This window comes from Streptomyces sp. NPDC001348 (genome assembly GCF_053597535.1).
Window position 1 is genome coordinate 1 of record NZ_JBSFIK010000006.1, and the last position, 57,671, is coordinate 57,671.

Genomic DNA, 57,671 nt, shown 5'->3' on the forward strand with positions numbered 1-57,671 from the left:
CGTCCTCTACGCGGCCTACCACGTACTGCTGACCCGCTACACCCGGCAGAACGACATCTGCGTGGGCGTCCCCCTCAGCAACCGCACCCACCCCGAACTGCAGGGTGTCATCGGCCTGTTCGTCAACCACGCGGTCTTCCGACTGGATACCGGTGACGATCCGGCCTTCCGGGAACTGGTCGCCCGTGTGCGCGCGGAGTTCCTGGACGCCGTCGACCACGGCGACCTGCCCTTCTCCCGCCTCGTCGAGGAACTTCAACCGGAACGGGACCTCAGCCGCAACCCGGTGTTCCAGACGGTGTTCTCCCTCGAGGAACGCCCCACCGCGGGAGTGCGGCTCGGTGACGTCGAACTCACTTCCGTGGACCTGCATCTGGGGATCTCGAAGTTCGACCTCGCCCTCGTGCTGTACGACGAAGGCCGGCACCTGTCCGGGTTTCTGGAGTACGACTCCGATCTGTTCGACCCGGACACCATGGCGGCCATGGCGGACCAGTACAGCCAGCTGCTCGAAGCCGCGGCACGCGCCCCGGGCGCCCGCCTGTCCGAGCTGGACCCGGTTCCCCCGCGGGAGCGCCTGCGTCATCTGACGGAGTGGAACGACACCGGGCGGGACTTCCCCCGCAATGCCACCACGGCCGCCCTGTTCGAGGAGCAGGTCCGTGCCGCCCCCGACGCGCCCGCCGTCCTCACGTCCGTGGACACCGTCACCTACGGTGAACTGAACGAGCGTGCAGACCGCCTCGCCCGCCGCCTGCGCGCCCTGGGCATCGGGCCGGAAAGGCCCGTCGGCGTCTGCCTGAAACGCTCCGTCGGAATGCTGGTCGCGGTACTCGGCGTTCTCAAGGCGGGCGGTGCGTACCTGCCGCTGGCCCCCGATCACCCGGCCGAGCGGCTCGCGTTCTGTCTGCGCGACGCAGACGCCCGGCTGGTGCTGACCTCGCCGGAACTCGCCGCTCTGTTCGGCGGCCCGGACGCCGGGACCGCCGACGACCGGACCGGGCCGCGGGTCCTGCTGCTGCCGGACACGGGCCTGCCCTGGGACGACCAGGACGCCCTGCCGGCCGGTGCCGATCCCTTGCCGGTCGGCGGCGGTCCCCTCCCGGTCGGTGACGCAGAGAACCTCGCCTACATCATCCATACCTCGGGCTCCACTGGGGTGCCCAAGGGCATCGGAGTGTCCCACCGCGCCCTCGCCCGCCTGGTCAAGGGAGCCGACTACGCGCGGCTCGGCCCGGGCGAGGTCCATCTCCAGCTCTCCCCGCTGTCGTTCGACGCATCGCTGCTCGAGGTGTGGGGGCCGCTGCTCAACGGTGGCACCGTGGCACTCCCCCAGCCGGACCTGCCGTTCCCCGACGTCCTGCGGGACGCCCTCAAACGGTTCCCGGTCACCACCCTGCTGCTGATCTCCCCGCAACTGCATCTGGCCGCGGAGGAGTTCCCGGACGAGCTGAGCGGGGTCCGTCAGCTCCTCGTCGGAGGCGATGTTGTCTCCCCCCGGCACGCGCACAACCTGCTGCCGCATCTGCCCGCCACCCGCTTCGTCCACGTCTACGGGCCGACCGAGAGCACGCTCTTCGCCACCGCGGAGGAGCTGAAGGAGGTCGACGCCGCCAGGGCCACCGTCCCCATCGGCACACCCATCGCCAACACCCGTGCCTACGTCATGGACGAGGCCTTCCGTCTGGTCCCCGTCGGAGCCCCCGGCGAGCTGTGGCTGGGCGGTGACGGACTCGCCCGTGGCTACCCGGGCAGGCCGGGACTGACCGCCGACCGGTTCGTACCCGACCCCTTCGGACCGCCCGGCGGCCGCCTCTACCGCACCGGGGACCTGGTGCGCCGCTTGCCGTCCGGCAGCATCGAGTTCCTCGGCCGGATCGACGGCCAGGTGAAGGTCCGCGGGTTCCGCATCGAGACGGGCGAGGTGGAGGCGGTGCTCACCGGCCATCCCATGGTCCGGGAGGCGGCCGTCACCGTGCGGGACGACGCACCCGGCGGCCGCGCCCTCGTGGCCCACCTCGTGCCGGTGCACCCGGGCGGCACCGTCGCCGCCGGCGAACTCCGCGCCCTGCTGCGGGCGGCCCTGCCGGAGTACATGGTTCCCGCGGCCTTCGTGTGGCTGGACACCATGCCGCTCACCGTCAACGGAAAGGTCGACCGCAAGGGACTGCCGGCACCACGGTACGGAGCCGAGCCGCAGCCGGAGGCCGCCGGTCCGCGTACATCGACCGAGGCGGTGGTCCGCGATGTCTGGCGGGAACTCCTCGGTATCGAGGAGATCGGGCGCGACAGCAGATTCTTCGACGTCGGAGGCAACTCGCTCCTCCTCGCCGCGCTGTTCGAGAGACTCGGCGCACTCTTCCCCCAGGCGGGTCTCTCGCTGGTCGATCTGTTCGAATACCACACCATCGCCGACATCGCGGGCGAGATCGAACGCCGTTCGCGTCCGGCGGCCGCGGACAGGGAGCAGGACCTGGACATCTAGCCCCGAGGCGGATCCGCCTCGCCGCCATCCCGGCCTCGACCGCGTCAGCACCCCTCAGTCCGCCAGTCCCGTCAGTCCGTCAGAGAGGAGCGCCACCGAGATGCCCTCCCCGTGGCCCCCGTCCGCACCCGTCGCGGTCATCGGCATGGCGCTGCGCCTGCCGGGAGCGGACAGCGCCGAGGAACTCCACGAACTGCTGCGCAAGGGCCATGACGCAGTGGGGCCCGTTCCCGAGACCAGGCTGGCCCTGGCGGGCCTGCCACCGTCCGGGACCTATCCGCAGATGGCGACGCTCGACGGAATCGACGAGTTCGACCGTGAGTTCTTCGGCATCACTCCCGCCGAGGCCGAGGCCATGGACCCGCACCAGCGCCTGACACTGGAACTCGCCTGGGCCGCCTTCGAGAACGCGGGGTACCGGCTGTCCGCCGTCCGCGACCACCGCTGCGGCGTCTTCCTGAGCGCTCCCCGGCCCGAGTACAGCCGTCTGGTGGGCGAGGACGACCTCCTGACCATGCTGGGTACGGCGTCCCCCGCTCTCGCGGGCCGGGTCGCCCACACGCTCGGTCTGCACGGTCCGGCCGTCGCCGTCGACACCGGCTGCTCCGCCTCGTTGGTGGCCGTCCACTACGCCTGCCGGGAGCTGGCGGCCGGCACGGTGGGCGTGGCCCTTGCCGGTGGACTGAGTCTGCACATCATTCCCCTGGAACAGTCCGAGGCCGAGGCGTTCCCCGAGGTCATGTCGGCGGGCGGCCGCTGCCGGGCCTTCGACGCGTCGGCGTCGGGCACCTGCCAGGGCGAGGGCGGCGGCCTGCTCGTACTCAAACTCCTGGACCGGGCCCTGGCCGACGGCGACACCGTCCACGCCGTGATCCGCGGCATCGCCGTCAACCACAACGGCGGCCGTTCCACGGGACTGTCGGCGCCCGGTCCCGCCGCGCAGGCCGAGGTCATCGAAGAAGCCTGGCGCCAGGCCAACCTGAACCCGCGCCGGATGAGCATGCTGGAGGCCCACGGCTCGGGGACCCGGCTCGGCGACATGATCGAGCTGGAGGCCGCGCAGCGTGTACTGCGCCGTGCCGGTGCCCCGCAGCACTCGTGCGCCGTGGGCTCCGTCAAGACCAACATCGGGCATCTGGACCACGCGGCGGGCATCGCCGGACTGCTCAAGGCCGTCCTCGCCGTGCGGCACCGCTCCTTCTACCCCTCCCTCCACTTCGAGCAGCCCAACCCTCAACTGCTGGCCGAGGACCAGCCGCTGTACGTGAACACCACCGCCCGCGAACGAACCGACCCGTCAGGGCTCCCCATGACCGCCGGGGTCAGCTCCTTCAGCCTCACCGGGACGAACGTCCACGTGGTCGTGGAAGAGCCTCCGGCGCCACCTCAGGCCGCGGCCTGCGCGGGCCTGGACCGTCCGGGTATCGCCACCGTCTCCGCCAGGTCACCCGCCGCGCTCGCCCGCCGTCTGCGCGCGCTGGCGGACCGGCTCCCGGCGCTCCAGGACGCCGTGGCCGACGTGCTGTTCGTCCTGAACGCCGGACGTGAGGACCACGACCACAGGCTGGCCTTCCCCGTGACGGACGCCGCGTCGCTGCGGGAGGGGATCCAGCGCTCCCTCGCCGGTCTGGCGGACGGTTCCCGCGCCACCGGCACCGGCCCACGCCGCACAGTCCTGGTGCTCGGTGACCCGGGCGACGCCGCCCCCGATCCGGGCCCGCTGAGCCACGCCTACCCGGCCTACCGGCAGGCCTGGCAGGAGTGCGGGGACGAGGCCGCCGCGGCCTTCCGCCACCACTACGCCACCGCCGTGCTGCTGCGCTCCCTCGGCCTGGTGACCGGGCCGGTGCTGGGGGTCGGGCGGGCCCGGGCGGTCGCCCGGGCCGTGCGCGGCGAGCTGTCGCCCGCCACCGCGCTGGCCGAGGCAGAGCGTACGGCTCCGGTCACCGACCCGCAGGAGACCGACCGACGGGCCCGGCAGGTCGTGGCCCGACTCGTCGCCGAGGAGCCCTCGCTGTTCTGCGTGCTCGGTGAGGCGGGAACCGCCTTCGTCGGTCACGGCGACCCGTCGCACGGCCACCACCTGTGGCAGGCGTACGACGCCGGTGAACTGGCGCACGGTGCCGCGGCCCTGTACGCGGCGGGCGCCGTCATCGACTGGGAGGCCTGGTACGCGGGACGGCGGCACCGCCGTGTGGAACTGCCCCCCTACCCCTTCGAGCCGACCCGCTGCTGGCCGCGGGTGCTGCCCGCGGCACAGTCCCCGGCCACCGCCCGCACGGCTCGGACCTCCGCGGACGCCGTGCCGCCGGACACCCCCGCTCAGGGCGCGCCGGATCCGCGCGCGGAGATGGCCGCGATCTGGGAGTCCGCCCTGAAGATCCCGGGCATCGGCCCGGACGCCGACTACTTCGAACTCGGCGGCAACTCCGTGCTGGGCCTCGCCGTGCTCACCCGGATCGGCGAGCGGTTCGGCGTGCGGCTGCCCCTGACGGCCCTGTACGAACACAGCACCGTGGGCGCGCTCACCGACGCGGTGCAAGCCGCGGCGGCCACCGCGGCTCCGCGGCAGCCGGTCACGGCCGGGGGCGAGCAGATCCCGCGGGTCCCGCGGCGGGACCGGTACCTGCCCAGCCGCGGCCAGGAGTCCCTGTGGTTCCTCGACCGGCTCATGCCCGGGCTGCCGCTCTACAACGTCCCGGTGGACCTGCATCTGAAGGGCACGCTCGACATCGGTGCGCTGCGCACCGCGCTGGCCGGCCTGGACCGCCGCCACGAGGTCCTGCGGACCCGCTACGACGAGGTGGACGGCGAGCCGGTGGCCGTGCTGCGGCCCGTGGACGAGGACGAACTGCGCGTCGTCGACCTGTCCGCCGTAACCGGCCCCGACGAGCGGCTCGCGCAGGCGACCGAACTGCTGCGCGAGACGGCCGTCGAACCGATGGACCTGGCGACCGGCCCGCTGTTCAAGAAGCTGCTCGTCCGGCTCGCCCCGGACGACCACGTGCTGCTGCTCGTCGCCCACCACTCCGTCTACGACGGCTGGACCCCGGCCATTCTCGACCGTGATCTGTGGGAGCTGTACAAGGCCGCTCTCCAGGGGCGCGAACCCGACCTGCCCGCGCTGCCGGTGGGCTATCCCGACTACGCGGCGTGGCAGCGTACCCGCTTGCGGGGCCCGCGCAGGCGGGAGCTGCTCCAGTACTGGCGCGGCCGGCTCGCGGGGTCGGTGCCCACCGAGCTCCCCGGCAGCAAGGAACGGCCCCAGGACCCCTCCGGCCGGGGCGCCCACCACTACTTCACCATCCCGGCGCACGTCATGCGGGGACTGCGGACACTGAGCGCGGCCGAGCGGAGCACGCTGTTCACGACGATGCTCACCGCGCTCAAGACGCTGCTGGCGCGCTACTGCGGACGGGACGACATCGTCGTCGGCACGACCACGGCCGGACGCGGCAGCCCCGATGTCCTCCAGCTCATCGGCTACTTCAACAACGCGGTCCCGCTGCGCACCGACCTCGGCGGGGATCCCACCTTCCGGCAGGCGGTCGCCCGGGTCCGCAACACGGTGATCGGTGCCCTGGACCACGACGAACTGCCGTTCGCCATGCTGGTCGAGGACCTGCAAGGCACCCGTGACCGGTCCCGGCACCCGCTGTTCCAGATCACCTATGTGCACCAGAACCTCCCTGAGAACGCCCGGGACATCGGTCCCGGCCTGGAGTACCACCCCGACCGCGACGAGATGTTCGCGGGTCTGCCACCCGGCATCGCCAAGTGGGACCTGCTGCTGGCCGTGTGGGAGTACGAGGGGCGCGAGGAGCTGCCGGCGGTCGTCGAGTACAGCGTCGACCTGTACGACGCACCGGAGATCGAGCAGCTGGCCGACTGCTTCCTGACCCTGCTGGAAGGGATCGTCGCCGACCCGGACACCCGGCTGTCACGGCTTGCGCTGCTGACACCTGCCCAGCGCGGCGCGCTGCTCGCCCGGGCGCACGGCACGGCACCGGCCGAAGTATGCGCACCCGTGCCGGGGTTGCTCGCTTCGTGGGCCCGTGAGTACGCGGACCTGCCCGGCGCGGAAGCCGGGGACGCCCGGCTGATCGCCGGTGTACGACAGACCGCGGCAGCCCTGCGGGGCCTGGGTGTGCGGCCGGGGGACACCGTGGGCGTGCTCGCCGGGGGCCGGGACGCCGTCACCGCGCTGCTGGCGGTGCTGGACGTCGGCGGGGTGTGCGCCCTGTGCGACCCGGGGCAGTCGTTCGCCGCACAGGCCGCGTCACTCGAACGCAGCGCGCCGGTCCTGCTGGTCGCCGGAGCGGACGCAGGACGCGTCCTGCCCTGGCCGGGCGAGGTCATGCGGCTGGACGCGCCGCTGCCGGAGACGGCCGGCGCGTCCGGTGAGCCCGCCCTGACCGCCCTCGGGGACCCCGCCGTGCTGCTCGGCACCGGGCCGGCGGCCGGGCTGCTGCTGGACCACCGGGCGCTGGCGGCGGCCGTCGCCTGGTGGGCGCGGACGGCCGGAGACCAGCCGGATGCCACCGGGGACGATGCCCCGGCCGATCCCCTGACGTCCGCGCTGCGCCTGCTCGGCGCCCGTCCCGGCACCCGCGGAACGCCCGGCGGCCGCCGTACCGCCGCACCGGTGCTGTTGCCCTCCCTGCCGCTGCCGGTCGCGGACACGGTGGCCGGCGCACCGGCGACGGGCTGGTCGCCGCTGGGTGCTCCGGCCCCTGGCACGGCGCTGTACGTTCTCGGCGGCCGACTGGAACTGCTGCCGCCGGGTGTGTCCGGCGATCTGTACGTGGGCGGAGCGGCGGTCGGCGTGGGCTACCCCGGCCGCCCGGGTGACACAGCACGGGACTTCCTGCCCGACCCGTTCGCGGACGAGCCCGGAAGCCGGATCAGGCGGACCGGGGACAGGGCCCGGGTGGCTCCCGGGGGCGGCATCGAGCTGTGGCGCCCGCCGGACGCCGGTTCCGGCGCCCGCCCGCACCACGGCGGCACAGCGGTGGACCACCGGGCCGACGGCGCGGGTCCCGCCGACCTACTGGAGGCCTCGCTCATGGACGTGTACTTCGGCGTCCTGGCCCGCGAAGTCGGGCCGCACGACGACTTCTTCGCCGTCGGCGGCCACTCCCTGCTCGTCATCCGGGTGCTCAGCGAGGTCCGCAGGCGGCACGGGGTGCGGCTGCCGGTCAGTGCGATGTTCGACCACCGTACGGTGCGCGCGCTGGCCGGAGCGGTCCGTGCCGCAGGCGGAACGGCGCAGACGGAGGGCCGGGCCGTCGTCCTGCAGCACAGGGGGGACGTACCGCCGTTGTTCTGCGTCGACACGACCGGTGCGGGCCTTCTGGGCTGTCACTCCCTCGCCCGGGGCCTCACCGGCCGGGTCCCCGTGTACGGGGTGGCCTCCCCGCGTGCGGAGGAATGCGCCGCGGCCGTACGGGCCGCCCAGCCGGAGGGCCCGTACCGGCTGCTCGGGCTGGGGACCGCCGGGGTCCTGACCCTCCAGGTGGCGCGACGGCTGACGGACGAGGGCGCGACGGTCGAGTTCGTCGGCCTGGTGGACCCGCCGGCCGCCGCCGTGGCCACCGGGCCGGCCGTGCGCACGTTCGCCGGCCGGCCGGGGCGGCAGCCCGGGCAGGACGGTGCCGCGCTCGCCGCCGCACTGCTCGAGGCGCTGGCCGTGCCCAGCGCCGACGAGGACCGGGCAGCGGATGTACCCGCGGCCGGGCCGGCGCCGGTGCCCGCCGGTCCCGCGCGGGCGGAACTGCTCCCGGACCGCGTGGGCCCTGACGAGCCGACAGGAGCGACGACCATGCGCCCCTATCGCATGCCCGCGCAGGCCGTTGCGTTCCTGGCCCGGCCCTCCGACCGGGACGGCGTTCCGCTGGCCGGTCTGCTGGCGAGTGTCGCGGGCCTGCTCGCCCGGCTGACCGGTGAGGCGGACGTGGTGATCGGCGTGCGGGAGGCGGGCCGGCCCGGTCCGGTGGCGGTACGCGTCAGCACCGGCGGCGGCGTCGGCCTCGGCACGCTCACGGACCGGGCGGAGACGGCTCTCGGCGAGGCCCGTCCCCTGCCGCGGCCTCAGGGCCGGACGACGGGCCGCAACCCGCTCTTCTCGGTCGCGGTGGAGGTGGGAGAGACAGGTGCGGCAGCCGGCCTGGAGACGGCGTACGGACGGCTGGACGCGGTGTGGCGGGTACGCACCGACGAGGAGGGAACGCGAGGGACCGTCCTGTTCGACGCCGACCGGTTCCGGCCCCGCACCGCCAAGCGGCTGGTCGAGCGGTGGCGCACCCTGCTGCTCTCCGCCGCGGCGGCGGACACCCCTCTGGACGACCTGCCGCTGATGGACGACAGCGAACTGCACGGCGTCCTGGAGGATGCCGGCGGCCCCACGGTGCAAGAGATGTCGGAGCTCACCCTGCCCGACCTCGTCCGGCGGCGGGCCGCACTGGTCCCGGACCACACGGCGGTCCTCCAGGGCCAGGAGCGGCTCAGCTACCGTCGGCTCGACCTGCTCGCCGGCCGTCTGGCGGACGTCCTGCGTGAACGGGGCGCGGGGTGCGAGAGCGTGGTGGGGGTGTGCGCCGAACGCTCGCCGGAGCTGGTCGTCGCGCTGCTCGCCGTCCTCTACGCCGGGGCGGCCTACCTCCCACTCGACCCTGAGCACCCGGCGGAGCGGCTGGAGTTCATGCTCCGCGACAGCCGCGCCGCGCTCGTCCTCGACGGGCCCGGCGCCGTGCCGGACCTGGGCACGCCGGGCACCGAGCACATCGAGGTGTCCCTGGCGGACCTCGCCGCGGAGCCCGGCCCGGCGGGGTCCGCACCGGGTCCCGCCCTGCTGCCCGATCACCCCGCGTACGTCATGTACACCTCGGGCTCCACCGGCCGGCCGAAGGGAGTCGTGGTGCCCCACCGCGGGGTCGTCAACCGCATCCTGTGGGGGCAGCGTACGGAGCCGCTCGGCGCGGACGACCGGATCCTCCAGAAGACACCGTTCGGTTTCGACGTGTCGGTGCCGGAGTTCTTCTGGCCGCTGGCCGTCGGAGCGACGACGGTGCTGGCGGCCCCGGGCGGCCACCGCGACCCTTTCCACATCGCCGAGTTGATCGAGCGTCATTCGGTGACGACCGTGCACTTCGTGCCGTCGATGCTGCGGGAGTTCCTGTCGGCCGCGGGAGCGGGAGCGCTGCGGGGCGTGCGGCGCCTGGTGTGCAGCGGGGAGGCACTGCCCGCCGACCTGTGCCGCAGCGTGGTGGAGTCTTCGCAGGCGCGCGTGCTGAACCTGTACGGGCCGACCGAGGCCTCGATCGAGGTCAGCTGGTGGGACTGCCGGCAGGACAGTCCGTGCCCGACGGTGCCGATCGGCAGGCCCGTCGACAATGCGCGGTTGCATGTCCTGGACACCCGCATGCGGCCGTGCCCCCGGGGCGTGCCCGGCGAGCTGTACATCGGCGGGACACCGCTGGCCCGGGGCTATCTGGGACGCCCCGGTCTGACCGCCGAACGGTTCGTGCCGTCACCGTTCGGGCAGCCCGGCGAGCGGCTCTACCGGACGGGCGACCGGTGCCGGGTTCTCGACGGCGGTGTCGTCGAGTATCTGGGGCGGATGGACGACCAGTTGAAGCTGCGCGGCTTCCGGATCGAGCCGGGCGAGATCGAATCCGTCCTGACCGGGCATCCGGCGGTGACCGCGGCGGCCGTGGTCGTGGAGGAGCCGCGTGCGGGAGACCAGCGCCTGGTGGCGCACCTCGTGGGAAGTCCCGGCCCGTCCGCCGAGGAGGAACTGCGCGAACTGCTGGCCCAGCGGTTGCCGCCGTACATGATTCCGGCCGGTTGGGTCTGGCGGGACCGGCTGCCGGTGACCGGCAGCGGCAAGCTGGACCGCCGGTTGCTGTCCGCTGCGGGAAGCACCGGCTGAGACCGGGACACAGGACCAGGACACAGGAAGCAGAGCAAGGAGAAGGACATGACCGAGAACACGTCGGAGCCGGAGTACCAGGTCGTACTCAACGACGAGGAGCAGTACTCCATCTGGCCGGCCGACCGGGAACTCCCGGCGGGATGGCGGACGGAGGGGTTCGCGGGCCCGAAGGACGCATGCCTGCTCCACATCGACGAGGTGTGGACGGACATGCGGCCGCTGAGCCTGCGGCGCCGGATGGAGGAGGCCGCCCGGCAGCCGCAGTAGCCCCGGGCTCAGCCGAGCGGACCGTCGACCTCGACCAGCATGGTGCTCCACGCCGCCACCGGCGCGTTGTTCATCACCAGGACCAGGTCGCCGGGCTGGAACTCGCCCTGCGTCATTCCTGCCTCCAGGTTGAGGGCGATGTCGGTCGACCCCAGGTGCCCGTATTCTCTCAGATTCCGACGGCAGATTTCCGCTATGGAAATCCCGAATGCCTCTTCATAGAAGTCGAATGCACCCGAGGAGATGTTCTGCATGACGAAATGGTCGACATCCTCCAGGGTTTTCCCTTGTCGGGCCAGCACCTCGTCGTTGAGCCGGGAGAAACGCTTCCGGCTCTCCACGGCCAATGAGAAGGAGTAGCGCTTGGTGTCCGTGCACACCTCCCGCCAGTCATCGAAGGGAACACCCTGATAGTCGACCTGGAAAAGGTCCCAGTACTCGCCGCTGGTCTCGAGAGCGATGTCGAGGATCCGCAGCGGCCCGTCGTGCGAGAGGTGCAGTGCCATGGCTCCGTCGCCGTTGACCGTCACCGGCCTTCGGTACCGCCGCGGCCCAGGGGGCCTGCTGCCGTGTGCGAGCAGCACGCCCGGCAGGGCCGGATCGGCCGCCAGCAGACCCCTGGCGATCAGCAGCGCGGCCGACACCGAGACGCAGCCGAGTTCGGAGACCCCGAGCGCTATGCCCCCGGTCAGGCCCGCGTCCCGTTGCGCGCGGGTGGCCTCGGAGGCCATCAGCAGTTCCGGGAAGCGCCCGCCGACCAGGATGAACGCCCCGGGCCTCGGCAGATCGGGGCGGCCCTCGAGCAGCCGGGCGGCGGCCTCGGCCGCCAGGTCCGCCGAAGACCGGTCCCCGGCGTCGCGTACGGCGTCGACGCCGAGCCGTGCGATCACCTCCCGGTCGGCCGCGGGAAGTCCGGCGATCTCATCGAGTTCTGAAACAGCCACACGCCTGTCGGGAATGTTGGTGAAAATTCCAGAAATGGCGACCACGGTCGGCACCCTCCTTATTTTGACGATGAGCATTCTTACATGCGCATCGCACCGGTGCCAGGGCAGTGAAATGGGAGACGATGACCTACGGCGAACCTGACTCGACAGGCGGTGCCACGGCGCCTGCCGACTCCGCGCCGAAGCCCGGGAAAAAGAGGTCCCGGGGATTTTTCGGTGAGCTGGGCGCCAATTACCGACGTCTGTGGTCGGCGACGATCGTCTCCGACCTCGGTGACGGACTGCGCCTTTCGGCCCTGCCGCTGCTGGCGGCGTCGCTCACCGACAGCCCCATGGCGGTGGCGGGGGTGACGGTCGCCGCGGGCCTGCCCTGGCTGCTGCTCTCCCTGCTGGGCGGCGCGCTGGTCGACCGGGTCGACCGCAAGACGGTCATGGTCCGCGTGCAGCTCGTCCGCGCCGTCGTCGTGGGCGCCTTCACGGCGTGGGCGGCTCTGGGCAGACCTCCCATCGGTGCGCTGTACGTCCTGGTCTTCACGCTGACCACCTGCGAGGTGCTCTTCTCCGCCGCGGCACCGGCCATGCTGCCGCGGCTGGTTGCCAAGGAGAAGCTCCCGCTGGCCAACGCCCGGATGTTCGGCGGCACGATCACCGCCAAGGAGATGGCCGGGCCGCCCCTCGGCGGCTTCCTGGTGGCCGCCGCCCTTGCCGCGCCGTTCGCCGCGGACGCGGTGAGCTTCGCCGTCGGCGCGCTGCTCCTGATGCGCCTGACCGGTGACTTCGCGCCGGAACAGCAGACCGGCCCCCGGACATCGGTGTGGTCCTCGGCCGCCCACGGTCTGCGATGGGTCGCCGGAAACACCTTCGTCCGCACGATCATCGTCGGCTTCGGCGTGGCCAATCTGACGCGCGCCATGACCACGTCGATCTTCGTATTGTTCTGCTCCCGCGTTCTGCACGTGAACGGCTGGGGTTACGGCGTGCTGTGGAGCACCGCGGCGGTGGGCGCCCTGCTCGGCAGCCTCCTCACCGCGCGGCTGCGCACGCTCCTGGACGACTCCGGGCTCGTGGTGGGCGCGATGGTCCTGCACGGCGTGAGCACCACCGTGATAGGGATCGCGGACAGCGCCTACCTCGTGGGGGTGGCGAGTGCCGGATTCGGATTCGCCACCATGGTCTGGAACGTCATCGGCATCTCCGCGCAGCAGAAGGTGATCCCCGACGCCCTCATGGGCCGCGTGATGAGCGTCGACCAGTTGGTCACCTGGGGCACCATCCCCGTCGGCGCGCTGGTCGGCGGTGTGGTGGCCGACGCATGGGGGCTGCGCGCGCCGATCGTCGGAGGCGGACTGGTGATGATCGCCACCGCCCTGCTGATCGGCCGGACCGTGTACCGGTCCCTCGCCGACCTGGCGGGGCAGGACGCACCGGCAGGTGCTGCCTGACATGGCGGACCGTACACGCCCCGGCGGGCGCGAGAACAACTGGGTGATCGGCCGTCTGGCCGCCGGTGAACCGACGGCTCGGGTGGTGTGCCTGCCGCAGGCCGGCGGCGGTGCGGGCGCCTTCTCGTTGTGGCGCCCGCACCTTCCCCAGGGCTTGGAGATGGTCCCGGTCGAACTGCCCGGACGCGGCACCCGGCGGACCGAGCCGCTGTCCACCGATCTGGAGGACCTGGTGGAGGCATTGCTGCGCGGTCTGTCGGGCGAGTTCGACCGGCCGTACGCACTCTTCGGACACAGTTTCGGCGGCCTGCTCGCCTACGAACTGGCGCTGCGCATTCTGCGGCCGGGCGTCCTACGGCGGCCGGAAGCGGTCCTGGTGTCTGCCGCCCGGGCGCCGCACACCCGGACACCGGGTGCGGCCCTCCACGAGAAGAGCGACGAGGAGTTGCTGCGCTGGCTGGTCGGCACGGGCGGGATGCCCGAGAGTCTGCTGCGCCATACCGCGTACGTCCGCACGGTGCTGTCCGCCGTCCGCGCCGACCTGACGCTGGCCGCGCATCACCACCGTCGTGAACCGGCCGTGCTCGACTGCCCGCTGTACGTCTTCGGCGGCCAGGACGACCCGGTCGTACGCCCGGAGGACCTCGAGGAATGGGACGCCTGCGCGGACTCCGGTGCCGTGATCACGCTCTGCCCCGGTGACCACTTCTATCTGTACACCGGCCCGGCGGAGCTGCTGCGGCACATCGGCTCCCTGCTGGGCGCCGCAACACGACCGGAAGGGATGACCGAAGTATGACTGTCAAGACGGTCGCTGTCCTGGGCGCCGGGACCATCGGGCGCGGAGTGGCGCTCAGCCTCGCCGCCACCGGGCACGAGGTGGTCCTGGTCGACACCGCACCGCAGATCCTGGAGGCGGCCGTCGCCGGGATCCGCCGGGAGATGCGCCTGTCCCGGCTGCTGGGCGGGCAGACCGGTACGGACGACACCGCGACACTCGCCCGGATCGAACCGACCACCGACTACCAGCGGCTCACCGCTGTGGACTTCGTCATCGAGAACACCGTCGAGGACTGGGACGTCAAGAGCGAGGTCTACACCCTCGTCGGGCAGTTGTGCGCCCCGGGCACGGTCGTCGCCGCCAACACCTCCTGCATCCCGGTGACCCGCCTGGCGAGCCGGACGTCCCGCCCCGACGAGGTCCTGGGAATGCACTTCATGAACCCCGTGCCGCTCAAGCCCGTGGTGGAGATGGTGCGGGGCACGCACACCAGCGAGGCGACCATCGAACGCGCCCGCCGACTCCTCGCCCAGATGGGCAAGGAGGGCATCCTGGTCGCCGACTCACCGGGGTTCGTGTCCAACCGGGTGCTGATGCTCTCCGTCAACGAGGCCGCCTTCCTGGTGTACGAGAAAGTCGCCGAGCCGGCCGAGATCGACCGGATCTTCACCACCTGCTTCGGGCACAGCATGGGCATGCTGGCGACCGCGGACCTGATCGGCCTCGACACCGTCCTGCGCAGCATCGAGATGCTCCACGAGAGTTTCAAGGACAGCAAGTACCGGCCGTGCCCGCTCCTGCGGCAGATGGTCGACGCCGGACACCTCGGCCGCAAGAGCGGCCGAGGCTTCTACAGCTACCCGCAGCCGGCCTGAACGGACCGAGCGGAGACAAGGGGACAGCCACATGGGCGTGACGGTGACGGCACAGGAGATCCGCGACCGGACCAGGGGGTATCTGCGGTCCGCGCTCACCCGGGAGGTGGCCGACGACGAGGACGTGTTCGCGGCGGGGTTCGTCAACTCACTCTTCGCCGCGCAGCTGGTGATGTTCGTCGAGGAGGAATTCGGCATCACCGTGGAGAACGACGAACTGGAGATCGCGCACTTCTGCTCCGTCGACGCCGTGACGGCTTTCGTGACACGCAAGACCACCCTCCCCTCGGACGGATGACCGGATCCTGTGCGACTGACGCTCAATGACGAACAACGCCGGCTGCACCGCGAGTTCCGGACCTTCGCCGACGAGGTGGTGGCCCCGCTGGCGGCCCGACACGACGCCGAGGAGGCGATCGGCCGACCCCTCGTCGACCGGCTCGCCACGCAGGGGTACCTGGCGGCGGGGCTGCCCGCCGAGCACGGCGGACGGGCCCTGGAGGCCGTCGCCTACGGGCTGTTGCACGAGGAGATCGGCCGGGCCTGCTCCTCGACCCGCAGCCTCCTCACGGTGCACGACATGGTCGCCGACACACTGCTGCGACGGGGCAGCCACACCCAACGCGAACGCTGGCTGCCGGACCTGGCCTCGGGACGGGCCATCGGGGCCTTCGCGCTGAGCGAGCCGGATGCGGGCAGCGACGCGGCGGCCGTGACGACCACGGCGCGCGAGACCGATGACCTCTTCCTGCTGGACGGTGTGAAGCGGTGGATCAGCTTCGGCAGCATCGCCGACGTGTTCCTCCTCTTCGCCCGGGCGCCCGAGGGGCCGACGGCCTTCCTCGTGGAGCGGACCGCTCCCGGCCTGCTGGTCGTGCCCATGCGCGGCATGCTCGGCACCCGGGGTGCGATGCTCGCGGAGGTGCGGCTGCGGGAATGCCGGGTGCCCAGGGCGAACGTCGTGGGGGCCGTGGGGCGGGCGCATCCGTTCATCACCTCCTCGGCGCTGACCCTCGGCCGCTACAGCGTGGCCTGCGGAAGCGTCGGGATCATCCGCGCCTGCCTGGCGGCCGGCTCCGCGCACGCGGCCGACCGCGACCTGACACGGCACCAGCTGGTGCAGCGGCTGCTCGCCGGAATGACGGTCAACGCGGAGGCGGCCCGGCTGCTGGCGCTGCGTGCGGGCGAACTGATCGCCGCCGGCAGCCCCCACGCGCCCATGGCCGCGACCCAGGCGAAGTACTTCGCGGCAACCGCCGCGGCACAGGCCGCCCGTGACGCCGTGCAACTCCTCGGCGCCCGCGGCTGCGAGCCGGACCACCCGGTCGGCCGCTACTACCGGGACGCCAAGGTCATGGAGATCATCGAGGGCAGCAACGAGATCAGCGAGTCGGCCATCGGCCGGTTCGGCCGCGGCAGCGGACTCCTCGACGGTTCATGAACACCCCCGACGCGGTCGGCGGGCAGGGACAGGAAGGGATCTGGATGAATACCGACGGCGCCGACACGCTCCGCCCCGCTGAGCGGCCGCCCGTGAAGTGCGTGGTGTGGGATCTGGACAACACACTCTGGCACGGCGTCCTGGCGGAGGACGCCGAGGTGGTGCTGCGGGAGGGGGTGGCCGATGTCGTACGGAAGCTGGACGCCCGCGGCGTCCTGCAGTCCGTCGCCAGCCGCAACCATGAACAGACCGCGCTGGCCAGGCTCCAGCAGGAAGGGCTGGCCGAGTACTTCCTCGCTCCCCAGATCGGCTGGGACGCCAAGTCCGTCTCGCTCCGGCGGATAGCCGAGACGCTCAACATCGGCCTGGACACGTTCCTCTTCCTCGACGACGACCCCTTCGAGCGAGAAGAGGTCCGTCGCGCGCACCCCGGGGTCCGCGTCGCCGAGGTCACCGCCGCGGCCGACCTCCTGGCCCGCGCCGACCTGGACCCCGGCCAGGTGACGGCCGACGGCGGACAGCGCCGCCGGCTGTACCAGGCGGAGATGCGCCGCGCCGACGCCGAACGGGACTTCACCGGCCCACCGCAGGAGTTCCTCGCCTCCCTCGGCATGCGGCTGACCGTGCGCCGGGCGCGGGAGGGCGACCTGCTGCGGGCAGAGGAGCTGACGATACGCACCCATCAGCTCAACGCCACCGGCTACACCTACTCCTACGAGGAGCTCGACGACTTCCGCCGGTCGTCCGACCACCTCCTGCTCGTCGCCGAACTGACCGACCGGTTCGGCGATTACGGCACCATCGGCCTGGTCCTGATGGAGTCCACCCGTGAGGCGTGGACCCTGAAACTGCTTCTGGCGTCCTGCCGGGTCATGTCCCGCGGCATCGGCACCATCCTGCTCAACCACCTCGTCGAGCGCTCCCGGGACCGGGGCGTCAGTCTCGCCGGCGAGTTCGTGCTCACCGACCGCAACCGTCAGATGCTCGTCGCCTACCGCTTCGCGGGATTCGTGCCCGTCCAGGAGAACGACGGCGTCATGCTGCTGGAGCACCGGGCGGACAGCACCCCGGTGGTGCCCGCCCATGTGCACCTGGTCTCGGAGCTGTAGGCATGCGCCCCTGCCCGCCCGCCCCCGGAGAGGTCCGCCTGTGGTGGATCGGCCCCGGTGCCGCCCCGCGGGGGGACCCCGCCGAGGAGAGCGTCCTCGCCGAGGACGAACTGGCCCGGGCCCGGCTGATGACCGACCCCGCGGCACGCACCGCCTTCGTGCGCAGGCGCGCGGCACTGCGGACCGTCCTGGGCGGCTGCCTCGGCGTTCCCGCGCGCGATGTCCGGTTCGCGGTCGGCAGACACGGAAAGCCCCGCCTCACCGGACCGCGGCAGGGCGGCCGTCTGGTGTTCTCCGTCTCCCGCGCCGGCCCCTGGGCGCTGATCGGCATCGCCCGGTCGGGCGCCCTCGGTGTGGACGTCGAATGGACCGGCGGGGCGGTCGACGCCTGCGGACTCGCCCGCAGATTCCTGCCGCACCTCGATCTCGCCCGCGTTCCCGCCGAACGCCGACAGGAGGTCTTCTTCCGCGCATGGACGCGGTACGAGGCCACGATCAAGGCAGCCGGGTCCGCCCTCGGCCGGCCCCCGGGGCGGAGGAGTTCGACGTGGACCGTGCTGCACCCGGCGGCCCCGCCACGGCACACGGCCGCGCTGGTGACGGCCGGGCCCCCGCTGACCCTCACCGTACGGATCCTGTCCGGACCCGGGCCCGGGCCCGCGACCGCCCGGCACGCCCCACCACAAGAAAGCAGGTTCTCGCATGACCACGGCCCGGGGACGCATGACGGTCCCATCCGGCACCGGTGACTACGCCGGGGACAGCTCCGCACTCAGCGCCTTCGTCGAGGCGGAGGAGGAACGCCTCGCCAAGCTCCCCGCCAAACCCCTGCGCGACGCCGGCCAGCACCAGGAGGCGCATTCCATACGGGAAGGCTGCCAGGAGGCGCGCGCGGCATTCCTGCGGATCCACGCGGAGCGCCTCTACGCGGACCTCACCGACGGCTGCCGCAACCAGCTGCGGCTGGAGGAGCTGGCCCTGGCGGCCGCCGGCCGTCTCCCCGGCCTCGTCCCCGACCGGCGGCTGAGCGACCGCGAACGGCGGCTGCCCCAGGCCGACAAGGAAGGCCGGGAGATCGAGCTGGGGCTGTTCTTCCGGAGCCTGCTGCGGCTGCCCGGGCCCGGCACGCACCTGCTACGGGCCATGCTGGAGCCCACCCGCCGCGCCAAGGAGGCCCTGCCCGGCTTCCGCCGGTCCGGGACCGCCGACCTCGGTCAGGTGCTCGTCGAGCGCAGGGGCGCCGCCGCCCACCTGACCGTGCGCAACCCCCAGTTCCTGAACGCGGAGGACGACGGCACCGTCGAGGCCCTGGAGACCGCGGTCGACCTGGTCGCACTCGACGACGACATACGGGTCGGCGTCCTGCGCGGCGCGGTCATGTCCCACCCCCGCCACGCGGGCAAACGCGTCTTCAACGCCGGAGTCAACCTCAGTCATCTCCACCAGGGCCGCATCTCACTGGTCGGTTTCATGCTCCGCCGGGAACTGGGCTACCTGCACAAGATCCTGCGCGGGGACAAGCCCTGGCTGGCGCTGGTGGACGGTTTCGCCATCGGCGGCGGCCTGCAACAGCTCCTGGTCTTCGACGAGGTGATCGCCGAGAAGGGCGCGTACTTCTCGCTCCCCGCGCTGACCGAGGGCATCATCCCCGGGGCGGCCAACCTCAGGCTGCCCAGGATCGCCGGATCCCGGCTCACCCGGCGGCTCGTCCTCGGCGGAGCACACATCCACAGTGACGAGCCGGAGGCGCGCCTGTTCTGCGACGCCTTCGTGGACCGGGACGCCATGGAACAGACGGCGGAACGCTGCGTCGAACGGCTGGCCAACAACGCCGTGGGACCCAACCGCCGCATGATCCACGAGTTCGAGGAGCCCCTGGAGCACTTTCGCTCCTACATGGCCGAGTACGCCCTCACCCAGGCCCGCCTGCTCCACCACCCGGACCTCGTCACCAACCTGGAACGGTCCTGGATCAGCCGTCGCGGCCGCGGGTCCGGGCCCGCTCGTCCCGCAACCGGGCCGGTGACACCATGACACGGCGCATCCCGGTCGTCTGCCTGCCGTTCGCGGGAGCGGGCGCCTCCTTCTTCCGGCCCTGGCGGGAACAGGCCGCCGAACGTCTCCTGATCGTCCCCGTGCAACTGCCCGGCAGGGAGGAACGCCTCGACGAGGCGCCCTACCCGGAGGTCGCGGAGGCCGTGGACGACATCGTCCCCGAGCTGCTGGAGCTGGCCGAGGACTACCCGCTCCTGGCCGTCTTCGGGCACAGTCTCGGCGCGGTACTCGCCCACGAGATCACCCGGCGGCTGGCCGGGAGCCTTCCCGTCGAGTCCCTGAGACTCATCGTCAGCGGGGCGCCGGCACCCGACGAACCGCGCCGGGAGCGGGCCACCGGACTGTCGGACGATGAGTTCCTGCGCCGGGTGCGCGACCTGGCGGGATACGACCACCCGGCCCTGGCCGACAGCGAGATGCGGCAGCTGATCCTCCCGGCGCTCCGGGCCGATGTGGCCATGCACGAGAACTACCGGCCCGACCCGCAGCAGCCGCCTCTCCCCCTGCGTGTGACCTCCGTACTGGGCAGTGCCGACCATCTGGTCACCGCGGAGCAGGCGGCCGGCTGGCAGCGCGTCACCACCCTCCCGCTGCGCCAGGAGCGGCTCGACGGCGGACACATGTACCTGGTCGATTCCGCGAAGGAACTGCTGACAGTGATCGATTCCGCGGTGGCGGACTGAGGAGGCCGACGCATGAACGGCGTGTCCCCCGGCACGAGCGAGCCGGGCCCGCTCTCCCACGAGCAGGAGAGCCTGTGGTACCGGGAGTGGTTCGCCGACCAGCAGGGCCTGACGAACGTGCCCGCCGCACTGCGTGTCCGCGGCCCCCTGCAGGTCGCCGCCCTCCGGCAGGCCTGCGCGGAGCTGGTACGGCGGCATCCCGCGCTGCGGACCGTCTTCGGCTCGGCGGACGGTGTGCCCTGGCAGCGGGAGAACGAGGACGCGGAGCCCGACTTCGCCCGCTCGGCCGCCTCCGGCGAGCAGGAGGTACGGCGGCTGGCCCGCACGGAGCTGCTACGGCCGTTCGACCTCGCGCAGGGACGGCCGGTACGTTTCCGGCTCTACCGGATCACCGACGACCATCACGTCCTGGTACTGATCGCCCATCACCTGGTCATCGACGCCGCCTCCGTCGGTATCTGCCTGACCGAACTCGCCGAGTTCTACCGGGCGGCCGTCACCGGCGGACCGGCACGGCTGCGCCGGCTCACCGCGCGGTACGCGGATGCCGTGGCCATGCAGCGGGCCGACGTCGACGAGGAGCGGCTCGCCGAGCTGACCGAGTACTGGACGAGCCGACTGCACGGGGCTCCGCACCACAGCGGTCTGGTGACCGACCGGCCCCGGCCGCGCCGCCGCCGCGCACTGGGCGGCGTGGTCAAGGACCGTATCCCCGTCGGCACCGCCCAGGCCCTCGGACGCTTCGCCGAGCAGGCGCGCGCCACCGAGTTCATCGTGGCACTGGCGGCCTTCCGGGCCCTTCTGTGGCGTTCCTGCGGGCAGCCCGACCTGCTGATCGGGGCACCGGTCAGCGGGCGCGAGCATCCGGGCACCGAGACCATGGTCGGGTTCTTCATCAACATGCTCGTGATGCGCTCCGTGCTCAGCGACACCATGACCTTCCGCGAAGCCGTGCACGCCGAACGCGAGGCGGTACTGGGAGCGTTCGACCACCGGGACATGCCCTACCCGCGGCTCGTCTCGGCCGTGCGGCCCGACCGGGATCCGGCCTCCTCCCCGCTCGTCCAGGTGACGTTCTCCTACCGGCCGGACGACGCCGCGCCGCCCGCTCTGCCCGGGCTCTCCGTGACCGGTTTCGATCTCGACGGCACCTCCCTGCAGTTCGACCTCGTCCTGGAACTGCTCGGTGACGCCGACGGCATCGAGGTGCTCTGCGGCTATGACGAGGACCTCTTCGACAGGTCCACAATCACCGGCCTGACCGCGCGTCTGGTCCGGTTCCTCGCCGCCGCCGTCGCCGAACCGGACCGGCCCCTGGCGGGACTGCCGTGGCTCACGCCCGCGGACCTGGAGACCGTGCACCGCGCCGCGGTCACCGCCAGTGACGGCGAAGCGCCGGACATCGTGCAGTCCGTCCACCGCTGGGCGCTGCAGAGACCGCAGGCGACGGCCGTACGGCACGCCGACCGGGTGGTGACCTACGCCGGGCTGGAGGCGGACGGCGACGCCGTCGCCGCCCGTCTGCTGCGAGCCGGCGGCGGGTGCGAGACCGTCGTCGGCGTGCTGCTGGACGACCGGGCGGAACTACCGGCCGTGATGCTCGGCGTCGCCAAGGCCGGGTGCGCCCTGCTGCCCCTCGACCCCGCGCACCCGCCGGAGCGCCACGCGTATGTACTGCGCGACGCCCGGGCCGGAGTCCTGATCACCGACCGGGACGGCGCGGCCGCCGCGGCACCGGGCCTCGCGGTGCTGGCACCGCGGGCCGCGGCCGGGTCCCCTCCCGGGCCGCTGCCCGCTCCGGACCCCGACCGGCTGGCGTACGTCATCTACACCTCCGGCTCCACCGGACGTCCCAAGGGCGTCGGCATCACCCATCACAGCCTCGCCAACTGCCTGCGCGACGCCCGCGACAGGTTCGGCATCGGTCCCGGGACCCGCGTGGCGAGCGCCTCCCATGTGGCGTTCGACATCGGCGTCCTGGAGGTCTTCATGCCGCTGGCCGCCGGAGCGGAGCTGGTCCTCAGCGAGGCGCACCGCCGCGGCAACGGCGCCGAGATCGCCGCGTTCCTCGGCCGGCAGGCCCCGGACGTGTTCTTCGCCACCCCTGCGCTGTGGGAGATGCTGCTGCTCACCGGCTGGCCCGGAGACCCGAGCATGACGGCGCTGACCGGCGGTGACGTCCTGGCGCCGGCGCTCGCGGACCGGCTGCGCGCGGCCGTGCGCCGAGTGGGCCATCTGTACGGCCCCACCGAGACGACGGTCTACTCCACGGCCGAAGACGTTCCCGCGCGCGGCGCGCTGCCCGAGATCCTGCCGGTGGGCCGCCCGGTCCGGGGCACGACCGCCTGCGTCCTGGACGCGTCGCTGCGCCCGGTTCCGCCGGGGGTGATCGGCGAACTGTGCATCGGCGGGGCGGGAGTGGCCCGCGGTTACCCGGGCCGCCCGGCACTCACCGCCGAGAAGTTCGTCCCCTCCCCGCTCGGGCCGGCGGGCGCGCGTCTGTACCGAACCGGTGACCTGGCCAGGCTCCTGCCGGACGGCAGGCTGGAGCTGCGCGGCCGTGACGACGACCAGATCAAGATCAACGGCCATCGCATCGAGTTGCGGGAGATCGAGTCGGTCCTCGGCGGATGCGTGGGCGTGGACGCCGTCTCGGCCGTCGTCGCCGGTCCCCGGGACGGCACCGGTCCGGTCCGCGGTGTCGTCGCCTGTGTACGGCCGGCACCCGGGCAGGATCCCGCCGCGCTGGAGGCGGCGATGCGCGAGCACGCCGAACGGCGGCTGCCGCCGGTCATGCTGCCCTCCGCGTACGTGCTGTGCGACACGTTCCCGGTGACGGCCAACGGCAAGCTGGACCGCTCCGCACTGACCGAGCTGGCGGCCCGGCAGGTCGCGGCGGACGCCGGTGGCCGAGGCGCCCCGCCCGCGACCCGCCACGAAAAGGCCGTCGCCGGTCTGTGGGCCCGGACCCTCGGCCTGCCCGCGGTAGCCGCCGACGGTGACTTCTTCCGTCTGGGCGGCAACTCCCTGCTCGCGGCACAGATGACGAGCCGTCTGGAGAGCGAGCTGGGCGTGCGGCTGCCGATGTCCGCCCTGTTGGAGGCGCCGACCGTGGCCGGCTTCGCCGAACGGCTGCGGCGGGCGCAGGACGGTGCCGCCGCCCTCCCCGCCGCCGGTTCGTCCCCCGGTGAGGGCGCGTCGATGACCTGGCTGCGCAGGGGCCGGCGCACGCCGGTGCTGGCGCTGGCGCACCCGGCCGGCGGCTCGGCGCTGTGCTACCGGGAGCTCGTGGCGGCGCTCGACGGGGACTGGCAGGTGTGCGCGTTCGAGACCGAGGACGCCGACGAACGCGGCGTGGAGCAGACGGCCGCCGCCTACCTGCGGGAACTGCGTGCGGAGGTGGACGGTCCGGTGGTGTACGCCGGCTGGTCGCTGGGCGGCCTGCTGGCGTACGAGATGGCCGTGCAGGAGCAGCTCGATCGGGGTGGCCTCCCCGTCGTGGTGGCCGTCGACACCGCCGTCCCCTCGGCCTTCGACTGGGAGGCGGAGCTGGAACACCGGTCGGTGCTGCGCACCTTCGTGCGTGACGTGGCGCGTCTGTCGCGGACACGGATCAGTCCGCCGGAGACGTTGTGGTCCGCGCCGGCGCCGGAGGTGTTCTCATGGCTGGCCGACGCCGTCGGTTTCGCGGACGTCCGTGAGCTCGAGCGGCGCTGTGCCATCACCTCGGCGAATCTTCGGTCCGTCAGGGACTACCGGCCCCGGCCCGCGGAGGTGGAACTGCACTTCGTCGAGGCGGCGGAGGAACGCCCGCAGTCGCAGGCCTGGCTCGAACTGGCCGACACCGTGACGGTCACCGTGGTGCCGGGTGACCACTACAACGCGATCAGTGGGGCCAACGCGGTCCGGCTGGCCCGTCTGCTGTCCACGCTGGGGTGACGCCGTGCCGGGCCCGGGACGTGCGGCCGCGGGCCCGGCACGACGGTGCGGCCGCCGCCCGTACGCGCTCACGGCGGTGTGAGCGGGGACAGTGCGCCGAGCGCCCGCGCGCGGTCGGTCTTGAGCACCGTGCGGACGGGGAGCCGCCTGATGCCCGCGATGAAGTTGGACGCCAGGTGCTCGACGGGACCGGCGGCCTCGAACCTCTCCACGTTCCGCAGCACTTCGTCGAAGAAGACCTTCAGGGCGAGACGGGCCATGGGAGCCCCGATGCACCGGTGCGCGCCCGTGCCGAAGGCGACGTGCCGGTTCGGTTCCCGGCGCACGTCGAACCGGTACGGGTCGGGGAACACGGTCTCGTCCCGGTTGGCGGACCCCAGCCACACCACGACGGAGTCGCCCTCGCTGATCCGTATGCCCTCCACCTCGACGTCGTGCAGGGCCCGCCGCAGGAAGTGGTTGGCGGGCGACGACCAGCGCAGCACCTCCTCGACCAGCGTGTCGGTGCAGCCCGCTTCCTGCCACCGGCGGAACTCGCCGGGGTTGTCGATGAAGGCGAGCACACCGGCGTTGGCCGCGTGGGAGGTGGTGACGGTCGCACCGAGCAACACGCTGTACAGGTTGTACATTCGCTCCTCACGGCTCAACGGCCGGTCGTCGACCCGGGCCCGCAGGACCGCACCGGTCAGGTCCTCGCGCTGCTCGGAACCGTCACGGCCCGCCTCGCCCATGAAGTACGCGAAGATCTCGGCGTGCGCCCGTTCCAGCCTGCGCGCCGACTCCTCGTCCCCGGCGACGCCGGGATCCTGGTCCGCGATGGCCACGTAGGCGAACCGTTGCAAACGTGCCCACTGGGACCGGTCGATGCCCATCAGCAGCGCCGTGAACGCGATGGGGTAGAACGCGGTCGCGGCGGCCAGGTCGAACGCCTCGCCGGAGGCGGCGGGAGCCATCACCCGGCGGGCCAGGTCCCGCACCTGGGGCTCGAACCGCTGGATGGCGGCCGTGGAGAAGTACGCGTTGATCTGCCGCTTGATCGCGGTGTGCCGGGGCGGATCGGTGACCGCCAGCATCTTGCCGCCCGCCTGGTCACGTCGGCCGAGGACCGTGAGCAGGTTGCCGTGCTCGGACGAGAAGGCGCGGAAGTCCTGGAGCACCCGGCACACATCCCGGTGTCGGGTCAGGGACCAGAAGCCTCGCCCGCCGTCCACCTGCTGCCAGTGGACGGGAGCCTTCTCGCGCATCGTGCGCCACACGCCGTGCGGATCGCCCGTGGCGAAGAAACCGGGGTCGAACAGGTCTGCCGACGACAGGTCGGCGGGCTGGTGGTCGGTGGTGAGACGCATAAGGCTCCCCGTGTCGGACACATCGTCAGGGCAGGTCCAGCAGCCGGCCGGGCCGGGCGGCCCGTGCCTCACCGCGCGGTCCGGCTTCGCCGCTGTCCAGGAAGGCCAGCAGGGTGCGGACCGTCGGCGCACGATAGAGGTCGCGCAGCGACAGGTCCGGCATCGCCCGTTCGCGCAGCGCCGCGGCCAGCCGGACGGCCAGCAGCGAGTTCCCCCCGAGTTCGAAGAAGTCGTCGTCGAGTCCGACGGACGTGCCGAACACGCTCTCCCAGACGGACAGCAGGACCTTGCCCCGCTCGCTCAGCGTGCCGTCGGGGCCGCCCGGGCGGCGGGTGAGGGTGGCGGACGGGACGGGCGCGGGCAACCGCGACGCGTCGAGCTTGCCGTTGGCGGTGAGTGGCAGTGCGGGCACCGCCGTCACGGTGCTGGGCACCATGTGGTCGGGGAGGAACCGGGCGGCTCGCCGGCGGATCCCGGCGGCCCGGGCCGCGTCACCGTCGGTGAGCACCACGTACGCGTCCAGCCTCGCACGTTCGGTCCCCGGGTGGCTGACGACTACGGCCGCCTCCCGCACCGACGGGTCGTCGAGCAGGACCGAGCGGATCTCGTCCGGTTCGACGCGGAAACCGCGCAGCTGTATCTGCGCGTCGAGGCGGCCGAGGTGTTCGAGCGTGCCGTCGGGAAGCAGCCGGCCGCGGTCACCGCTGCGGTAGGCCCGCAGACCCGTGTCCGGATCGGTCAGGAACCGCTCGGCGGTCAGTTCCGGGCGGCGAAGGTAGGCGGCGGCGACGCCGGCTCCGCTCACCTGGATCTCGCCCTCCACCCCGGCGGGCAGCATCCGGCCCTGCGGGTCCGCGATGTGCACGCGCCAGCCGGGCAGCGGCCGGCCGACCGAACGGGTCCCCGACAGCGCGTCGGCGCGGGTGAGGGTGTGAGCGGTGACGTGGACGGTGGTCTCGGTGATCCCGTACATGTTGACCAAACGGCAGACGCTCGCCGGGCGGCGGTCCAGCCACGGACGGAGCACCTTCGCGTCCAGCGGCTCACCACCGAAGATCACCAGACGCGGCGACAGGGCGGCCCGGGCCTGCTCGTCCACGCGGACCAGCTGGGCGAACGCCGACGGAGTCTGGCTCAGCACCGTGACCCGCCGGTCCGCCAGCAGCCGGTGGAACTCCTCCGGGGACCGGGACACCCAGTACGGCACCACGACGAGGGTGCCGCCGGTGAGCAGGCAGCCGAACATCTCCCACACGGAGAAGTCGAACGCCGCCGAGTGGAACATCGTCCAGACGTCGTCGGGACCCAGGCGGAAGTCACCGGCCGTGGCGTCCAGCAGCGCGACCACGTTGCGGTGCGGCACGACCACCCCCTTGGGCCGCCCCGTGGACCCGGATGTGTAGATGACGTAGGCGGCGTCCTCCGGCCGTGCGTCCTCGCCCCGGGGTTCGCGCGCCGCCGCCGGCTCTCCATACCCCGCCTCCCCCGGCGACGCGGCGCCGTGCGACGGCTCCCCGGCGCGCCGGAACAGATCCGCGGGATCGTGCCGGCGCGCCACGGTGCCGACGTGCCGTTCGGCGCCCACCACGAGCACCGGGTCGGCGTCCCGCAGCATCCATGCGATCCGTTCGGCGGGCTGCGCCGGATCGAGCGGGACATAGGCCGCCCCGGACATCAGGACGGCGAGCAGCACCACGACCAGGTCGGCCGACCGTTCCATGCAGACCCCGACCCTCTTGCCGGGCCGGGCGCCCAGGTCACGCAGGACAGCGGCCGTTCTCCCGGCGCGCTGCTCCACCTCCCGGTAGGTGAGACGGTCCCCGTCGCACACCACGGCCGTCCGGTCGCGGTGCAGTGCGGCCTGCTCCGCGAAGATCCCGTGGATCGTCCGCTGCCTGGCCGGCGCCGGGACGCCGGCGCCGCCGAGCCGCCGCAGCGCCTCCCGCTCCTGCGCGTCGAGCAGTTCCAGGCCGGCGACACCGGCGTCGGGGGCGGCACCGGCCAGGTGCCGGGCCACGTGGAGCACATGCCGGGAGAACCGCTCGACCGCACCGGCGGAGAACCAGTCGGTCCGGAACAGCACCTCCAGGCGGATCCGCGTCCCCGAGACGCGCAGCGGGCAGAGCGCCATCGGATACGGCGGCTGCTGGAAGGGAAGATAGTCGAGCAGTTCGGCGCCGTCGCCGGGGCGGGGCAAGTCCGAGGCATCGGCTACGGCGACCCCCGCGTCGGGCCACACGGGCTTCCGGGCCGCCGACGACAGGAGTTCCGCAGCCGTCGGTCCCGGCGGTTCACGGCACTCGTAGCGGGCCAGGACGAACTCCACGGCAGCCCGCAGCAGCCGGGTGAGGTCCTCCGCGCCGATCGCCCGAGCAAGTTCCCCGACAGCGCTGTGCCGCCCGCCGCCCGGTGGAGCGCCCGCGGTCACCAGACCCCAGCCCGGCGGTCCGGCAACCGGAGAGACGGCGGGGAACACGGCCTGCGCGCATCCGGCGGGCGCGGTACCCGAGCGGACGGGCTCCGCTCCGCCGGGGAGCCCGGTGACCCGCTCGACCACTTCCGGGAGGTGCACATGGCGTCCGGCGGTGACGACGAGATCGACGACCCCGTCAGCGTGGTCGAGCACTACGGCCCGGAAGGGGCCCGCCGACGACGGTCCGGGGCCCCGGACCAGTTCGGCGGCCCGCCGACGGAGGGCCGCCGGGGTGCCGGAGGCCGAGGGCACGTACTCGTACCAGACGGACGCGCCGCGGAGCCCGGCACCGGCAGGGGGCTCACGTAACCTGTACAGGGCCGCGTGGCGTCCGGCGCCGCCCGCCTCGCACATGTTGCCTCTCCTTCGGTAGCAGGTTTCGGTAGGAGGGATTCGGTGGCAGGGATCACCGGGCTCGGGGTCTCCTCGCCTGGGATCAGCGGGCCGTGAAGCCACCGTCGACCGGTACGACGGCTCCCGTCACCTGTGCCGATTCGTCGGAGGCCAGCCAGACCGCGGCTGCCGCCACATCGGCCGGTTCGACGAGCCGGTTCATCGGCTGCCCCTGCGCGAACAGCGCCTCGTGGTCCTCCACCGGGACGTCGAGACAGCGCGCGATCTCGGACAGCATCCGGCCCTCCATCAGATCGTCGTCGCGTACGGACCCAGGGCAGAGCGCGTTGACGCGGATCCTGAAGGGCGCGTAGTCCAGGGCACTGGCGCGGGTCAGCCCGACGAGCCCGTGTTTGGCCGCGACGTATCCGGCGAAGTGGCGGTACCCGACCATCCCGGCGGTCGAGGAGACGTTGACGATGCTGCCTGCCCGGCGGGCGACCATGCCGGGAAGGACGGCCTTGGTCATCAGGAAGGCACCGCTCAGGTCGACGTCGAGCATGAGCCGCCACTCCGCGTCCTCGATCTCGTGGAGGGCCTTGCCCGAAGGCGCCGCCACCCCGGCGTTGTTGACGAGGACGTCGACGTGCCCGAACCGCGTCAGCGCGTCGTCGACGGCACGCCGTACGCCGGCCGCGTCCCGGACGTCCGCCTGGGCGCAGAGCACGGACGCGCCGTGCTTGCGGCAGAGGTCGGCGGTGTGTTCCAACTGGCCCGGCGTACCCAGCGGGTAGCCCACGGCGGGCAGGTCACCCGCGATGTCCAGCAGCACCAGGTCGGCGCCCTCGGCGGCGAACGCGGTGGCGCACGCCCGCCCCAGCCCGCGAGCAGCACCCGTGACGATCGCGCACTTCCCCTCCAGCCGCAAACGCTCCCTCCCCCTCTCGGGACTCCGGGCACATCAGCATGTCACGCACATGACCACCAGACCAGAGGACCTCCTGCCCACGACGAGTGGCAGACCGCTCTGAGCCTGCTGGAGGAGTTCGGGGACGGGCGACCGCTGCCCCTGGCGTTCTGGCAGCGGCTTGCCGGGACGGCTGAGCGACTGGACCTCGAGCGGAGCGCGGCTTGGTGCCACTGGCGATGCTCGGAGATCCGAAACGGAACGTTCCGGGCGGACCTGACACTCCGTCCCCCCTCACTCCCGCTCACCGGACGCACGTGGAAGCCGGCCAACGGATCAACCTGCACGAGGACCGAACCGTGGCCGGCACCGCAGTCGTGCCGAGACTCACCTCCCTGCCGCCGCCAAGCGCACGAGATGACGCCGACTGCCCCGCGCGGGATGGGACGCGGGCACACGCAGAGGGGAGCGTCAGCGCCCCCTCCTACGGTTCGCTCGCCTGACGGCTGGTCACGGGCGGTGTCAGAGCCCCATGGACTTGGCGACGATGGTGCGCATGATCTCGCTGGTGCCGCCGAAGATCCGGCCGGCTCTGTTGTCGGCGTACAGCCGGGCGATCGGGTGGTCCATCGTGAAGCCCAGACCGCCGTGCAGCTGAAGGCACTTGTCGAGCACGCCGGTCGCCGCCTCCGTGCAGTACAGCTTGGTCGCGGCCGCCTCCTCGGCGGTCAGTTCCCCGGCGTCGAACGCCTCCAGGGCCTGGTCGACGACCGCCTGCAGAGCGTTCACCGTCACCTTGCAGTCGGCGAGCACGAACTTGGTGTTCTGAAAGGCTGCGACGGGCTTGCCGAAGGCGGTGCGCTCGCGGACGAAGGCGGTGGTGAGCCGGACCGCCGCTGCGGCGTGGGCGTACGCGCCGACGGCGATGCCCAGCCGCTCCTGCGGGAAGATGCCGGCCAGACAGGCGAAGGCGTCGCCCGGCTCGCCCACCACGTCCCCGACGGGGACGCGCACGTCCGTGAAGGTCATACCGACGATGTCGGACGAGCGCAGGCCGAGCGTGGCCGGCTCCGAGTCGACCGCCACGCCCGGGGCGCGGGTGTCCACGGCCAGCAGGGACATGCCGCCGCGCCGGTCGGTCCCCGTGGTCGCGGTGCGGCAGGCGACGAGCACCAGATCCGCCTGGGCGCCCCCGGACACGTAGGCCTTGCTGCCGTTGAGCAGGTAGTGCGTGCCGTCCTCGGACAGCTCGGCCGACGTCCGGATGCCGGCCACGTCGGAGCCGGCCTCCGGCTCCGTGATCGCGATGGCCGTCATCAGCTCGCCCGTGACGAACCCCGGCAGCCAGCGCCGCTTCTGCTCGTCGTTGGTGTAGTCCACCAGGGTGGCCGGGAGGGCCAGGTGGGCGCTGGCTCCGCCGAAGGTGACGCCGGCCCTCGCGCACTCCTCGGCGATGACGGCGTTGAACTTGAAGCCCTTTGGGCCGGTTCCGCCGAACTCCTCCGGGACACCGAACCCGAAGATGCCGAGTTTGCCCAGCTTGCGATAGAAATCACGGGGCACTCGCCCGGCGGTTTCCCATTCCGAATAGAAGGGTATGACCTCCGCCTCGATTAACTCGCGCACCTGAGTGCGGAAGGCGTCGTGTTCGTCCTGGAAAACAGTGCGCCGCACCGTTCATCTCCCTGCTGCTCTGATCGGTGTCTTCGCCAACGGCTCGAACGTAATACGGAGTCGAGGCCAGTGTCCAGGGACGGCGGGCCTTGTCACCCACGGCCCCCATGTGCCTAGTATTCAGCCACCGGGATCTCGGCCGCTTCGCGGACCGGCGGTCCCGCATGCCGATTTCATGGGGGAGACTGGTATGGAACCACCGGGCAACGAACCTCTATTCAATGCGCGCGATCCGCGATTGCGCACCGACCCGTACCCTCTCTACAAACGCCTCCGGGACGCCGAACCGGTCCATCGGACGCCGTACGGGCACTGGGTGGTCTCCGGATACGACGAGGTCTCCGCAATCCTGCGAAAGCCCGAGTTATCCAGTGAATATCCACAAGACCCGAAATGGGCCGCGCACCGGGGCGGACAGGACAGCCCGGTCGTGCGGGCCACCCGGAGCTGGATGCTGATGCGGGACGGGCAGGCGCACCGTCGGCTGCGCGGTCTGGCCAACCCGGTGTTCACCGCACGGGCCATCCGTGAGACGGCTCCCCGCATGACCGGCATCGTCCACAGGATCATGGACGAAATGGGCGACGGCCGGAACGTCGACCTCATCGGGTCCCTCGCGGCCCTCGTGCCCGTGTCCGTCTTCTGCGGCCTGGGCGGCCTGCCGGTCGAGGACCGTGACCTGTGCCGGAAGTGGACCGACGCGCTGAGCCACGTCATCGACCCCGCCATCGACGCCACCACCCGCCGGGCCATGAACGACGCGGCGGAGGAGTTCGGCGAGTACATCGCCGAACATCTGGCACGACGGCGCCGCGACCCCCAGGACGACATCATCTCCCGCCTGCTGCTGGCGGACTTCGACGGCGGGAAGCTCTCCGACGACGAGATCATCGCCAACGTCATGATGTTCTTCATGGGCGGTCACGAGACGACCGTCAACCTCATCGGCAACGGCATGCTCGCCCTGCTCCGCCACCCCGACCAGCTGCGCCTCCTGCGCGAGGAGCCCGGCCTCATCGACAACGCCGTCGACGAACTGCTGCGGTACGACGCACCCGTCCAGCTGGTGGCCCGCATCACCACCGGTGACCTCGAGGTCGGGGACACCACGATCCCGGCCGGCTCCAAGGTGATGGTCCTTCTCGGCGCCGCCAACCGCGATCCGCGGCGTTACGCCGGTCCCGACCGCCTCGACCTTCGGCGCTCCGACATCCGCCCGCTGTCGTTCGGGGGCGGCCCGCACTACTGCATCGGCGCGCTCCTGGCCAAGGCCGAGGCCCGCCTGGTCTTCACCGAACTGCTGCGCCGGCATCACGACATCAGACCGGTCCGCGAGGACGTCGTCTGGCACGCGAAGGTCAACATCCGCGGACTCAGAGAGCTCCGCGTGGACCTGATCCGCTGACGCCTGCCGGCCTGCGGTGCGCGGGGCCGTGTCGCCCCGCGGACCGTGTCAGGCCGGGATCTTCCTGGCGGGCGGACGACCGTACCCCTGCCCGCCCATCATCCGGCCCGTTCGACAGTGTTCCGCCCGAACGCCGTTTGCCGCACCGCCGTTCTCCGCCCAGGCTCTCGGCGCGACACGGGGATGCCGGTGTGCACCGTCCTGTGCGTGGAACCGATTTGACGGGCCCTACGAGTGGGGATGTAGCGCAGAAACATGAGTACCCACACCATATCTCCCGACATACTGGACCCGGTCGCCACGAGGGCGGCCGTGGACACCGTCCTCTTCGATTTCTTGCACAATCACCGAAACAACTCCGGGCAACGACAGTTGACCCATCTCGTGAAACTGCTTGAAGAATTCATGGTGGGCGGCAAGCGAATACGCCCGATTCTCACCGTGCTGGGGTGGCAGGCGGCCGGCGGAGAAAATGACTTGACGACCGTGGTACGCGTGGCCGCGTCACTCGAGATGTTTCACGCGTTCGCTCTCATCCATGACGACATCATGGACGACAGCGACACCCGGCGCGGCCGTCCGACCATCCACCGGATACTCGCCGGAAAACGCGGCAACGACCGCACCGAGCGTTTCGGAATCGGCGGAGCCGTGCTGCTGGGCGACCTCGCCTTCGCCTGGTCGGACGACCTTCTGCACACCGCCGACCTCACCCCCGTACAGTCGGCGGCGGTGCTGCCGATCCTCACCGAGATGCGCACCGAAGTCATGCTCGGCCAGTACCTGGACCTGCGGGCGACCGGTGAGCTCACGGACGACGTCGATGGCACCCTGACCGTCAACCGCTACAAGACCGCCAAGTACACGGTGGAACGGCCGTTGCACATCGGCGCCGCCCTTGCGGGCGCCGACGCCCCGACCCTGGCGGCCTGCACCGCGTTCGCGCTGCCTCTCGGGGAGGCCTTCCAGCTCCGCGACGATCTGCTGGGCGTGTACGGCGAGGTCCGGGACACCGGCAAGTCCCGTCTGGACGACCTGCGGGCCGGCAAGAACACCACCTTGGTCGCGCTGGCGATGCGCGCGGGTGACGCGGCACAACGCGCCCGGCTGCGCACGCTGATCGGCGACCCCGGCCTGGGCGAGGCCGGCGCCGAGGAGGTCCGCGCGATCTTCGCGGCCACCGGCGCCCGGGACACCGTCGAATGCATGATCGACGACCGTTACCGGCGGGCGCTGGACGTGCTGGACGCCGCCCCCTTCACCGCCGAGGCGGTCACCGCCCTCAAAGACCTTTCCACCATGGCCACCAGGAGGAACTCATGACCGCGGATCTGACCGCACCGGCCGCACCGGCCCCGGCCGGGACGGCCCGCCACTGGCAGGAGTGCACCGACCGGTTCGCCGCCCTGTTCGACCGGCACGTCGGGTACGCGGCCCAGAAGGTAGCCATGACGGACGCCGAGCTGCGCGAGGTCATCGACGCCTGCAACCGCGCGGTCGCCCCGCTCGGCAAGAGCGTCTCGGACAAACGCTGGATCTCCTACATGGATGTCGTGCGCTGGTCGCAGAGCGCCCGCCACATCAAGGACATGGAAGCGTTCAAGGCCGTCTGCGTGCTCAACTGCGTGACCTTCGTGTGGGACGACATGGATCCGGCCCTGCACGACTTCGACCTCTTCCTGCCCCAGCTGCGCGCGGTGTGCGAGCGGTACTACACCCCGCAGGACGCGGAGTTCGCCTACGAGGGCGCCCGAGCCTTCGTCACCAGCGACCACATGTTCCGTGACTCGGAGCTCAAGAGGGTGCTCTGCGGCACCTCGCCCGAGCAGTACTTCCGTTTCCGCGTCACCGACGTCGGCGTGGACTTCTGGATGCGGATGTCGTACCCGATCTACCGCCACCCCGAGCTGACCGAGCACTCCAAGACGGGACTGGCCGCCCGGATGACGGCCCGCGGCCTGGCGATAGTCAACGACTTCTACTCCTACGAACGTGAGCAGGCCCTCGGGCAGATCACCAACTGCTTCCGACTGTGCGACATGTCCGACGCGGCCGACTTCCAGGCGTTCTTCCAGGCCCGTCTCGACGACATGGCCGAGGACATGGAGTGCATCAAGGCGTTCGACCCGCTCACCCGGGACGTGCTGCTCGACCTCATCCAGGGCAACTTCGTCTGGACGACCCGGGACCGGCGCTACCAGGCCGCGGTCAACGACGTCAACTCCCGGATCCAGTAGGGGACCCGGGATGACCACCACCCCCAGATCGCCCTCGGTGGAACGGTCCTGGCGGATCGGCGCCGCGCCCGGCGCCGTGCCGCTGCTCGGACACGTCCCCGCGCTGTGGCGCCGCCCGTTGGAGTTCCTCGCCTCGCTTCCCGCCCACGGCGACCTGGTCGAAGTCCGGCTCGGTCCCACCCGCGCCTATCTGGCCGCCCACCCCGAACTGGTCCGGCACGTCCTGCTCAACCCGCGCGTCTTCGACAAGGGCGGGGTCTTCGACAAGGCGCGCCAGCTCCTCGGCAACAGCCTCTCGGTCTCCCGCGGCGAGGAGCACCGCTTCCAGCGACGGCTCATCCAGCCCGCGTTCCACACCACCAAGATCGCCGCCTACACGACGGCGGTGGCCGCGGACACCCGTACCGTCACCGACGGCTGGCGAGCCGGCGAGGTCCGGGACATCGGCGACGCCATGCACGCCCTGCTGATGCGGGTCGCCGCCCGCACCCTGTTCTCCACCGGGCTCGGCGAGGACACCATCGAGGAGGCCCGGCAGTGCCTGCGGACGGTGTCGCAGGGCATCTACCGGCGGACCGTCGCCCCGCTGGGCGTCCTGGACAAGCTGCCCACCCCGGGAAAACGCGCCTACGACCACGCGAACACACGGCTGCGGCAGATCGTGGCGGACATGATCGCGCTACGGCGCCGGCCCGACGCCGACCACGGCGACCTGCTCTCCACGCTGCTGCGGGCGGAGCACCCCGAGACCGGAGAGAGGCTGGACGACGCCCAGATCCTGGACCAGGTCGTCACCTTCCTGGTCGCCGGCAGCGAGACCACAGCCTCCACCCTTGCGTTCGTCTTCCACCTGATGGGCACGCTCCCCGAGGTGGAGCAGCGGGTGCACGCCGAGGTGGACGGCGCGCTGGAGGGCCGGACGCCGGTCTACGACGACCTGCCCATGCTGCCGTACACCCGCAATGTCATCACCGAGGCGCTGCGGCTGTATCCGCCGTCGTGGATGGCGATGCGGGTCGCGGCCGAGGACGTCGAACTCGGCGGCCGGACCATCCCCGCCCGGACGATGATCCTCTACAGCGCCTACGCACTGCACCACAACCCCGAACTCTTCCCGGACCCCGAGACCTTCGACCCGGGACGCTGGGAGGGCGAGCGGGCTGCCCGGGTACCGCGCGGGGCATTGCTGCCGTTCGGCGCGGGCAGCCACAAGTGCATCGGCGACGTCCTCGCGCTCACCGAGACGGCACTGATCGTCGCGACCGTCGCCGCGCGCTGGCGGCTGCGCCCGGTCCCCGGCAGCCGGCTGCGCCCCGTACCGAAGGCCACCCTGGAGTCGGGTCCGCTGCCCATGGTGCTGGAACGCCGCTGACCTGTCTGCCCCTCCTTCCGCTCCCTCGCCTTTCCTCTCCCTCGCCCTTCTTCTCTCTCCCCTTTTCCCTGTTTTCCCTTCTCTCCGTCCGTACCGACTCAGGGGGCGCATCCGGCATGAAGACCCAATCCGACACGGTCAGTCGCAGATGGCGGATCGCCAAGGCGCCGGGCCGGCTTCCGCTGGCGGGCCACGCGCTCCACCTGGCGCGCCGCCCGCTGGAGTACCTGTCGTCGCTGCCGGCCCTGGGCGACCTGGTCGAGCTGCGGCTGGGCACCCGGCTCACCTATCTGCCCTGCCATCCGGAGCTGGTGCAGGACGTGCTGCTGAACGCGCGGGTCTACGACACCGGAGGCCCGGTGAAGGAGAAGGCCCGTCCCATCCTCGGCAACGGGCTGATCACCTCCGACTGGGCCGACCACCGCAGACAGCGGCGGATGGTCCAGCCGGCCTTCCACCCCACGCGCATCGCGACGTACGCCGAGGTGATGCACGAGGAGTGCGCGGCGCACGTGGACGCCTGGCGGCCGGGCCGGCCGGTCGACGTCGGTGACGCGATGCAGGCGCTGACCACGCGGGTGACGGCACGCGCCCTGTTCGCGACGGAGATGGCGCCGCACTCCGTCGCGGAGGTCCAGCGCAGCCTGCCCGTCATGGTGCGCGGCGCGTTCCGCCGGGCGCTCGATCCCACCAGTCTGATCGCCAGGCTGCCGCTGGCGGCCAACCGTGAGTTCGACGCCGCGCTCGACCGGTTGCACACCCTCATCGACGGCATCATCGGGGACTACCGGCGCTCCGGTGAGGACCGCGGCGACCTGCTGTCGGCGCTTCTGGCCGCGCGGGACGAGGACAACGGCGGCGCGCTGACCGACCGGGAGGTCCACGACCAGGTCATGACTCTGCTGCTGGCCGGCGTCGAGACCACCGCGAGCGCCCTGACCTGGGCCTGGCATCTGCTGGCGGCCCACCCCGAGGCTGAGGCGCGGCTGCACGCCGAGGTCGACGAGGTGCTGGGCGGCCGAACGCCGACGTACGCCGACGTGCCGAGGCTGGCCCACACCCAGCGGATCTTCACCGAGACCCTGCGCCTGTACCCGCCGGCCTGGATGTACACCAGGATGACCACCCAGCCCACCGAACTGGCCGGTCATCCGCTGCCGGCCGGGACGGACATCCTGATCAGTCCCTACGTCATCCACCGCATCCCGGAGTTCTTCCCACGTCCGGACTCCTTCGATCCGGACCGGTGGCTGCCCGAGCGCGCCAAGGACGTCACCCGTGGCTCGTATCTGCCGTTCGGGGCGGGCAGCCGCAAGTGCATCGGTGACGTCTTCGGGATGACGGAGGCGACGCTCGCGCTGGCCGCCCTCGCGTCCCGTTGGCGTCTGCGGCCCGTGCCGGGCACCACCGTCTCGCCCCGGGCCGAGATGAGCCTGTCGGCCGGGCCGCTGCCGATGGTGCCCGAACCGCGTTAGCGGAAGGTGACGGGGAGCGCGTGCAGGCCGCGGAGCATCAGGCTGGGGCGCCACCGCAGGCCGGCGGGGTCGGTGTCCAGGGCGAGGCCGGGGCACCGCTCCAACAGGGTGCGGAAGGCGATAGCGCCCTGCATGCGGGCCAGCGGGGCGCCCAGGCAGTGGTGGATGCCGTAGCCGAAGGCCGTGTGACCGCGGGTGTCGCGGCGGATGTCGAAGCGGTCGGGCTCGGCGAACCGCCTCGGATCGCGGGAAGCGGCGGCGAGCACGACGGCCACAGAATCCCCCGTGCCGATCACCGTGCCGTCGATGTCCACGGGCTCCTTGGCGTAGCGGAACGCCGTGGTCTCCACCGGTCCTTCGTAGCGGAGCATCTCCTCGACCGCGTTCTCCAGCAGGGACCAGTCGCCGCGCAGCGCCGCCAGTTGGTCGGGGTGGCGCAGCAGGGCGAGCGTTCCGCTGGACAGCAGGTTGGCCGCCGTCTCGTAGCCGGCCACCAGCAGCACGAAGGCCATGCCCAGCATCTCCTCGGGCGTGAGGCCGTCCTCCTCCTGGCCCAGGCGGCCGGCCAGCGCGCTCAGCAGGTCCTCGCCGGGATCGCGCCGCTTGGCCGCGACGAGCTCGGCGAGGTACCCGGTCATCGCCTGGGCCGCGGCGGCGGCGACCTCGGGCCGGGTGAAGTCGGTGCTCTCCAGATACCAGTCGTGGAAGGTCTTGCGGTCGCTCGCCGGTACGCCGAGCAGTTCGCAGATGACGGCCAGCGGCAACGGCAGCGCGAACGACTCGACCAGGTCCGCGCGGCCCAGCGGCAGCATGGCGTCCACCAGCTCGTCCGCGATCCGCTGGATCTTGGGACGCAGCGACTCGATACGCCGGGAGGTGAACTCCTTCGCCACAAGCCCCCGCAACCGGGTGTGCTGCGGCGGGTCCGTCTGCACCATGTTCAGGCCGATCGAGTTGCCTCCGTCGTCCTGCCACCCGGCGGAGTGCCTGATGTCGTTGGACAGCCGCGCGTCGGCCAGCGCGGCCCGCGCCTGCGCGTGCCCCACGACCAGCCAGAACTCCCCCGACGCGGCGGTGCGGACCCGGTGCACCGGCCCCTGCGCGCGCATCCGCTCGTAGACCGGATACGGATCGTCGACAAAAGGCCGGCCAAGTGCTGTCAGATCTTCGAATCCCGTCAAGGACAACGGTGTTCCTCGCTTCGAACTCGCTGGTGCGGCTGAGCGGGGCGTACTCCCCCGGTGGACGGCGCGACCCTAGCAACGAAACGGGGAGCTGTCCCCGGTTTTGCTGTTAGTGTGCCGCGCATGGACGGCGGAGACGAACGGCGGACACCTCGGCGCAGTGACGCGCGCCGCAACCGCGAGCTGCTGATCGCCGCCGCCCGGGAGATCTACGCCGAGCGCGGAGTGGAAGCGCCGCTGGACGACATCGCCCGCCGGGCGGGAGTCGGCAACGCAACGCTCTACCGCCACTTCACCGGCCGCGCCGCACTGATCGAGACCGTCTTCCACGACGCGCTGACCCCGATCCTGGACGCGGCCCGCGAGACCCGGGAGCGGGCGGACGCCTGGAGCGGCCTCACCGACTACCTGGACCGGGTCTTCACGCTGCTGGCCGCCGACCGAGGCGCCGGTGACCTGATGACCACCGACATCCGTGGCGTGCCCACACTCGACGCCCTGCGCGAGGAGAACCGGCGCACGCTGGAAACGCTGCTGCGCCGCTGCCAGGAACAGCACACGATCCGCCCCGACCTCACCGTCGAGGACCTGCTGTTTCTGCTGGCCGCACTGGGCCGGGCCACGCCGGCCGCCCCCAGGTCCTGGCGGCGGCACCTGGCCCTGGTGCTGGACGGTCTGCGCCCCGCGGCCGCCCGCCCCCTGCCCACGCCCCCACTCGACCAGGAGCAGTTGGGGGCCGCCCTGCACCGTCTCGGCGGCGCCGACCGGGCGGCCCGGCAGGAGAAGTCCCTTCGTCCACCGAGATCGGAGACCTGAAGCCGATGACCCGTCAGCGACCCATATCGCCCTTCGAGAGCGTCTACTTCCTGGACCTGGGAGCAGCGGGCCTCCCCCTGTACGACATGCCCGCGTTCGTGGAGTCCCTGGTACGCGGCCGGCTGGATCCGGCGCTGATGCGGAGGGCTCTGGGCCTGCTGACCGAGCGTCATCCGATCCTGCGCTCCGAGGTGGCAGCCGGCGACGAGGGCCTGCTGCTGCGGGTCCGCGACCGGGTCGAGCCGCCGCTCACCCTGCTCGACGGCATCGAGGACACCTACGCCGAACTGATCAACACGCGGCCGGACTGGACCGAGAGCCTGCTGCACGCCTGGCTGCTGACCGACGGCGAGCGCTCCCAGGTGGTGCTCGGCGTCCACCACGGGGTGGCCGACGGCCGTTCGGCCTTCGCCCTGCTCGACGAGTTCTGGCAGCACTACACCGCTCTGGCATCCGGCGCCAGACCGTCCGTCGAGCGACGCGAGGAGCTTCCCGAGGCGATCGACACCCGGCTGGCCGGCGCCCTGCCGGAAGCGGAGATCGACGCGGTGGTCGACGTCATCGCGCAGGGCGCTGCGGCCGAGACCAAGCCCGCCGTCCTGCCCACCGAGGGTGTGGGGCGCCCGGACCGGCCGGGCGCGACGCGCCGCTTCGTGGTCGACCGGCTGGAGTTCGCCGCACAGACCACCGATGCCGTGGTGGCCGCCGCACGGGCCCGCGGAGTCACCGTCAACAGCCTCGTCGCAGGGCTGGTCCTGATCGCAGTCCGCAGTCAACTTGCGCCCGAGGAAGGACCGTTGACGATGACCTGCGGTCACGGAGTCGACCTGCGCACCCGGTTGACGCCCGAACTGCCCCTGAGCACCGTGCTCAACTGCATCACCGGACTGCAGACCACGTCGGCCGTCGGCCCCGACGACCGGCCGGAGAACGTGGGCCGGGAGGTGGCCGACCAGGTCGCCGGCGCCCTGGCCCGGCGGGACCCCGAGCGCTTCCTGCTGGCCGCGCTCAGGGCCGGCGCCCGGGGCATCACGGTGCCCGTCCCGGTCGTCAGCTACGGGATCTCCAACGTCGGCAGGATCCCCGCGCACCCCGTCCCCGACGACGTGGAACTGCTCCGCTTCGGCGGGACGGCCAACGCGCCGGGTATGCCACCCAAGATCGGCGTCGCCAGCTTCGGCGGCCGGCTGCTCGTCCAGAACGAGTACGACAGCTGGACCTACGCCCCCGAGCAGATGCGGCGGCTGCGCGAGACGCTGCGCGCGTCGCTGACGGATCTGGCCCGCTGACGGCGGCCGGGACCCGAGTCCCGAGTGGGGTGACACACCACCTGTTCGGATGGCCGGGCCGGGCCGGCGCGTAAGGTGCTCGGATGATCGGGATACCGGAGGCGTTCGCGCAGAGCACGATTCAGCGCGAAGGGGAGCCCGGAGCGGCGTGGCTCGGCGAACTGGGCAGGATCGTGGAAGAGCTGCTGGGGCGCTGGGAGTGCGTGCCGGACGGGAAGGTCGTACACGGGGGTGTCGGGATCATCGTTCCGGTGCGGCAGCGGGACGCGGGTACTGCTGTGCTGAAGGTGTCTTTTCCGCACCCCGGCAACGTGCACGAGCCGGACGCTTTCGCGGCGTGGGGCGGGCGCGGAGCGGTGGTGCTGCACGAGCGCGACGATGCGCGATTCGCGATGCTGCTGGAGCGGGCTCGGACGTCGACCCTGGCCGAGGTCGAGGACGCCGACGAGGTTGTGACGGTCGCGGGGCGGATCAGTCGTCGTCTGGCCATCCCCGCGCCGCCGGGCCTGCCCCGGTTGCGGGAGCGGGCCGATGTCTGGGAGGAGCAGCTGCGCGCGGGCGCTGCGGAGGTCACGCATGGGCTGTCGCGCCGCGTGGTGGACGCCGCCGTGGCGACCGTCCGCGAACTGGGCCGCGTCCAGCCGGACACTCTCGTTCACGGTGACCTCCATGCCGGGAACATCTTGCGCGCCGACCGTGAACCATGGCTGGCCGTCGATCCCAAGGGCTGTGCGGGCGACCCTGCTGGCGATGTCGGCACGCTGCTCAAGTCGCGCGCGCTGACGCTCCTCGAGGCGGACGACCTGCGCAAGGCTGTCCACCGCACGCTGGACGTCTTCGCCGAGGCCGCGGAAGTCGATCGCGAACGCGTCCGGCGTTGGGCTCACTTCCATGCCGTCCGGGATGCGTTGCTGGGACGCCGCCATGGGTTCGGCAGCGCCCGCAGCGGACCGCAGTGGGACTGGCTCACCGAATTCGCGGACCGCTTGGCGGAGTTGCTCACCGAGCGCCCGTAGGAGGAACATGCCGTCGGACCGGGCGACAGGCGCCACAGGCATGGGTGCCGATCGCTGCCGCCAGTTCACTTGCCGCTGCCGCACCGCAGGATCCGTGTCACGGGCCGGCACGTCGAGCGTGTTCGTACCGGCCGGCACGGCCAGGTACGCCGCATGCGGGCAGGTCACGGCGCCGGTCACCGCCGAATCCCACGGAAAGGGAACCGCGGCAACAGTCGCGTCGAAGACAGCCGGCTCACCAAGCCACGACGGCACCAAGCCCAGGCACCATCCGAACCCGACCCATTCAGCGTAACGGTCACCTACGGTCAGAGCATGGACATAGTCAGTGGCGTCGTCAGCATCGCGTACTCGCACTTCTACATCAGCGAGCGTGTCGAGGCCGGCTTCGTCAACGCCACGCGGGCACCGGACTTCCGCACCGACGAGTCGGTGATCCTCACGCCCGGCCGACTCACCGTCGTCAGCCAGGTGCAGTCCCATGACGCCTGGGTGACCCTCATGCTGACCGATGCCGAGCCCGTCCGGCAGACGGAACATTGGCAAGTGCTCGGCACGTGGTCCTACCGGCCGTTCTACGGGGGCCGGATGGGCATGTCCGGTCCCACTACCGGCCCCGCGATGCCCGCCAGGGGCTGGCTCTCCGGCGGGCAGGACAACGACCTTTCCCTGGCCCTCGACCCGGCCACGGTCTACACCGTCCACGTCTACGCCAGGGGACGCCAGAACTCACGAGCCCGGTACGAGGCAGCCATGGAGCGTGAGGAATGGAGCGCACACGAAGGCTACGAGGACTACGTGGTGGTGTTCATCCCCGCCGGGCACCAGACGAAGCCTCGGCCCACACGTTGAAGGGCAGGCTCAGTTCAGCGGCTTGTCCAGGACCGCCTTGCGGTGGCTGAACGTCTCGACGGAGTACCTGCCGTGATAGTTGCCCATGCCGCTCTCCCCCACCCCGCCGAACGGCAGGTCGGAGACGGTGAGATGGGCGAGGGGCAGGCCGTAGCCGAGGCCTCCGGAGGAGGTCTCCGCGGCGATCCGGTCACGTGTCACGCTGGACTCGCTGAAGACGTAAAGTGCGAGGGGTTTGTCGCGGTCGTTGATGAAACCGATCGCCTCGTCGAGGTCGGACACGGTGACGATGGGCAGGATCGGCCCGAAGATCTCCTCCTGCATCACGGGGGACTTCGGGTCGACGTCCGCGAGCACCGTGGGCGCGATGTACTTACCGGTGCGGTCGCTGCCGCCGCCGACCACGACCCGGCCCGAATCGAGCAGGGCGGACAGCCGGTCGAAGTGCCTCTCGTTGACGATCCGGCCGTATTCCGGCGAGGCCGCCGGGTCGGCGCCGAACAGGGCGTCGACGGCGCGGACCAGGGCGGCCTCCAGGGCGGCCGCGGTCTCCGGATACGTGAGGACGTAGTCGGGGGCCACGCAGGTCTGCCCGGCGTTGAGGAACTTGCCGCGGACCAACCGGTCGGCGACCACGTCGAGGTCGGTGCCGTGGTCGACGAACGCCGGTGACTTGCCACCGAGTTCCAGAGTGACCGGGGTGAGGTGCTCGGCAGCGGCGCGCATCACGATGCGGCCGACGGTGCCGTTGCCGGTGTAGAAGACGTGGTCGAACCGCTCCGCCAGCAGGGCCGTGGTCTCCGGGACGCCGCCCTCGACGACGGCGACCGCGTCGGTGTCGAGGTAGGCCGGGAGAAGCTCGGCCAACGCGGCGGAGGTGGCCGGGGCCAGCTCGCTCGGCTTGGCCACGACCGCGTTGCCCGAGGCGAGCGCGCCGACCATCGGGGCGAGCAGCAACTGGGCCGGGTAGTTCCACGGGGCGATGACCAGGACGACGCCGAGGGGGTCGTACCGTGTCCAGGCGGTGGCGTCGGCGCCCAGGTGCGCGGGGACGGGGGCGGGCTCGGGGCGCAGCCAGCCGTCCAGGTGCTCCAGGGTGTGGTCGATCTCCCGGACGGTGAAGTCGATCTCGGTGCGGTAGGCCTCGGTGTTACTCTTGCCCAGGTCGGCCTTCAGAGCGGCGGCGAGGACGTCGCCCCGCTCGGTGAGCATCGCCCGCAGTCGGCGCAGCTGGCCGGTGCGCCATTCCACGGGCCTGGTGCGTCCGGTGCGGAAGGTGGCGCGCAGCCGGGCCACGACGTCAGCGGGCTGCTCGGGTGTGTGGTGGCTCATGGTGCCTCGCAGGTGAGCGCAGGGCGGTCGCCCGCCCGGCGCGGAGTCTCGATCAGATGCATATGCCAACCTTTCTTGTGCTCCATCGCGTCCCGTAGACGCCCCTTCGTGACGAGACTCACGAGACCGGCCGGTCCAGTACCGGTTCGACCGAGGGATCAGCGGTCTGCAGTGAGGAGCGGCTTGACGTCCAGGATCGGGGTCGCGTCGAGGGCTTCGAGGCTGCGGACGTGGATGCGTGTTCCGGCCGTGGACAGGATGCGGACGAGGTGCAGGCCGATCGGATTGGGGCGGTCGGGCGATCGGGTGGCGAAGACGCCGGTGACGGGGCGGGTGGCGTCGCCGCGGGGGTGGACCGTGAGCGTATGGCGGTCGGCGCGGTCGAGCCATGTGAGGAGCAGCACGTCGGCGCCGGGGAGGAGGCCGTTCAGTGCGGGGAGGTACGGGTCGTCGAAGACGAGCCATGCGTCGGGGGCTCCTTCGTCGGGTTGTCGGGGTGCCGCCTCGCGTTCCTTGAGTACTGATTCGACATGCCCGATCGGATGCATCGTGTAGGTGGTCATGTGTGCCTTCCTGTGGGTGCAGGTGCCTTCGTAGTGTGATGCCCACCGGGTTGGCTGTCGGTCACCGCGCCCGCGCAACCGGCGCTCGACGCGCGGTGGTCCGGCGGTGTCCAGGACGAGACCGGCGTCGCGGACGGCCTCCTCGGGCCTCGTCTTGGTGCAGGCGTAGTCGCAGGTACCCGTAGTGAACTGCGTAGTTTCACGGATGCCGAGCCCCCGGCCGTGCGACGTACCGTGCGGATGAGCCCTGTGCGCCACACGCGCCTGGCATGCCTGCTCGGAGACCTCCGGCGGGCTACTTTGGACCTCACGGAGATTCACATGCGTGTATGTGCCATGTCGGTAGCCCTAACCGGCGCCATCACTCTGTCCGCGCTCTGCCTTCCGGCAGCCGCTCAGGCGGCGGAGCGTCATGGTGCGGCCGCGAGGCTCGGCTCCTTCGCCGCCCACGACGTCCACCCCGACACCTCGCTGGGCAACATCAGTTTCTCCAAGGCGGTCATCAACGGCGGCAAGGACATCGTTCTGGGCACCACCACCAAGAAGTCCGTCACCGTGACATACACGGCCACCAGCTCCAGTGGGGTGGCCCTCACGGAAGCCTTCCTCTGGCAGGGTACGGACAGCTCGAGCACGGACACGATCACCGGATCCCTCGGCACGGACGACGACCCCAACTGCACCGAGTCGACGACCCGTACCGGCGTCTACACCTGCGCAGCCGTCTTCCACATCAACGCCGCGTCCGACCTGAAGAACAACGGTGTCGCAGGGACGTGGAAGCTGTTCCTCGGGGGGTACGACCTCTACGCCAACGCAAGCTACGACGACGACGTCGCCACCACCCGGATCAAGAGGGCATCCCGGTTGACCGCCAACGCCACGCCGGAGCCGGTGCAGAAGGGCAAGACCATCACGGTCACAGGCAGCCTGCAGCGTGCCGACTGGAACAACGGCACCTACGCCGGCTATGCGGGGCAGGAGGTGCTGCTTCAGTACCGCAAGAAGGGAAGTAGCACCTACACGACCCTCAAGAAGGTCAAGAGCGGCACGGGTGGCGCGCTCAAGACCACCACCACGGCCACCGCCGACGGGTACTACCGCTTCTCCTTCACCACCAACACCACCACCGCCGCATCGACGGCGGCCGGCGACTACGTCGACGTCAAGTAGCCGCGGACCGCATCGCCCGTGCATCAGGTGGCTCTGCGGCCACACGGGCGATGCGGGTCACCCCGCCCTCGGGACGAAGTGGTTGATCGAGGACGGCCAGGTGACGGGCCGCTGCCCGAACCTGCGCGCGGGGTCGTGGCCGACCGCGTTCAGCAGGCAGCGGTGACGGCGTCGGTCCGCAGGGGCGCGGCCGTCTTCGCGGTGATCTCGTCGAGGGTGATGCCGGGTGCGGTCTCGACGACGGCGAGGCCGTCGGGTACAACGTCGAGGACGCCGAGGTCGGTGATGATCCGGTGGACACACCGTTCGCCGGTCAGCGGCAGGGTGCACTCGGTCAGGATCTTCGGGCTGCCGTCCTTGGCGGTGTGCTCCATCAGGACGACGACCCGGCGGGCGCCGTGGACGAGGTCCATCGCTCCGCCCATGCCCTTGACCATCTTTCCGGGGATCATCCAGTTGGCCAGGTCGCCGCGTTCCGACACCTGCATGGCGCCCAGCACAGCGGTGTCGATGTGACCGCCGCGGATCATGCCGAAGGACAGCGCCGAGTCGAAGAAGGACGCGCCGGGCAGGACGGTGACCGTCTCCTTGCCCGCGTTGATGAGATCCGGGTCGACCTCGTCGGCGGTCGGATAGCGGCCGGTGCCCAGGATGCCGTTCTCGGAGTGCAGCACCACCTGCACGTCGGGTGGGAGATGGCCGGGGATGAGGGTGGGCAGGCCGATGCCCAGGTTGACGTAGGTGCCGTCGGTGAGTTCGGCGGCGGCGCGGGCGGCCATCTGGTCGCGGGTCCAGCCCGTGGGAGTGTCCGTCGTCGTGCTCATGCTCGTATCGTCCTCTTCTCGATCCGTTTGTCAGCGGCCTGAGCGGGGGTGAGCTCCACGATCCGCTGGACGAAGACGCCGGGGAGGTGGACGGCGTCGGGGCTCAGCTCGCCCGGTTCCACGAGCTCTTCGACCTCGGCGATCGTGACCCGGCCGGCCATCGCCGCGAGCGGGTTGAAGTTGGCCGCGGCCCGGCGGAAGACCAGGTTCCCGTGCCGGTCCCCCCGCCAGGCCCGGACGAGGGCGAAGTCGGTGGTGATGGCGTGCTCCAGGACGTGCGGTCTGCCGTGGAATTCCCGGGTCTCCTTGGGCGGGGAGGCCACGGCGACCGAACCGTCCGCCGCATACCTCCACGGCAGACCGCCCGTCGCGACCTGGGTGCCCACACCGGCCGGGGTGTAGAACGCGGGGATGCCCGCGCCGCCGGCACGCAGCCGCTCGGCCAGTGTCCCCTGCGGCACCAGCTCCACCTCCAGCTCGCCCGACAGGTACTGGCGGGCGAACTCCTTGTTCTCGCCGACGTAACTGCCCGTCACGCGGGCGATCCGGCCGGCGGCGAGCAGCACGCCCAGCCCGCGGCCGTCCACGCCGCAGTTGTTCGACACGACCTTCAGGCCGGTGGCGCCCTGCTCGTGCAGGGCCCGGATCACCACTTCGGGGATGCCGCTCAGGCCGAAGCCGCCGACGGCCAGTGACGCGCCGTCGGGAATGTCGGCGACCGCCTCGTCGGCGTTCGTGCTCACCTTGTTCACGGAAGTGGTCCCTTTCAGCCGGGGAGTACGGACAACCAGCCGCCGTCGACGACGAGGTCGGCGCCGGTGATGTGGACGCCTCGTCCGAGGCGAGGAAGACCGCCGCGTTGACGACCTCCTCGGGGAGCCCGATGTGGGCGAGGGGGATGTGGCGGGCGTTGATCCGCTTGGGATGGTCGTCGGCCGGGGGATGGCGGTCCGCTGGTTGGTGGGCGAACCGGTCTGGCCCGCAGTTGACCCCACAGTGACGATGCAGCCGCGACTGCCCACCAGGTAGGGCCAGGCGATGTGCGCGGCCGACCACACCGAGTCCAGCTGGCGCGCATCGTGAAGCCGAAGTCCTCGTACGGCTGGGTGTCGCCCACACCGAAACAGACGGCGCCGGCGTTGGCGTACAGGATGTCGATGCCCCCGAAGGCGTCCGCGGCCAGCGGGCCGGAGGCGGACGCCGTGCCCCCGCCTGCGCGACGAGACGCTGGGTCACCAGCGCGGACTCGTGCCGCAGGTCGCCGACCGACGACGATCGCGCCCTCGGCCGCGAACCGCAGCGCCGCCGCGCGTCCCTGACCGCGGGCCGTGCCCGACATCAGGCCACCTTCCCTTCCAGCGTTTCAATTCCCCTCCGAACTCGAAGCAGCCGAACCCAGAGCGTCCGAGACGGACTTGACCCCACCGTGCGCGGTGAGTCCGCCGTCGACCGGGATCTCGGCGCCGGTGATGAAGGACGACTCGTCGGACAGGAGGAAGACCACGAGCGGGGCGACCTCGTCCACCGTGCCGGTGCGGCCGAGAGGTGTCTCGCGGATGTTCGCCTCACGGAAGGCGGGCGGGGCGGAGGTGGTCATCTCGGTCTCGATGAAGCCGGGGTGGACCGTGTTGACGCGGATGCCGCGCGGGCCCAGCTCCATGGCTGCGGTCTTCGACAGGCCGCGCAGTGCCCATTTGCTGGTTGTGTAGGCGACCGGGTAATGGCCGCTGAGCGCGGCGGTGGAGCCGACGTTGACGATGGACGAGCCGGGCGGCATCAGCGGCGTCAGGTGCTGGATGCCCAGCAGCGGACCCGTGACGTTGACGGCGTGGACGCGGGCGAAGTCGTCGGGGGTCACATCGCCGAGGCGAGCACGCCAAGTGATGCCCGCGTTGTTGACCAGACCGTGCACCTGGCCGTACGACTCCCGCAACTCGGCGGCCAACTGTGTCCAGTGCTCCTCGTCGGTGACATCGAGGCGGCGGCAGCCGGGGGCATCGGCCACGTCGGTGGCGATGACGCGGGCGCCCTCACGGGTCAGGGCCTCGGCCTCGGCGGCGCCCTGGCCGCGCGCTGCGCCGGTGACGACGACGACCTTGCCGAGGAGCCTCTTGGGGTGCAGGTCGTTCACGGCCGCTCCCTGGTACGGCGGCGGGCGGTCGGCAGCGGCTGCGGATCCCTGCCCGCCACCACGGTGTTGGAGACGGTGCCGATGCCCTCCACGGTGAGGGTGACGGTGTCGCCCGGCTTCAGCGGGGGCGGGGACTGCTCGCCCCGGACGCCCCACAGCTCGGCGAGGCACCCGCCGTTGCCGCAGGTGCCGGAGCCGAGCACGTCGCCGGGGCGTACGACGCTGCCGCGCGAGGCGTAGGCGACCATCTCCTCGAAGGTCCAGCTCATGTTGGACAGCAGGTCCTTGCCGACGACCTCGCCGTTCACCGAGGCGGTCAGCGCCAGGCGCAGAAAGCCGTCGGTGTCGCGGTACGGCTCCAGTTCGTCGGCGGTGACCAGGTACGGGCCGAGGGTGGCGGCGGTGTCCTTGCCCTTGCACGGGCCGAGGCGGACCTGCATCTCGCGGGACTGCAGGTCGCGGGCCGACCAGTCGTTGAAGACCGTGTAGCCGATGATGTGGTCCCGTGCCTGCTCTGGCGTCAGGTCCCGCCCCTCCTGGCCGACGACGGCGGCGACCTCCAGCTCGAAGTCGAGGACTTCGCTGCCCGGCGGCACCGGGACGTCGTCGTGGGCGCCGATGACGGCGTACGGGTTGGTGAAGTAGAACGTCGGGGCGTCGTACCAGGCTTCGGGCACCCCGCCGACGCCGTCCACGGACCGCCGGACCCCTTCGACGTGCTCCTCGAAGGTGACGAAGTCACGCACGGTGGGCGGCTGAAGCGGTGGCAGCAGTCGCACCTCGGACACGTGGGGGCCCGGCGGGACGTCGAGCGTGGCGGCGCCGGCGTGCAGGAGCGCGTCGAGTCCGTCGCCGGAGCGGATCAGCTCCGTGAGCGAGCGCGCCCCGGGGACCGGGTACAGGGTGCCGTCCGCCTCGACGACGGCGACGCGGTGTTGTTGCTCGTGTTCGTAGGCGGCGAATCGCATGTGCGGCTCCAGGTTCCGACGGGCGTCGGCAGAAGGGGACCGGTGACGTGGGGCAGGGAGTCAGGGCGGAGGACAGGGCCCCGCGCCCCCGGAACGTGAGGGATCAGACCGGCGGGGCGACGAACACGCCGCGGTCGACGTCGTTGAACGACTCCTTGGCGACCAGCTCGTTCATCGGGTTCGCCGTTCCCCACTGGTCGGTGACCTCGGGCTGGGAGAAGTCGTAGACATGCGGGTGCCAGGTGTCCTCGTCCAGCAGCTCCAGCTCGGTGGTGTACTCGACCGTGTTGCCCTGCGGGTCCAGGAAGTAGGTGAAGGTGTTGTCGCCCGCCAGGTGCCGACCGGGGCCCCAGATCTTGCGGAAGCCGGCCCGGAGCACCCGTCCGGAGCCCCGCATGTACTCGTCGATGCCGCGCATCTCGAAGGAGACGTGGTGCAGGGCGGTGTGCGGCCCCTGGGCTATGGCCATGGAGTGGTGCTGGTTGCTGATACGCATGAAGTGCATTGCTTCGCCCATCTTGGGATGCATCAGCGTGTCGGAGAGCCGGAACCCGAGGTGACGCTCGTACCACTCCCGAGTGCGGTTCAGGTCAGGGGAGTTGAGGACGACGTGCGACAGCTTGACCGGGATCGCCTCTTTCTCTTCGATCTTGCGGTGCTGCCTGACGTCGACGTCCGCCGAGACCTCGATGGTGCGTCCGTCGACGTCGAAGAAGCGGAAGCCGTAGCCACCGCCGGGAGTGTCGACCTTGCCCGGCTGCGAGATCAACTGCACGCCACCGACGAGAAGTCGATCGGCGAGGGTGTCCACGTCCGGCACTGAGGCCGCACCGTACGAAACGAGGTCGAGCCGCTTCTCGTCGGCCTTGCGCAGCCGCACGACGTACTGCTCCGGGGAGCCCTCGGCGGCCAGGAACGAGATCCCGGAGTCCTCGGCGACCTTGGTCAGGCCCCAGACGCCGGCGTAGAAGTCGAGCTGCTTGTCGTAGTCGGGCACGGCCAGGTCGACATGCCGCAGATGGGTGAGCAGACGCATGATGTCAGTCCTTCCGAAGGAGGGCGGCGGCATTGCCGCCTCGTACGGCATGGAAGTCCGGGTCGGACAGCCCCGCCGCGCGCAGCGCGCCCACGGGGTCTTCGGTGCCCATGTCGAAGGGGAAGTCGGAGCCGAGCAGCACCCGGTCCGCGCCCACCGCGCGGACCAGCTCCCGCAGCACGTGAGAGTCGTGGACGAGGGAGTCGAAGTAGATCCGCTTGAGGTAGCTGCTGGGCCGGTGGGCGCAGCCGGCGCCCGCGTCGGAGCGAGCCGACCAGGCGTGGTCGCTGCGGCCGATGTGAGTGGGCAGGTAGCCGCCGCCGTGAGCCGCGACGATCTTCAGGTCGGGATGCCGGTCCAGCACTCCGGAGAAGATCAGATGGGACAGGGCGACGGCGTTCTCGGTGGGCTGTCCGACGGTGTTGGACAGGTACCACTGGGCAAGGCGCTCGTCGAGCGTGCAGCCGAAGGGGTGCAGGAAGAGGATCGCGCCCGTCTCCTCGGCCCGCTTCCAGAAGGGTTCGTACACAGGATCGGACAGCTCCCGGCCCGGCGCGTGACTGGAGATCTCCACACCCAAAAGCCCCTGGTCCAGGGCGTGTTCGAGGGCCCGCACGGCCTGCTCCGGATGCTGGAGGGGGGCGAGACCCAGCCCTCGCAGCCGGTCGGGCGCCTGTGCACAGTGCGCGGCCGTCGCCTCGCCCGCGAGCCGGTAGAGCTTCTCGGCCGTCTCCTCGTCCGCCCAGTAGTGGTAGTGCGAAGGGGACGGGCTGACCAGCTGGACGTCCACGCCCTGCGCGTCCATCGCGGCCAGACGTAGGCGCACGTCGGTGAGGATCGGGACGCGTTCGCGGACCATGGGGCCGTTGACGGCCTGGGCCGCGGGCCCGTTGCGGCGGGCGTCGAGGGCCCTGGCCTCCGCCAGGCCCGGCAGGTCGGCCACCAGGGCCTCGACCTCGGGCAGGAGGAGGTGCGCGTGCACGTCCACCGTCCGAACGGGGTGCGTGTCAACGCTCGGCGAGGGGCGGGGATCGGACTGGGGGCCTCTCGCAGCGGTAGCCGGGGCAGGGTGGGCCGTCACGGCAGCTCCCTGAGCACCGGCATGGTGGCGTCCAGTAGGCCGGGCACGTCACCGTGCACGCCGTCGAGCTGCCACTGCCCGATCTGCACGGACGCCTGGACTACCATCCGGACCCGGTCGACCCGGCGCTCGTAGTAGCGCGTGAGCAGTTCCTCGTCCCATGCGGATCCGCTGGTCAGCAGCTGGGACAGCACCCAGGCGTCCTCCATGGCCATCGCCGCGCCCTGGGCCATCGTGGGCGGGCAGCAGTGCGCGGCGTCGCCGACGAGGACGACCCGGCCCCGGTGCCAGGACCCCTCGACCAGCATCCGGTCGAACCAGGTGTAGTTCACCTGCGCCGGGTCGTTGATCGAGTCGCGGATCTCGTCCCAGGCACCGCCGTAGCCCTCGGCGAGGCGGCGCATCTCCTGCGCGTAGGACTCGGGCGGGATCGTGGCGCGGTCGCGGCTGGGCTCCACCAGATAGGCGTAGACCGTGTCCTTGCTGGTGGGCGTGTAGCCGGCGATGTAGCAGGGCCCACCGTGCGAGAGGTCGCTGCGCTCCACGCCTGCCGGGCGGGGCGCCGGGACACGCCAGATGGCCATGCCGGTCGGCTCGGGTTTGACGTCGATGCCGATGGCGGCGCGGGTCGCGGAGTGCAGGCCGTCTGCGGCCACGACGAGGTCGTAGCTGCCCTCGGTGCCGTCACTGAACCGGACGGTCACTGACGTGTCGTCCTCGGTGAGGATCTCGGCGGTGGTGCCGAGCCGGACGTTCGCGCCGGATGCCCGGACGGCGTCGACGAGGATGCGCTGGAGTACCGGGCGCTGCATGCCGAGGGTGGCGGGGAGGTCGTCTCCGCCGGTGCGGAGGACGTCGCCGACGTGCAGCACGGTGCCGTCGGGCGTCGTCAGCCCCAGGGAGTCGAAGCCGAAGCCGTGCTCGCGGACCTCGTCCCAGACGCCGATCTCGCGCAGCACGCGCAGGGCGTTGCCCTGAAGGGTGATGCCGGAGCCGCGTACGTTCCAGTCCGGTCTGACCTCGACGAGGTCGACGTCGGTGCCGGCCCGCCGCAGCAGCACGGTCATGACATTGCCGGAGGTGCCCCCTCCGATGACCAGGACTCTCTTTCCTTCCATGGCCAACTCCTTTGTCGGGCAGGTCACTTGACGGCGACGGGATTGACGGGGGAGCCGACGGCTCCGGTGATGGGCAGGGGCGCGGCGGTGAGCCAGAACTCGTACACGCCGTCGGAGGCGCAGTCGGCCGCGAGGGCGTCGGGGTCCCACATCTCGCCGATCAGCAGGCCCATGTTGGGGATGACGACCTGGTGCAGCGGCTGGAAGGCGCCGTCGAACTCGTTCGGCCGTACCTCGAAGCCCCAGGTGTCGGTGGCGATCGCGGCGATCTCGCTCGCGTGCAGCCAGCCGGCGGTGATGAAGGACAGACCGGGAGCGTCTCCGCCGGCGTAGTCGCCCCAGCCCTCGCGGCGGGCGCGCGCCAGCCGCCCGGTCCGGACGACGACGATGTCACCACGGCCGACGACCACGCCGTGCGCCTCGGCCGTCGCGGTCAGGTGTTCCTCCGTGATCGCGAAACCGTCCGGCAGTTCTCCGCGTTCGTCGCCGATCACCCGTCCGGCATCGAGGAGGACTCCGCGCCCGGCGACGTACGGCGCCATGTGCTCGATGCCGGTGACCAGATCACCCTCGGAGGTGACGGTCTTCGCGGCGTCGCGTCCGTTCCACGCCTTGCCGTGGTCGAAGATGTGCCCGAGCCCGTCCCACTGGGTGGAGCACTGCAGCGGCATCGCGATCACGTCGTCGGCGCCGCCGATGCCGTGCGGAAAGCCCTGGTTGCCCAGCGCCGCGTCCGTGCCCGTGTCCAGCATGGTGTGGACGGGGTTGGTGCGGCGGCGCCAGCCCTTCTGCGGTCCGTTCATGTCGAACGGCTGCGACAGCGAGAAGCTGACACCCCGGCGGACCAGTGCCGCGCCCTCGCGGCGCTTGGCCTCGTCGAGGAAGTTCAGCGTGCCGAGGACGTCGTCCTCGCCCCAACGCCCCCAGTTGGAGTACCGCTTGGCGGCTTCGTTGATCGCGCCCTCGGCGTCCGTGGGGTCGAGCGGGGCCGTCACGACGCGGTCCTCTCGGCGACGCAGCGGTTGCGCTGCACACCCAGACCCGTGATGGAGCCCTCCATGACGTCGCCGTCGCGCAGCAGCCGCCCCCAGTGCATGCCGTTGCCGGCCGGGCTGCCGGTGAGCACCAGGTCGCCGGGCAGAAGCCGGCAGGTCCGGGAGATGTACGACACCAGTCGCGCGATGCCGAAGAGCATGTCCTTGGTGGACTCGTCCTGCATGGTCTCGCCGTTGAGCTTCAGCGTGACGCGCAGTTCACCCGGGTCGGCGATCGACTCGGCGGGCACGATCCACGGGCCGAGCGGGGTGAAACCGGGAGCGTTCTTGCAGCGCAGCCAGTCGGTGCCGATGGCCTTCATGTCCCGGCGGAAGACGGTGGCGCGGTCGGTGAGGTCGTTGGCGATGGTGTAGCCGGCGACGTGCCCCAGGGCCTCCTCGACCGTCACCCGGTGGGTGGGCCTGGCGATGACGGCCGCCAGCTCCAGCTCCCAGTCGGGCTGTTCGGCCCAGTCAGGGAGTACGACGTCGTCGAAGGGGCCGGTGATCGCGCTCGGCAGGCCGGTGAACACGTACGGCAGGTCCTCGGCCGCCCGCCGGTCCATGACCGCGGCGATCTCGGCGCGCGCCTCCTCCACGGTGCGGGGGTCGTCGGGGGCGCGGTGGGCGACCTCCAGGTCGATCACGTGCTGGCGGTAGTTGGCGCCGGACTGGAAGACCTGGCGGGGCTCGACCGGCGCGTGCGCCCGCAAGTGCTCCAACGGTCGCCAGTCGGCCGTCTCGTCGGCCGCGAGCTTGTGCAGGCGGGGAAGCATCTCGTCCCAGCGCTCGAATATCCCCCGGGTCGTCAGGGCCGGCTCTCCGAGGGCCGTGGGAAGATCCAGCACGCGCCCCCCGGGGGTCACGAGACCAGGAAAAGAGGCCTGGTCAGGGGTGGAGAAGACGCCAAGGGCGAAGGGTCCGGAGAAGGACGTGGAAGCGGCTGCGGGTTTCACGGGAATGTCCTCCAGATTGCGGTGCGACCAATGTGACCCCCACCGCGTAATCTGGGAAATAGATTCTTTGAATGTTGATCATCTGTGCCGCAAATGTCGCTGCCGCAAGCGGCCTCGTTCTGGAGGCGTCGTGTCCCTCTCCGGCCTCGATCTCAATCTCGTCCTGTCCCTGCGGGCCTTGTTGGAGGAACGCAACGTCACCCGTGCCGGGCAGCGCGTCGGGCTCAGTCAGCCGGCGATGAGCGCGGCCCTGGCCCGCCTGCGCCGCCACTTCGACGACGACCTGCTCTCGCGCGTCGGCAAGCAGTACGAACTGACCGCCCTCGGCCGCGCTCTGCTGGACCGCACCTCGACCGCCTGTGACCTGCTGGAACGGGTCTTCAGCAGCAGGGCCGACTTCGCCGCGGGCAGCGAGGAGCACGAGTTCACCCTGCTCACCTCCGACTACGCCCTCGCCGTGTTCGGCGCCGAACTCGCCCGGACCGTGCACGCCGAGGCCCCGGGAGTACGGCTGCGCTTCCAGCGGACGCCCATCGACGTCACGGAGGACACGGCACCGCTGCTCAGCACAGCCGACGGGCTGCTGATGCCACGCGGCGTCATCAGCGGTTTCCCCGCTGTCGACCTGTTCACCGACCGCTGGGCCTTCCTGGTGGCCGAGGCGAACGACGAGGTCGGCGACCAGCTGACCATGGACGACCTGGCACGGCTGCCCTGGGTCGTCTACCAGCGCGCGTACGACGCTCCGGCCGCCCGGCAGCTGAGCATGCTCGGCGTCGATCCCCGTGTGGAGATCTCCGTCGACAGCTTCCAGGCGCTGCCCTTCCTGGTCGCAGGCACCCGCCGCATCGCCCTGGTACAGCAGCGCCTGGCCGAGCTGCTGCGCGGCGTGGCCGCCGTGCGCCTCATGGAACCGCCCTACGGGGCAGTCCCTCTCCAGGAGACGCTGTGGTGGCACCCGGTGCACACCCACGACGCGGCCCACATCTGGCTGCGCGAGACCGCGGCCCGGGTGGGAGCGGAGCTGGCCGCTTCCGAGCCCGGCCGTATCGCCACGGTCGCACCGAGATAGCGGGCTCCTGCAGGTGCCCGACATCCAGAGCCCGGATGATCCACATCTTCGATATCGATCGGATGAGGGCTAGGCAGGACCTGCCCCTTGACCCATAGTCGTCTCAACCCGGCGCCGGAGCCGCACCATCACCCGCCGGCCGGGACCGCGCAGGCGCCCGGTGCGCCTCCCCGCCACGACGCCCGGCAGTCATCGACACTCCGCTCCGAAGCTGCCACCGGTACCGGCGACCCGACCACGACGGCCGAACCGCCCGTCCCCCTCCCGACCTGCCACGTGGAGTTCCCGCATGCCTGTGCCCCCGCTCCCGTCCCCGACGCCCACAGCCGTCGAGGACATCCCGACCGAGCAGCCCGTGTCCGGCCCCGGCCACCGGCTTCGCCTCACGCTGCTGATGGCTGGAAGCTGCCTGCCCATCCTGGGCGCCGTACTCGTCGCCCCCGTCCTGCCGCAGATGCAGGCCCACTTCGCCGACGTGCCGGGCGTCGACGCGCTCGTCCCCATGGCCCTGACCATCCCCGCCCTCTCCCTGGCGCTGCTGGCCCCCTTCGCCGGCGTCATCGTCGACCGGCTCGGACGCAAACGCCTGCTCGTCGTCTCGACCGTGGTGTACGCGATCCTCGGCACCGCCCCCCTGTGGCTGGACTCCCTCGGCGCCATCGTCGCCAGCCGCGCCCTCGTCGGTGTCGCCGAAGCCGCCATCATGACCTGCAGCACCACGCTGATCGGCGACTACTACTCCGGCCGGCAACGCGACCGCTACCTCGCGATGCAGACGATGTGCGCCTCGATCTCCGCGACGGCCTTCTTCGTGCTGGGCGGCGCTGCCGGATCGGCCGGCTGGCGTGCACCGTTCTGGGCCTACGCCGTGAGCCTGCTGCTCGCCCCCGCCATGGCCGCCTTCCTGCCCCGTCCCCGACCGGCCGACCGCGCGAACGAGCCCTCCCCCACCGCCGCGGAACCGATGGCCAAGCGGCCCTTCCCCTGGCGTCCGCTGGCCGGCACGTGCGCGCTGACCGTCTTCGGCGCCATCCTCTTCTACACCGTCCAGGTGGAGATGGCGTTCCTCCTGGACGACATGGGCGTCAGCAACTCCGGCGTGATCGGGCTGGCCACAGCCAGCTCCAGCGCCGCGGTCGTGATCGGCGCCGTCGTCTTCGCCAGGGCCGGCCGCGGCCCGCAAGTCTGGCTGCCCACCGCCTTCGGCCTGTGCGCCCTGGGCTTCGCGGTGATCTGGCTCGCCCCCAACCCCGTCGTCCTGACCATCGGTGCCGTGATCAACTGCCTCGGCAGCGGCATCATGCTGCCGAGCCTGCTCACCCTCGCCATGTCCAAGCTCCACTACGCCGACCGCGGCCGCGGCACCGGCCTGTGGACAGGCTCCTTCTTCCTCGGCCAGTTCATCTGCCCGCTCGTGGTCCTCGCACTCGCCTCCGCCGTCGGCACCCTGGCGAACGCCCTGGGCATCCTCGCCCTCACCGGGACCGTCGCCACCGCCGCACTCGGCCTCACCGCCCGGCGCCACCGGACGGAAGCCACCCCGGAACCGATCCGGCAAATGGCGGGCTGACCTGCCACGGCACCGATCCACCACGAACACCCGTCGAGATCGGCACCGCGGACATCCCCGCGATGCCGATCTCCACCCGTTGCACCGGAGAAACGAATGATGCCGACCCTGATCGCGGCCATCCGCCGCAATCCGCCACAATCCGGGCATGACGCATCAGACGTTCCTGCACTACGTCCAGCACGTGCACGATCTCTTGCCGCCGCGAACCCCATTCGTATGCGGCGCTGACTCTGCTGCCCCATTCCGTGCGGGGTGACGACGGGCGCGGGATGATCGTCCGTGCGGCTGTTGTCCTGTCGTACGGCCGTGGGGATGATGCGGGTGTCGCTGGCCGAAGGAACTGCCGGAGGTCCCGGTGCAGGCAGCGGCGGTGTCCGACATCGCCACCACTGGCTCGCGCTGAGGACTGAGTGCGCCCCTCTACCGCGTTCCCGGATCCTTCACGGGAATCTCGCGCATGGCTTCGAGGAGAGG

Annotated in this window: 43 protein-coding genes (1 of these 43 running past the window's edge); 25 read left to right on the plus strand and 18 right to left on the minus strand. The window is 71.5% G+C overall.

What is annotated here, in order from left to right:
• The 3 genes from ACWC21_RS08255 to ACWC21_RS08265 form a co-directional block, all read left to right on the plus strand.
• Positions 1 to 2,485: non-ribosomal peptide synthetase (locus ACWC21_RS08255; protein ID WP_450879367.1), on the plus strand; the 2,485-nt coding region annotated here is incomplete at its 5' end.
• Between the two features lie 100 nt (positions 2,486 to 2,585).
• The gene (locus ACWC21_RS08260) at positions 2,586 to 10,415 is read left to right on the plus strand and encodes an amino acid adenylation domain-containing protein (RefSeq protein ID WP_450879369.1); all 7,830 of its coding nucleotides are present in this window, start codon (positions 2,586 to 2,588) and stop codon (positions 10,413 to 10,415) included.
• Positions 10,416 to 10,463: 48 nt separating this feature from the next.
• Positions 10,464 to 10,685 (plus strand): MbtH family protein, encoded by a 222-nt coding sequence (locus ACWC21_RS08265; protein WP_450879371.1) that lies wholly within the window; start codon positions 10,464 to 10,466, stop codon positions 10,683 to 10,685.
• A gap of 8 nt (positions 10,686 to 10,693) precedes the next feature.
• On the opposite strand, the gene ACWC21_RS08270 is transcribed toward ACWC21_RS08265, so the two are convergent.
• Positions 10,694 to 11,683 carry a 3-oxoacyl-[acyl-carrier-protein] synthase III C-terminal domain-containing protein gene (locus ACWC21_RS08270; protein WP_450879373.1) on the minus strand — a complete coding sequence of 330 codons (990 nt, stop codon included), beginning with the start codon at positions 11,681 to 11,683 and terminating at the stop codon, positions 10,694 to 10,696.
• A gap of 71 nt (positions 11,684 to 11,754) precedes the next feature.
• Here ACWC21_RS08270 and ACWC21_RS08275 point away from each other — a divergent pair, with 71 nt between their 5' ends.
• The 10 genes from ACWC21_RS08275 to ACWC21_RS08320 are packed head-to-tail and all read left to right on the plus strand — an operon-like array spanning position 11,755 to position 23,957.
• On the plus strand, positions 11,755 to 13,074 hold the full coding sequence (locus tag ACWC21_RS08275) for an MFS transporter (RefSeq protein WP_450879375.1): 1,320 nt from the start codon (positions 11,755 to 11,757) through the stop codon (positions 13,072 to 13,074).
• Position 13,075: 1 nt separating this feature from the next.
• The gene (locus ACWC21_RS08280) at positions 13,076 to 13,873 is read left to right on the plus strand and encodes a thioesterase II family protein (RefSeq protein WP_450879377.1); all 798 of its coding nucleotides are present in this window, start codon (positions 13,076 to 13,078) and stop codon (positions 13,871 to 13,873) included.
• Entirely contained in the window at positions 13,870 to 14,730 is an 861-nt protein-coding gene (locus tag ACWC21_RS08285) for a 3-hydroxyacyl-CoA dehydrogenase family protein (protein WP_450879379.1), read from the plus strand. The genes ACWC21_RS08280 and ACWC21_RS08285 overlap by 4 nt, the downstream gene beginning before the upstream one ends.
• Before the next feature lie 31 nt (positions 14,731 to 14,761).
• Positions 14,762 to 15,028, plus strand: coding sequence for an acyl carrier protein (locus ACWC21_RS08290; RefSeq protein WP_450879381.1), 267 nt, complete (start codon positions 14,762 to 14,764; stop codon positions 15,026 to 15,028).
• Between the two features lie 9 nt (positions 15,029 to 15,037).
• On the plus strand, positions 15,038 to 16,171 hold the full coding sequence (locus ACWC21_RS08295; RefSeq protein ID WP_450879383.1) for an acyl-CoA dehydrogenase family protein: 1,134 nt from the start codon (positions 15,038 to 15,040) through the stop codon (positions 16,169 to 16,171).
• Positions 16,172 to 16,215: 44 nt separating this feature from the next.
• Positions 16,216 to 17,280, plus strand: a complete 1,065-nt coding sequence (locus tag ACWC21_RS08300; protein WP_450879385.1) for an HAD-IIIC family phosphatase — start codon at positions 16,216 to 16,218, stop codon at positions 17,278 to 17,280.
• Between the two features lie 2 nt (positions 17,281 to 17,282).
• Positions 17,283 to 18,029, plus strand: a complete 747-nt coding sequence (locus ACWC21_RS08305; protein ID WP_450879387.1) for a 4'-phosphopantetheinyl transferase family protein — start codon at positions 17,283 to 17,285, stop codon at positions 18,027 to 18,029.
• A complete protein-coding gene (locus tag ACWC21_RS08310; protein ID WP_450879389.1) occupies positions 18,004 to 19,314 on the plus strand; it encodes an enoyl-CoA hydratase/isomerase family protein in 1,311 nt (436 codons plus the stop codon). Before ACWC21_RS08305 ends, ACWC21_RS08310 begins: the two co-directional genes overlap by 26 nt.
• A complete protein-coding gene (locus tag ACWC21_RS08315) occupies positions 19,311 to 20,018 on the plus strand; it encodes a thioesterase II family protein (RefSeq protein WP_450879391.1) in 708 nt (235 codons plus the stop codon). The genes ACWC21_RS08310 and ACWC21_RS08315 overlap by 4 nt, the downstream gene beginning before the upstream one ends.
• A 12-nt stretch (positions 20,019 to 20,030) precedes the next feature.
• Positions 20,031 to 23,957, plus strand: coding sequence for a non-ribosomal peptide synthetase (locus tag ACWC21_RS08320; RefSeq protein WP_450879393.1), 3,927 nt, complete (start codon positions 20,031 to 20,033; stop codon positions 23,955 to 23,957).
• Between the two features lie 68 nt (positions 23,958 to 24,025).
• Here ACWC21_RS08320 and ACWC21_RS08325 read toward each other — a convergent pair whose 3' ends face one another.
• From ACWC21_RS08325 to ACWC21_RS08340, 4 genes are all read right to left on the minus strand, one after another.
• Positions 24,026 to 25,303, minus strand: coding sequence for a cytochrome P450 (locus tag ACWC21_RS08325; protein WP_450879395.1), 1,278 nt, complete (start codon positions 25,301 to 25,303; stop codon positions 24,026 to 24,028).
• Between the two features lie 25 nt (positions 25,304 to 25,328).
• Complete coding sequence (locus ACWC21_RS08330; protein WP_450879397.1) at positions 25,329 to 28,130, minus strand: amino acid adenylation domain-containing protein; 2,802 nt, start codon at positions 28,128 to 28,130, stop codon at positions 25,329 to 25,331.
• Between the two features lie 82 nt (positions 28,131 to 28,212).
• The gene (locus tag ACWC21_RS08335; RefSeq protein ID WP_450879399.1) at positions 28,213 to 29,037 is read right to left on the minus strand and encodes an SDR family oxidoreductase; all 825 of its coding nucleotides are present in this window, start codon (positions 29,035 to 29,037) and stop codon (positions 28,213 to 28,215) included.
• A 501-nt stretch (positions 29,038 to 29,538) separates the two neighbouring features.
• Positions 29,539 to 30,690, minus strand: coding sequence for an acyl-CoA dehydrogenase family protein (locus ACWC21_RS08340; protein ID WP_450879401.1), 1,152 nt, complete (start codon positions 30,688 to 30,690; stop codon positions 29,539 to 29,541).
• Positions 30,691 to 31,120: 430 nt separating this feature from the next.
• On the opposite strand from ACWC21_RS08340, the gene ACWC21_RS08345 reads away from it, so the two are divergent.
• From ACWC21_RS08345 to ACWC21_RS08365, 5 genes are all read left to right on the plus strand, one after another.
• Positions 31,121 to 32,095: a cytochrome P450 gene (locus tag ACWC21_RS08345; RefSeq protein WP_450879403.1), complete on the plus strand. Its 975-nt coding sequence runs from the start codon at positions 31,121 to 31,123 to the stop codon at positions 32,093 to 32,095.
• A gap of 255 nt (positions 32,096 to 32,350) precedes the next feature.
• Positions 32,351 to 33,418: a polyprenyl synthetase family protein gene (locus ACWC21_RS08350; protein WP_450879405.1), complete on the plus strand. Its 1,068-nt coding sequence runs from the start codon at positions 32,351 to 32,353 to the stop codon at positions 33,416 to 33,418.
• Positions 33,415 to 34,332 carry a terpene synthase family protein gene (locus tag ACWC21_RS08355; RefSeq protein WP_450879407.1) on the plus strand — a complete coding sequence of 306 codons (918 nt, stop codon included), beginning with the start codon at positions 33,415 to 33,417 and terminating at the stop codon, positions 34,330 to 34,332. Before ACWC21_RS08350 ends, ACWC21_RS08355 begins: the two co-directional genes overlap by 4 nt.
• A 10-nt stretch (positions 34,333 to 34,342) precedes the next feature.
• Positions 34,343 to 35,704 carry a cytochrome P450 gene (locus tag ACWC21_RS08360; RefSeq protein ID WP_450879409.1) on the plus strand — a complete coding sequence of 454 codons (1,362 nt, stop codon included), beginning with the start codon at positions 34,343 to 34,345 and terminating at the stop codon, positions 35,702 to 35,704.
• 116 nt (positions 35,705 to 35,820) lie between these two features.
• Positions 35,821 to 37,179 (plus strand): cytochrome P450, encoded by a 1,359-nt coding sequence (locus tag ACWC21_RS08365; RefSeq protein WP_450879411.1) that lies wholly within the window; start codon positions 35,821 to 35,823, stop codon positions 37,177 to 37,179.
• Here ACWC21_RS08365 and ACWC21_RS08370 read toward each other — a convergent pair.
• On the minus strand, positions 37,176 to 38,360 hold the full coding sequence (locus tag ACWC21_RS08370) for a cytochrome P450 family protein (RefSeq protein ID WP_450879413.1): 1,185 nt from the start codon (positions 38,358 to 38,360) through the stop codon (positions 37,176 to 37,178). The genes ACWC21_RS08365 and ACWC21_RS08370 overlap by 4 nt on opposite strands.
• 126 nt (positions 38,361 to 38,486) lie before the next feature.
• Between ACWC21_RS08370 and ACWC21_RS08375 the strand changes: the two genes are divergently transcribed.
• The 4 genes from ACWC21_RS08375 (at position 38,487) to ACWC21_RS08390 (ending at position 42,336) form a co-directional block, all read left to right on the plus strand.
• Positions 38,487 to 39,179 (plus strand): TetR/AcrR family transcriptional regulator, encoded by a 693-nt coding sequence (locus ACWC21_RS08375; RefSeq protein WP_450879415.1) that lies wholly within the window; start codon positions 38,487 to 38,489, stop codon positions 39,177 to 39,179.
• 5 nt (positions 39,180 to 39,184) lie between these two features.
• Positions 39,185 to 40,468 carry a phthiocerol/phthiodiolone dimycocerosyl transferase family protein gene (locus ACWC21_RS08380; protein ID WP_450879417.1) on the plus strand — a complete coding sequence of 428 codons (1,284 nt, stop codon included), beginning with the start codon at positions 39,185 to 39,187 and terminating at the stop codon, positions 40,466 to 40,468.
• 83 nt (positions 40,469 to 40,551) lie between these two features.
• Positions 40,552 to 41,484 (plus strand): aminoglycoside phosphotransferase family protein, encoded by a 933-nt coding sequence (locus ACWC21_RS08385; RefSeq protein ID WP_450879419.1) that lies wholly within the window; start codon positions 40,552 to 40,554, stop codon positions 41,482 to 41,484.
• A 315-nt stretch (positions 41,485 to 41,799) separates the two neighbouring features.
• Positions 41,800 to 42,336, plus strand: a complete 537-nt coding sequence (locus ACWC21_RS08390; RefSeq protein ID WP_450879421.1) for a hypothetical protein — start codon at positions 41,800 to 41,802, stop codon at positions 42,334 to 42,336.
• A 9-nt stretch (positions 42,337 to 42,345) separates the two neighbouring features.
• On the opposite strand, the gene ACWC21_RS08395 is transcribed toward ACWC21_RS08390, so the two are convergent.
• Together ACWC21_RS08395 and tsaA are read right to left on the minus strand one after the other, a co-directional pair.
• A complete protein-coding gene (locus ACWC21_RS08395) occupies positions 42,346 to 43,668 on the minus strand; it encodes an aldehyde dehydrogenase family protein (RefSeq protein WP_450879423.1) in 1,323 nt (440 codons plus the stop codon).
• 158 nt (positions 43,669 to 43,826) lie between these two features.
• Positions 43,827 to 44,231 (minus strand): tRNA (N6-threonylcarbamoyladenosine(37)-N6)-methyltransferase TrmO, encoded by a 405-nt coding sequence (gene tsaA, locus ACWC21_RS08400; RefSeq protein WP_450879425.1) that lies wholly within the window; start codon positions 44,229 to 44,231, stop codon positions 43,827 to 43,829.
• Between the two features lie 336 nt (positions 44,232 to 44,567).
• Between tsaA and ACWC21_RS08405 the strand changes: the two genes are divergently transcribed.
• Complete coding sequence (locus tag ACWC21_RS08405) at positions 44,568 to 45,404, plus strand: hypothetical protein (RefSeq protein WP_450879426.1); 837 nt, start codon at positions 44,568 to 44,570, stop codon at positions 45,402 to 45,404.
• 149 nt (positions 45,405 to 45,553) lie between these two features.
• Here ACWC21_RS08405 and ACWC21_RS08410 read toward each other — a convergent pair whose 3' ends face one another.
• From ACWC21_RS08410 to ACWC21_RS08450, 9 genes are all read right to left on the minus strand, one after another.
• A complete protein-coding gene (locus ACWC21_RS08410; protein WP_450879428.1) occupies positions 45,554 to 46,228 on the minus strand; it encodes a CoA transferase subunit B in 675 nt (224 codons plus the stop codon).
• Positions 46,225 to 46,980, minus strand: coding sequence for a CoA transferase subunit A (locus tag ACWC21_RS08415; protein WP_450879430.1), 756 nt, complete (start codon positions 46,978 to 46,980; stop codon positions 46,225 to 46,227). Before ACWC21_RS08415 ends, ACWC21_RS08410 begins: the two co-directional genes overlap by 4 nt.
• A 611-nt stretch (positions 46,981 to 47,591) precedes the next feature.
• Positions 47,592 to 48,359 (minus strand): SDR family NAD(P)-dependent oxidoreductase, encoded by a 768-nt coding sequence (locus tag ACWC21_RS08420; protein ID WP_450879432.1) that lies wholly within the window; start codon positions 48,357 to 48,359, stop codon positions 47,592 to 47,594.
• Positions 48,356 to 49,327 carry a fumarylacetoacetate hydrolase family protein gene (locus ACWC21_RS08425; RefSeq protein WP_450879433.1) on the minus strand — a complete coding sequence of 324 codons (972 nt, stop codon included), beginning with the start codon at positions 49,325 to 49,327 and terminating at the stop codon, positions 48,356 to 48,358. The genes ACWC21_RS08420 and ACWC21_RS08425 overlap by 4 nt, the downstream gene beginning before the upstream one ends.
• A 103-nt stretch (positions 49,328 to 49,430) precedes the next feature.
• Positions 49,431 to 50,363: a VOC family protein gene (locus tag ACWC21_RS08430; protein ID WP_450879435.1), complete on the minus strand. Its 933-nt coding sequence runs from the start codon at positions 50,361 to 50,363 to the stop codon at positions 49,431 to 49,433.
• Between the two features lie 4 nt (positions 50,364 to 50,367).
• Positions 50,368 to 51,351 carry an amidohydrolase family protein gene (locus tag ACWC21_RS08435; protein WP_450879437.1) on the minus strand — a complete coding sequence of 328 codons (984 nt, stop codon included), beginning with the start codon at positions 51,349 to 51,351 and terminating at the stop codon, positions 50,368 to 50,370.
• Between the two features lie 89 nt (positions 51,352 to 51,440).
• Positions 51,441 to 52,562: an FAD-dependent oxidoreductase gene (locus ACWC21_RS08440; protein WP_450879439.1), complete on the minus strand. Its 1,122-nt coding sequence runs from the start codon at positions 52,560 to 52,562 to the stop codon at positions 51,441 to 51,443.
• A 23-nt stretch (positions 52,563 to 52,585) separates the two neighbouring features.
• Complete coding sequence (locus ACWC21_RS08445) at positions 52,586 to 53,557, minus strand: cyclase family protein (protein ID WP_450879441.1); 972 nt, start codon at positions 53,555 to 53,557, stop codon at positions 52,586 to 52,588.
• The gene (locus ACWC21_RS08450; RefSeq protein WP_450879443.1) at positions 53,554 to 54,552 is read right to left on the minus strand and encodes a fumarylacetoacetate hydrolase family protein; all 999 of its coding nucleotides are present in this window, start codon (positions 54,550 to 54,552) and stop codon (positions 53,554 to 53,556) included. Before ACWC21_RS08450 ends, ACWC21_RS08445 begins: the two co-directional genes overlap by 4 nt.
• 130 nt (positions 54,553 to 54,682) lie before the next feature.
• Here ACWC21_RS08450 and ACWC21_RS08455 point away from each other — a divergent pair, with 130 nt between their 5' ends.
• Both ACWC21_RS08455 and ACWC21_RS08460 read left to right on the plus strand, forming a co-directional pair.
• Positions 54,683 to 55,624 carry a LysR family transcriptional regulator gene (locus tag ACWC21_RS08455; protein ID WP_450879445.1) on the plus strand — a complete coding sequence of 314 codons (942 nt, stop codon included), beginning with the start codon at positions 54,683 to 54,685 and terminating at the stop codon, positions 55,622 to 55,624.
• 289 nt (positions 55,625 to 55,913) lie between these two features.
• A complete protein-coding gene (locus tag ACWC21_RS08460) occupies positions 55,914 to 57,194 on the plus strand; it encodes an MFS transporter (RefSeq protein ID WP_450879447.1) in 1,281 nt (426 codons plus the stop codon).
• Between the two features lie 423 nt (positions 57,195 to 57,617).
• On the opposite strand, the gene ACWC21_RS08465 is transcribed toward ACWC21_RS08460, so the two are convergent.
• Positions 57,618 to 57,671: the 3' end of a hypothetical protein gene (locus ACWC21_RS08465; protein WP_450879449.1), read on the minus strand. 576 nt of this gene lie beyond the right edge of the window; 54 of the gene's 630 nt are visible here — the last part of the coding sequence; the start codon falls outside the window, past its right edge; its stop codon occupies positions 57,618 to 57,620.

Excerpts from the sequence above, each read along its gene's own strand:
- ACWC21_RS08265 (WP_450879371.1), top strand. The coding sequence starts at position 10,464 with ATGACCGAGAACACGTCGGAGCCGGAGTACCAGGTCGTACTCAACGAC.
- ACWC21_RS08280 (WP_450879377.1), top strand. The coding sequence starts at position 13,076 with ATGGCGGACCGTACACGCCCCGGCGGGCGCGAGAACAACTGGGTGATC.
- ACWC21_RS08375 (WP_450879415.1), top strand. The coding sequence starts at position 38,487 with ATGGACGGCGGAGACGAACGGCGGACACCTCGGCGCAGTGACGCGCGC.
- ACWC21_RS08355 (WP_450879407.1), top strand. The coding sequence starts at position 33,415 with ATGACCGCGGATCTGACCGCACCGGCCGCACCGGCCCCGGCCGGGACG.
- ACWC21_RS08285 (WP_450879379.1), top strand. The coding sequence starts at position 13,870 with ATGACTGTCAAGACGGTCGCTGTCCTGGGCGCCGGGACCATCGGGCGC.
- ACWC21_RS08310 (WP_450879389.1), top strand. The coding sequence starts at position 18,004 with ATGACGGTCCCATCCGGCACCGGTGACTACGCCGGGGACAGCTCCGCA.
- ACWC21_RS08395 (WP_450879423.1), bottom strand. The coding sequence starts at position 43,668 with ATGAGCCACCACACACCCGAGCAGCCCGCTGACGTCGTGGCCCGGCTG.
- tsaA (WP_450879425.1), bottom strand. The coding sequence starts at position 44,231 with ATGACCACCTACACGATGCATCCGATCGGGCATGTCGAATCAGTACTC.
- ACWC21_RS08290 (WP_450879381.1), top strand. The coding sequence starts at position 14,762 with ATGGGCGTGACGGTGACGGCACAGGAGATCCGCGACCGGACCAGGGGG.
- ACWC21_RS08460 (WP_450879447.1), top strand. The coding sequence starts at position 55,914 with ATGCCTGTGCCCCCGCTCCCGTCCCCGACGCCCACAGCCGTCGAGGAC.
- ACWC21_RS08405 (WP_450879426.1), top strand. The coding sequence starts at position 44,568 with ATGTCGGTAGCCCTAACCGGCGCCATCACTCTGTCCGCGCTCTGCCTT.
- ACWC21_RS08315 (WP_450879391.1), top strand. The coding sequence starts at position 19,311 with ATGACACGGCGCATCCCGGTCGTCTGCCTGCCGTTCGCGGGAGCGGGC.
- ACWC21_RS08380 (WP_450879417.1), top strand. The coding sequence starts at position 39,185 with ATGACCCGTCAGCGACCCATATCGCCCTTCGAGAGCGTCTACTTCCTG.
- ACWC21_RS08325 (WP_450879395.1), bottom strand. The coding sequence starts at position 25,303 with ATGCGTCTCACCACCGACCACCAGCCCGCCGACCTGTCGTCGGCAGAC.
- ACWC21_RS08425 (WP_450879433.1), bottom strand. The coding sequence starts at position 49,327 with ATGCGATTCGCCGCCTACGAACACGAGCAACAACACCGCGTCGCCGTC.
- ACWC21_RS08390 (WP_450879421.1), top strand. The coding sequence starts at position 41,800 with ATGGACATAGTCAGTGGCGTCGTCAGCATCGCGTACTCGCACTTCTAC.
- ACWC21_RS08440 (WP_450879439.1), bottom strand. The coding sequence starts at position 52,562 with ATGGAAGGAAAGAGAGTCCTGGTCATCGGAGGGGGCACCTCCGGCAAT.
- ACWC21_RS08350 (WP_450879405.1), top strand. The coding sequence starts at position 32,351 with ATGAGTACCCACACCATATCTCCCGACATACTGGACCCGGTCGCCACG.
- ACWC21_RS08260 (WP_450879369.1), top strand. The coding sequence starts at position 2,586 with ATGCCCTCCCCGTGGCCCCCGTCCGCACCCGTCGCGGTCATCGGCATG.
- ACWC21_RS08320 (WP_450879393.1), top strand. The coding sequence starts at position 20,031 with ATGAACGGCGTGTCCCCCGGCACGAGCGAGCCGGGCCCGCTCTCCCAC.
- ACWC21_RS08330 (WP_450879397.1), bottom strand. The coding sequence starts at position 28,130 with ATGTGCGAGGCGGGCGGCGCCGGACGCCACGCGGCCCTGTACAGGTTA.
- ACWC21_RS08430 (WP_450879435.1), bottom strand. The coding sequence starts at position 50,363 with ATGCGTCTGCTCACCCATCTGCGGCATGTCGACCTGGCCGTGCCCGAC.
- ACWC21_RS08360 (WP_450879409.1), top strand. The coding sequence starts at position 34,343 with ATGACCACCACCCCCAGATCGCCCTCGGTGGAACGGTCCTGGCGGATC.
- ACWC21_RS08300 (WP_450879385.1), top strand. The coding sequence starts at position 16,216 with ATGAATACCGACGGCGCCGACACGCTCCGCCCCGCTGAGCGGCCGCCC.
- ACWC21_RS08305 (WP_450879387.1), top strand. The coding sequence starts at position 17,283 with ATGCGCCCCTGCCCGCCCGCCCCCGGAGAGGTCCGCCTGTGGTGGATC.
- ACWC21_RS08365 (WP_450879411.1), top strand. The coding sequence starts at position 35,821 with ATGAAGACCCAATCCGACACGGTCAGTCGCAGATGGCGGATCGCCAAG.
- ACWC21_RS08410 (WP_450879428.1), bottom strand. The coding sequence starts at position 46,228 with ATGAGCACGACGACGGACACTCCCACGGGCTGGACCCGCGACCAGATG.
- ACWC21_RS08385 (WP_450879419.1), top strand. The coding sequence starts at position 40,552 with ATGATCGGGATACCGGAGGCGTTCGCGCAGAGCACGATTCAGCGCGAA.
- ACWC21_RS08275 (WP_450879375.1), top strand. The coding sequence starts at position 11,755 with ATGACCTACGGCGAACCTGACTCGACAGGCGGTGCCACGGCGCCTGCC.